This is a genomic window from Pedobacter sp. AK013 (assembly GCF_014205835.1).
Classification (GTDB): domain Bacteria; phylum Bacteroidota; class Bacteroidia; order Sphingobacteriales; family Sphingobacteriaceae; genus Pedobacter.
The window spans coordinates 57,672-115,342 of sequence record NZ_JACHCQ010000003.1; the positions used below are offsets into that span (position 1 = coordinate 57,672).

Consider the following 57,671-nt stretch of genomic DNA (forward strand, 5'->3'; position numbering starts at 1 on the left):
CGCCATTTTCGCCATGCTTACCATTTATGGTAAAGACCCCGGAAACGATTTCGGATTACGATTAAATGGAATTGTAGGTTTCGGGCTCTGTTTAATTGCCCTTTTGTTTTTTAGCAGGTTTAAAGAAGAGAGATGATTTAGCCTAATAACCTAAGTTCCTTAATAAAAGTGGTTGTTCTATTATTTTGATTTTTTATGGAAAGCAATTTCTATGCTGCTTCGGTTACTGCAGCCCCGCCCTTTGCTTAATCCCGATAAAAGAAGTATATAAATTAAACTATTCTTAAATCGGGATAACGCTGTTGGTCGGGTTTATTTTACTCCCGATAGTAGCAGTATTTCAGTTACCCAGTCCCATGTTAAAGCCTACCGTGCGGACACATCTTTTATTAGTTCTATTATTTATTTGTTTTCAGCGCACATTCCTAAGACGATCGTCATACTCCAAGCTTTGTATATTCATAGCATAAAATACATTGGCGGAGCAATGTTTATGATCATCGCTCCGCCCATTTACTCGTTTATAAACTAATATCCCGGGCTCTGTTTTAATACCCCTTTACTTCTATCTATCTGATCTTGAGGCAAAGGAAAATAATCATCCCTGGCTTCAATGGTAATGCCTTTTAAGTAGTTAAAATAGCCACCTTCAAAAGAAAAATAACTCTCAAGCGTTTGTTTGGCTATACCCCAACGCACAAGATCGAAAAACCGGTGGCCTTCCATTGCCAATTCTAATCTGCGTTCGAAACGTACTGCATTTCTAGCATAAGTATCATTTGGAAACGACACGTACCCACTAACCTTGTAAGCCGCAGCCGGCACTCCGTTTATAGACTGGGGTGTTATTTTAGCTGCCCGTGCCCTTACTGCGTTTACCAAAGTTAAAGCTCTGTCTAAATCGCCTTTTTCTACCGCGCATTCTGCCGCCATCAGATAAACATCACCTAAGCGGATCAGATTCACATTTAATCCGGTTATGTTGGTGTTTCCAGGTGCTGTTCCGCTCGAAATCTGAGCAGCATCAATAGTATTCTTAACAGCTAAAAAAGGGCCTCCGTTACTGGCATCACGAATCCATGTATCGCCAGGCATTAAACCCCAATCGCGATATGCAACACCGCGTCTTCCTATTGTTGATTCAATTCTTGGATCAAAAGGTAAAGTTTTATCCACGGTATAATTTGTTTTATCGGCTCCGGTTAATCCGTAATCAGATTTATATGGATTAGTCCGGTAACTGCCATCCAATAGCGGTAAACCTACGGCGTTTACCTTAAATGAGTTAGCCAAATCTATAGTTGGCTGGAAAAAACCGCAACATTTAATCGGCGCATTGCCATACGGAAAGTTAAGCATATCGCCCACATTACCATTATCACCACCAGTACCATCTGTTCCAACGGAGTGCTGAACAGACATAATGGTTTCTGGCCCGTCTTCTTTGGTGATATCAAAATTATCTGAATACGGCATATCAATCAGAGATGGTTTTGCCAAAATTACAGCATTCAACAAATCGTAGGCTTCAGGATATTTCTTCTGATATAAATATACCTTTCCAAGATAAGCCTGAGCAGCATATTTATCTACCCTACCTTTTTGATTTTTTGGTTTGATTGTGCTTAAATTGGCAACAGCAAACTGAAGATCATCTACGATATTTGGATAAATATCTTTATCATTTGGAACAAAAGTACCGCTTGTAGCTTCCGTAATGTATGGCACCACTTTAAATATCCGTACCAAAAAGAAATAATAATGTGCCCTTAGTAATCTGGTTTCGCCCTGAATTTCCTTTGCACGGGCATCGCCAAATTTTGCGGTACCTTTTCCGGCCTGCAGGTTTGCCAAAATTTTAAGGGTATTGTTGCAGCGTTGGATCCCTTCAAAACACCTGTCCCAGATATTCGATAAATTATCGTTTGTACTAGTTGGCGCATGTTGCTCAATGGCATTCATTGGTGGCTGATCGCCTATCTCACTCCCTTTATGTGCATTATCAGAAGCAACTTCACCAAATAACCATTGGCTTGGCGCGGCACCATAATTGCCATAAGTTCCGTTTACATTACCGTTAAGTAAACTATACGCCCCGATTAACAAACCTTCTACACCGTCTTGTGTAGTCAGTTGGTCTTCTGTTAATTCGCCTTGTGGCTGAAGCGTTAAAAACTCCTTTTTGCAGGAAAACGTACTGCAAATTAATAAGGAAAGAAGAATATATTTTATATGTTTCATTTTGATATCTTTTAATTAAAATCCAACATTAATACCGATTAAAAACTGACGTGGTGAAGGATAAACACCCTTATCAACCCCAAGTGCCGAAAAAGTATCGGCAGGCGGCCCCGAACTACCTACTGAAGAAGCGGCATCCCTGGTCTGACTAACCTCTGGATCTAAACCTGTATAATTAGTAATGGTGAAAAGGTTAGTAGCGCTAACATAAACCCTTAATCTGGTAATGCCCGATTTTGGTCCAAATGCCTTAGCTGTAGGAACTGAATAACCGATCTGTATATTCTTCAACCTTAAAAAGCTACCATCCTGAACATAATAACTTGATGAAGCCAATTCTACATCAGATGCGCCTACATAAGCAGATGGAATAAGACTCGAAGAATTACTAGGGCTCCAGGCATTTAACAATCTTGTACTTTTTGCACCAGCAAAAGATGGAAAATCTGTAAAGTAACGGGTAGCTTCAAATAAATCGTTGCCTTGAACACCATATAAGAAAGCAGAAATATCAAAGTTTTTATAAGATGCATTTAAGTTTACCCCGTAGGTAAAATCTGGATTTGGATTGCCGATAATGGTACGGTCTTTAGGATCGATTACGCCATCGCCATTAATATCCTGGTAACGCAAACCGCCTACCCTTGCACCTGCATACGACGGATTGTTTTGAATATCAGCTGTACTTTGATAAATTCCTGCCGTTTTGTATCCAAAGAAAGACCCGAAAGATTCGCCCTCCTGCAGCACACTGGTTTGTAAACTTCTGTAATTGCCATAAACCTGATTAAAAATACCAGGGGCTAACCTTACAATTTTATTGTTGTTTTTGGAAAAGTTTAAACCAATATCAAATTTAAAAGGACTATCTGCGTTTCTTCCGTAGTGATAAGCAACATTAAACTCGACCCCTTTATTGCTCATATCGCCAATATTAACATAAGGTGAGCTGCCTAAACCTACTACACTCGAAGGTAAAGGCAAATTATAAAGCATATCGGAGGTTTTTTTGTTGTACCAATCTAATGATCCATCTATGGCACCGCCTAGCAAAGTAAAATCAAGACCAACGTTTAAGGCTTTTAACGATTCCCATTTTACATCCGGATTTTGATAAGCATTTTGCCACACACCGGTAGTAAGGCCATTACCACCGCCAACAGCATAAGCTGAGTTAACAATAGAACTTTGATACCTGTTAATGTATTGGTAAGGAGGTATCCGCTGGTTACCGGTTTGGCCATACCCAACACGAAGTTTTAAATCGGTTATCCATTTAATACTTTTCATAAATTCTTCTTCCGATAACCTCCATGCTGCGCTTGCTGCCGGATAATAACCATACTTGTTCGCAGGACCGAAGTTAGAAGAACCGTCGCGACGGATGGTAATGCTGGCCAGATAACGATCGTGATAAGAATAATCTGCTTTGGCAAACAACGAGAACAGAGAGCCTATTGATCCATAACTAGAATTGCTGATGTTAGATGAACCTGTATTGAGGTAATAATAATCCTGACTGCCTAAAATAAAGTAGCCATTTCTTCCGGCATTTAGCTGTCTTGATCGCGACCTGATGGCTTCTGTACCAACCAATACATTTACCCTGTGCCTTTCATTAAACACCTTGCTGTAATTTAACGTATTGGTCCAGGTCCATTCGGTATTGTATCCCTGGTACTCATTCAGGTTATTTGAATTGTTACCTTCAGAAAATTCCAGGTTTGGATAACGCATAGATAAACCGTTAAAGTTTTCGTAGCGCAAACCGAAATTGGTTTTTAACACCAGTCCTGGAATGATATCGCCTTCTGCATAAACATTTCCAAAGAAGAAATTACTTTTATTTTTATTGTCTTTTGCGCGATAAAGAAAAGCAACAGGATTTTCTGCATTTCCCAGCTGGCTACCACGGCTACCGGCAAAATTCCCGGCGATGTCGTAAACTGGAATAATAGTAGGGATCCGGTATGCCCATCCCAATGCGCTTCCCTGATCCTGATAATCACCTGAAACATTCGGATTTACACCCAAACCAAAGCCTTCAGAATAGCTGTATTGTGCATTCTCGCCAAAACGGACCCTTTTATTAAATGCCGAAATATTGGTATTAGACCTAAAATTAAACCGTTTAAATCCGGTGTATTTAATTGTTCCTTTCTGATCCAGATAACCACCCGAGAAAGTGTATGTTGCATTTTCTCCACCTCCGGTAGCACTAAGCTGATAATTTTGAACAGGTGCAGTTTCAGTAATTTCATCAAACCAGTTGGTACCTGCTTTATTTGCTCTTGTAATCTGATAGAAAAGATCAGGATCACGGCTATAGTTATACTTAGCCGGATCTGCATCTGCAGCAGTAACATCCTGACCAAGTTTTAAACCTGCCACTAAATATTCAGGTAGTACAGGTGTTGAACCAGAGCCATAATTTTTCCCTGCCTCGATCGGCTTTCCCGCATTGGTATAGCCATCAAATACATATTGTGCATATTGTTGAGGATTCATCATTTCAGGGAAACTATTTTTTCTGGGCACCTGAGTGCCATAATAAGAATCGAGTGTGATTTTTGGTGTTCCGGCAATCCCTTTTTTTGTGGTGATGATAACTACACCATTATTTGCCCTAGAACCATAAATAGAAGCCGAAGATGCATCTTTTAACACCTGCATATTTTCAATATCATTCTGGTTAAGCCATGATAATTTACCTTCAAAAGGAACTCCATCAATAACATAAAGCGGTTCGTTATTATTAATGGTACTAATTCCCCTGATTCTGATCTGTGGTGTCGAGCCTGGGGCACCATCGTTAATAATCTGCACACCAGTAGCTTTACCCTGTAGCGCTTCTACAGCACTTGCGGCTGGCTGGGCTTTTAACAGCTCCATGTTCACTACCGCAACGGCACCGGTTAAATCTTTTTTCCGTTGAGAAGAATAGCCGGTTACAATCACATCGGTTAAATTGTTATTCTCTGCCTGTAGTATAACCGTGATGTTGGTCTGTTTGCCCACCACAACTTCTTTATTGCTGTAACCAACAAAAGAAATAATCAAAATATCGGTAGGTTTTACACTTAAAGAGAACGTTCCCGTGGCATCAGTGGTGGTACCTCCTGCGCCATCTTTAATTTTAATTGTAGCACCAATAACAGGTAATTTGTCATCGCTGGCAATAACCTTACCAGTGATTTTTGATTGGGCCGTTGCACTAAGAGCAAATAACATCCCCAAACACAAGAGAAGAAAACTCCTCTTGATACAAGATAGATTTTGTTTCATAGGTTTATATTGATTAGGTTAAATAATGCTTACTCAAACAGCTGATATTGCTTCTAGATTAATAGGCTTAACCGTATCAGCATATTACCATTAGTTACGAAGATGCGTTTAAGCGGCTTGGTTTGCCAGGCGCCAATGCCCCAAGAAAGGCAGGCATACAAGAAGAATGGAATCCTCCTGGTAAGTAGTAGATTTTTTCTCATAAGTAAGTGGTTAGATAGCTTTGTTAGGTATTTTATTTATGATTTACATGATTGTATCTTTTTAATTGAATAATAAATTAGTGTATAATATACACTTTAATAAAAATAAATATACATATAAAAAATAGTTATAATACAAAAACATCTACAAATAGATACTAAATTGAAAGGTAAATATACCAGACGACAACCCAATAGATGTAATAAATAACAATTTGAGGTTACATTTATCAAATAACATATTGTCATACATTTTTTGTATCTTTGCCGCCGAAGCAGGAATAAGGGCTTGCCATTCTGAATGGCATATTCTCTCCGCAAGTTAGTCCTTCAACAATTGATTGTTCTAGCTTCTTCGATAAATATTACACAGAAACATACATGTTATTCAAAGAATTAAACCTCATTGAGCCGATTCTAAAGGCCCTTGAGACCGAAGGTTATACACAACCAACACCAATACAGGAGCAATCCATCCCAACGATATTAAAAGGCAAAGATTTATTAGGTTGCGCACAAACCGGTACTGGAAAAACAGCAGCCTTTGCCATCCCGATGTTGCAGTTACTGCACGAAAAACACATCAATACCAAAGCAACCAAAAATATCAAAGCTTTGGTTTTAACACCTACACGTGAACTGGCCATTCAGATTGAAGAAAGTTTTAAAGCTTATGGCCGTCACTTAAATTTACGCCATTTAGTAATTTTTGGTGGTGTAAATCAACATTCGCAAGTAGAAGCCTTAAAGAAAGGTATTGATATTTTAGTGGCAACACCTGGCCGTTTATTAGATTTAATGAACCAAGGTTTCATCAGCTTAAATACCATCGAACTTTTCGTATTAGATGAGGCCGACCGTATGTTGGATATGGGCTTTATTCATGATGTGAAAAGAGTGGTGGCTAAATTGCCAGCTAAACGTCAGACTTTATTTTTCTCGGCAACCATGCCGGATGAAATCCAGAAGTTGGCCAACACGATTTTGTCTAGCCCGACAAAAGTAGAAGTAACTCCCATTTCTTCTACAGCCGAAACAATTGTTCAATCGGTTTATTTTGTTGATAAGCCAGATAAGAAAAAATTATTGATCCATCTTTTAGAAGATAAAAACATTCAAACCGCACTGGTTTTTACCCGTACCAAACATGGCGCAGACCGTATTGTTAAGGATTTAGCGCATGCGGGAATTAAAGCAGCGGCTATTCATGGTAATAAATCTCAAAATGCGAGGCAAAGGGCATTAACTGATTTTAAGGATAGAAAAATCCGCGTTTTGGTAGCTACTGATATTGCTGCACGGGGTATTGATATCGATCAGTTATCACATGTTTTCAATTTCGAATTACCAAACATTCCTGAATCTTACGTTCACCGGATTGGCCGTACTGGTCGTGCTGGTGCAAACGGTATTGCCATTTCGTTCTGCGATGCAGAAGAAAATGAATATTTATTGGATATCCAGAAACTGATCAAAATTACACTTCCGGTTGTAGATGATCATCCTTATCCATTAAGCTGGGAAAATATGTTGGCCAAAAACCAGGTCAAACGCAAACCACAAGCACAATCGAAAGGTAGCGGTGGCGGCAAAAAAGGTGGTGACGGCAATATGAGCGGTAAACCACGTAACGCCAGCAATAATAGAAGATTTGGTGGCAACAGGAGAAGAGGAGAAAGATAATCCCCGTCGTCATTCTAAACTTGTTTTAGAATCTTACTGGCAAGATAGATGAAGAAATAAATTCAGCATGACGTATCTTATAAATGATAAAAACCCCAAATTACGTTTTGTAATCTGGGGTTTTCTATTTTAAGGCAAGAGCAAAGAAAACCCTCTACCCTAAACCTTACTCCTTCTACCTTAAACAACTACATTAATAATCTTTCCTTTAACGAAAATGATCTTTTTTGTTGGTTTTCCGTCTAAGAATTTCTGGAATTGCTCATCGGCCAATAAAATGCTTTCAACTTCAGGCTGAGCCAATGTCAAGCTCAAATTCAGATTCATTTTCATTTTACCATTGATTGAAACCGGATAGGCAAACTCATCTTCAACCAGATATTCGGGTTTAAATGTTGGGAAAGCAGTATAAGATAAAGTTCCTGCTTCATTACCTAACAACTGCCAAAGTTCTTCACAAATATGTGGTGCATAAGGTGAAAGGATAATCACCATATCTTCCAAAATCTGACGGTTTTTGCATTTCAGATCCGTTAATTCATTTACCGCGATCATAAAGCTTGATACAGAGGTATTGAATGAAAAACGCTCGATATCATCTTGTACTTTTTTGATGATTTTATGTAACGATTTTAGTTCTGCTTTGGTAGGTACTGTATCGTTTACGTGGAAAACCCAGTCTTCATTGTGGAACAAACGCCAGAATTTACGCAGGAACTTAAATACACCTTCAATACCGTTTGTATTCCAAGGTTTACTCTGCTCTAACGGACCTAAGAACATTTCGTACATCCGCAACGTATCAGCACCGTAACGCTCAATCAAATCATCGGGATTAACCACATTGAATTTTGATTTCGACATTTTTTCTACTTCAACACCGCAGATATATTTTCCCCCTTCCAGAATAAATTCTGCATTGGCATATTCTTCTCTCCAGGCTTTGAATTTAGCAATGTTTAAAGTATCGTTCTCAACAATATTCACATCAACGTGCAATGCAGAGGTTTTATATTCTTTTCTTAATCCGGCTGATACATAGGTATTGGTAGGTTTTCCGTTCTCATCGTTAATACGATAAACAAAATTACTTCTACCCTGGATCATCCCCTGGTTGATTAGTTTTTTGAAAGGTTCTTCTTCTTTGGTGTAACCAAGATCTTTCAAAAATTTATTCCAGAAACGACTATATAATAAGTGGCCAGTTGCATGCTCAGAGCCTCCAATGTACAAATCAACATCTTTCCAGTACTCAACCGCTTCTTTTGAAGCAAAGTTGTTATTGTTATTGGCATCCATGTAACGGTACCAGTACCAGCTACTTCCTGCCCAACCTGGCATGGTGCTTAATTCGTAATGTCCGCCACCTTTTGGCAACCAGTTTTCAGCCCTGGCCAATGGTGGTTCGCCGGTTTCAGTTGGTAAATATTTATCAATTTCAGGAAGCAATAATGGCAATTCTTCTTCATTTACCAAATAAGGCAATCCATCTTTAAAGTAAACCGGAATTGGCTCTCCCCAATAGCGCTGGCGACCAAAAATCGCATCACGCTGACGGAAATTTACTTTTGCCTTGCCCGCGCCACGTTCTTCTAACCAGTTATTTAAAAAAGCAACAGCCTCTTTATATTCCATTCCATTAATAAAACCAGAATTGATATATTTTCCTTCCTTTGTTGGATCTGCCTGCACGTCAATATCTTTCTGTGCGTCTAAAATCTGTACAATCGGCAAATTAAAATGCGTGGCAAATAACCAGTCGCGCTGATCGCCACTCGGAACGCCCATTACCGCACCAGTTCCGTAACCTGCCAGTACATAATCGGCAATCCATAACTGCACACGTTCGCCACTTACCGGATTAATCACATAAGTACCCGTAAAAGCGCCAGAAACGGTTTTGGTATCGGCCATGCGGTCTAACTCTGATTTCTTTTTAGTTAAAGCAATATAGTTTTCGATATCCTGTTTTTGTTCAGGAGTAGTCAATTCTGCAACCCACTCATGCTCCGGAGCCAAAACCAGGTAAGAAACCCCAAAAATGGTATCTACACGGGTGGTGAAAACCTCTATATATTTTTCAGTTTTCAGTTTCGAGTTTTCAGTTTCTTCAACCGCCAACTTCGAATTGTCAACTGCAAACTTTACTGATGCGCCAACACTTTTACCGATCCAGTTGCGCTGCATTTCTTTAATCGGCTCTGGCCAATCGATGGTATCTAAACCCTGCAAAAGTCTGTCAGAATAAGCAGTAATCCGCATGCTCCACTGCATCATTTTCTTTTGCTCAACCGGGAAACCACCACGCTCAGAAAAACCGTCTTTAACTTCATCGTTCGCTAAAACCGTTCCCAATGCCGGGCACCAGTTTACGGTACTCTCACGGAGATAAGTTAAGCGGTATTTTAACAATTCAATCTGTTTCTCTTCATCGGTAAAGGTTGCCCAATCGCTCGGTAAAAATTCTTTAGTATCTTCGTCACAAACAGCCTTAACATCTGCAGTACCGGAAGCATTGAATTTTTCGATCAAAGTGGTAATATCTTCTGCCCTATCGTTTTCGATGTTGTACCAGGAGTTGAACAATTGCATAAAAATCCACTGTGTCCACTTGTAATAGGAAGGTTCGCTGGTGCGTACCTCTCTGCTCCAATCGAAAGAAAAACCAATTTGGTCTAACTGCCTGCGGTAGGTTGCAATGTTTGCCTCGGTGGTAATGGCCGGATGCTGTCCGGTTTGTATAGCGTATTGCTCTGCTGGTAGTCCGAACGAATCATATCCCATGGGATGCAATACGTTAAAACCTTTAAGGCGTTTATATCTTGAAAAAATATCTGATGCAATGTAACCCAGCGGGTGGCCAACGTGCAGACCTGCTCCTGATGGATAAGGAAACATATCTAACACATAATATTTTGGTTTTTCAGAATTGCTTTCGGCTTTAAACGTTTGATGATCTGCCCAAAATTTCTGCCACTTTTGCTCTATTTCTTTGAATTGGTAATCCATTGCAAGTTTTAAATTTTTAAAGGTGCGAAAATACGGAAATTAAGGGGCTTAAAAAAGCAGATTCAGGATAATATTTTGCAATAGAAATGCAGAATCAGAAGAATTTAAGGGTTAAAATTCGGGTTCTTGTGTGTAATCAGATGTACCTTCCGACTATCTAAACATTTAATAAGAGAATATGAGTTCTTATAAGTTGTATAATAAATTGTAATTCTATTCGGATTTGTCACATGTTGAGTTTGCCGAAACATCTTGAGCGGGATTTATACCGATCCTTCGACAAGCTCAAGGATGACAATCCATATTATGATACAGCTCCATAACCAGTCACGGATATCACCACAAAAAAATGCGCCATTGATTTCTAATCAATGGCGCATTCAAATATAAGGTGATCGGAATATTATCTCGACAGGTAATAAACCTTTTTTATCCTATTGCTAATTGTAGCTGTAAACTGAAATTGATTTCCGTTCAAACTGTTAACCACACAAAAATTGTTGCCATCATTCAATTCCATGGTAAACTGATCGGAATAAATAATCTGGTAAGTACCGATAGTCTTGTTTCCTGAAAGGCTTATTTCTACCTGATCGTCGTTGTTCGATTTGTAATCAACATAATCGCTGGTTTTACCATAAGTCACATCCCCATTAATTTTGGTTGGGTCTTTTAAGGTCTCATCGGCCGTATAACCTGTTGTCACAATCCTGTTTAAAGTCCAACGCCCCATCATTTGGGCCTTTAAAGAAGTCGTGTCTTTTTTACAGGAAATGACCGTGCTTGCAACGATTAATAGTAAGGCTATTGATGTAATTTGTTTTTTCATAGTTTAATTTTAATCTTAAGTTTTATGATTAACGGCATTTTAACAAAATTCGTACCGTATTTTTACAAAATTATGAATTAATTAAAAGAATCTGATCTCTAAACTAAAACTTAAACCTATCCGTTAATGTTGATTTAAGGCTTTTTTAAAATTGGTGTTTATCAGGTATAATTTATATTTTCGCAGAAACAAAAATGAAATACATGGAAGAATTCGAAGTAAGTGATGCATCTAAGAAAACCAAAACCGTTTATATTTCTACTATAATCAGTATTGCCTTGGTTTTACTAATGCTGGGGCTACTTGGTTTGGTACTTGTACACGCCAAAAACCTATCTAACTACGTTAAAGAAAACATCGTTTTAAACATTATTGTTGATGAAGGCGCAAAAGAAGCCGATGTTTTAGCCTTTCAGAAAGAGTTAAATGCGAATCCTGCAGTTAAACAAACTCAATATGTAAATAAAGAGCTTGCCGCAAGAAATTTAACCCAGGATTTAGGTGAAGATTTTGTTAATTTTTTGGGATACAACCCGCTAACTTCTACTTTCGATGTGTATTTAAAAGCAGAATATGCAAATAATAAAAGTATTGATGCCTTAAAAGCAAGTATTTCTAAAAACCCTGTGGTTAAAGAAGTGGTTTACCAAAGTTCTTTAATTGATATGGTGAATAAAAATATTAATACTATCGGTTTAATTATTTTAGCCTTTGCAGTATTACTACTCATTATTTCTATAGCCCTGATTAACAATACAATAAGACTAGCAATCTACTCACAGCGCTTTTTAATTAAAAGTATGCAGTTAGTTGGTGCAACGAAAAACTTTATTCGACGTCCTTTCTTATTGTATGCTGCTTTGCATGGCCTAATTGCCGCATTTATTGCCATCATAATTTTATTGGCAACTTTAATTTACGCCCGCAAAGAGGTACCTGAAATTATCATTTTAAATAATTACCAGGAATTTGGCTTCGTGTTTATAGGCCTTTTAATTGTAGGTATTTTTATAACGGGTATTAGTACATGGTTTGCAGTAAGCAGATATTTACGTTTAAAATCTTATCATCTTTATAGATAATGGCAGAAAAAAAAACAGGTCCGGTTGTAAAGGACGTTAAAAGCGAATTGGTTTTTACCAAAAAAAACTATCAGTTATTGTTAATCAGCATTGCCATTGTAGCAGTTGGCTTTATATTAATGATGGGTTCCACTGGTAACATTTATGACTTCAGAAGGACCTTATTGGCACCAATAGTGGTACTGGCAGGTTTTGCTTTTGGTATTTATGCGATCTTAAAAAAATAATTTATCCTACAGAATCATATTTGAAAACGCTTAATTTATTGGTTAAGTGTTTTCTTTGTTTCTTATCTTTTCCAAAATATGAACTCTTTTGAAGCCATTGTCCTTGCTATTGTTGAAGGATTGACTGAATTTTTGCCTGTATCAAGCACCGGGCACATGATTATTGCATCATCCTTTATGGGCATTGCATCAGAACCATTTGTAAAACTATTTACCATTGCCATCCAGTTGGGTGCTATACTGTCAGTGGTTGTATTGTATTTCAAAAGATTCTTTAAATCAATAAACTTCTACATTAAGTTAATTGTCGCATTTATTCCAGCGGCAGTATTTGGCCTGCTATTAAGTAAAAAAATAGACGAATTACTGGAAAGTCCGATGGCTGTTGGTATTTCGCTCTTAGTTGGCGGTGTTATCTTATTATTTGTTGATAAATGGTTCAACAAACCAACCATCAATGAAGAGGAGAACGTAACCTATTTAACGGCACTGAAAATTGGCTTCTTCCAATGTATTGCCATGATACCGGGCGTATCGCGCTCTGGCGCAACTATTGTTGGCGGTATGAGTCAGAAATTAAGCAGAAAAGTTGCAGCAGAATTTTCATTCTTCCTCGCAGTACCTACGATGTTTGCTGCAACAGCAAAAAAACTGTACGATTTTTACAAAGAAGGACACACCATTACCCATGAGCAGACTAACCTTTTAATTATCGGTAATGTTATTGCTTTTATAGTAGCGCTTTTGGCGATAAAAAGCTTTATTGGGTACTTAAATAAAAATGGTTTTAAAGTTTTTGGATGGTATAGAATTGCAGCTGGCTTAATCATTATCATCCTGTTGTTAAGCGGGCACAACTTACAGATTATATAATCTAGAAGAATATTTAACTACAGATTTAGACAGATAAACACGGATGATTATGATCAGTGTGCATCCTTTTTTATATGTAGTTAAAAAAATTAAGTAAACCGCATCGAATGCGTATCTTTGTGCAAAAAAGATTTGTGAGTACCGAAAATTCAAAACTCAAAGATTTCAATTTTGCTGAAGGCGAATTGCTTTTAATTAACAAACCATACAAATGGACTTCATTTGATGTGGTGGGCAAAATCCGTAATTCTCTAAAACCATTAAAACTAAAAGTTGGTCATGCCGGCACTTTAGACCCACTAGCCACAGGCCTGTTAATCATTTGTACAGGTAAGTTGACCAAACAGATAGACACTTTTCAGGCCGAAGAGAAAGAATATACCGGTACCATGATTTTGGGTGCTACTACCCCATCATTCGATATGGAAACCGAGGTTGATGAAACATTCGATATCAGTAACATTACCGAAGAAGAAATTTATGCTGCTTGCCAACCATTTATTGGCGATATTGAACAATATCCACCTGCACACTCAGCAGTAAAGGTAAATGGCGAACGTTTGTACGTAAAAGCAAGATTAGGTGAAGAGGTTGAATTACGTAAACGTTTTGTAAGTGTTCCGGAATTTGAAATTACACGGATCGAACTGCCAGAAATCGATTTCAGGGTTGTGTGCAGTAAAGGTACTTACATCCGTTCATTAATATCAGATTTTGGTAAAACGTTAAATAACGGCGCTTATCTTTCTAAACTTACGCGTACCCGAAGCGGAAACTTTTTGTTAAAAGATGCGTTTGAGGTATTAGAGCTTGTTAATTATATTCGTACGAAGAAAGAAGAAGCTAAAACTGAAGCAGAAGTATGAACCACATCAAAAACAGGAATACCAGGTTTATAAAAGAAATTCTTTTAATTATTGCAGGCGTAACTTCGGCATGTTTTGGCTTAAAAAGCTTTTTAATGCCCAGCCATTTTATTGATGGCGGCGTTACAGGTATTTCGCTGTTACTAAGCACCTTAACTGGCTGGAATTTATCGTACCTTATTGCCATAATCAATATTCCATTTGTTATTTTAGGTTATAGGCAGATTGGTAAAGGCTTTGCCCTTAAAACTGCTATCGCCATTGCTACACTCTCATTGGCACTAATTATCCTGCCCTTTCAGCCCATTACGCACGATAAATTGCTTATCGCATTTTTTGGAGGTTTGTTTTTAGGTGGGGGAATTGGATTGGCCATGCGTGGTGGCTGCGTAATTGATGGTACAGAAGTTTTAGCGCTTTACATCAGTAAAAACAGCATTTTAACTGTTGGAAATATCATCCTGATTTTAAATATCATTATTTTTGCTTTCGCCGCTTATTTCTTAAACATCGAAACTGCACTGTATGCCATTTTAACCTATTTATCAGCATCAAGCACTATCGATTTCATCGTAAACGGGATAGAACAATACACGGGGGTGACCATTATTTCAGAACATCAGGAAGCCATAAAAGGGTTCATCATTAACGAAATGAAACGTGGTGTAACCATTTATAAAGGCGAAGGTGGTTATGGAGAAAAGAAAGATATCGATATTATTTTCACCGTTGTTACCAAACTAGAGATGAGCAAATTACAAACCGCTATCAGACAGATTGATTCGGATGCCTTTGTAATACAACAACAAATTGCCGATTTAAAAGGCGGGGTGGTTAAACGCCATGCTTTACATTAATTTCTTATCCCATTGAAGATATACAATAACCTTTCGGACTTTAAAAAATTAGATAATGCCATTGTAACCATTGGCACTTTTGACGGTGTGCATTTCGGACATCAAAAAATCATTAAACAACTGGTAGAAAAAGCAAAATCAGATAAAGGAGAAAGCGTAATATTAACTTTTTTTCCCCACCCGAGAATGATTATTGATCCCGAAAACCAGGATCTAAAAATGATTAACACGATTACAGAAAAAGCAGCAATTTTAAAAAGCTTAGGTGTAGATCATTTAATCATCACACCATTTACCAGAGATTTCTCCAATCAGCTGCCTGAAGATTATATAAAAAACATACTGGTAAACAACATAGGTACCAAGCATATTATTATTGGTTATGACCATCGTTTTGGCAAAGACCGTTCGGGCAACCTAAACGATTTAAAAGCCGCTGGTTTACATTACGGCTTTAGTGTGGAGGAAATTATGGAGCAGGACATCCATGACGTTGCAGTAAGCTCAACCAAAATCCGTCAGGCACTGTTGGCAGGCGATGTAAGTCTGGCTAATGATTATCTGGGTTATCCGTTTTCTATTTTTGGAAGGGTAATTAAAGGCGATAAAATAGGCAGAACTATTGGTTTCCCCACAGCCAATATCTTTGTAGAAGAAACTTATAAACTGATTCCAGGTGATGGCATTTATGCGGTAGAGATGGAGTCCGAGGGCCGAGATCAGGAGCCTGAAGCGCTCAAAGCCCTAAATCCTCAACCTTATAAAGGTATGGCTTACATCGGGCAACGACCAACCATTAACGGAATGACCAGAAACATTGAAGTAAATATTTTCGATTTCAACCAGGAAATTTATGGACAGGATATTAAGATGAATTTCTTAAAATTTTTGCGCCACGATGTAAAATTTACCGGGTTAGAAGCGCTGACCGTTCAATTACAAAAAGACAAAGAGGCTACTTTAGCTTATTTTAATGGGTAATATTAATAACATCCCATTACCGGACCTAAAATAAACGAAGTCGTCACCCTGAACCGAGCCTTAGCGAGCTCACCGTAGGTAATTTATTTCAGGGTCGGATAGATGCTGAAATAAATTCAGCATGACGCGACTATTGAATAATAGTTCAATTCAGAAATTAAGATCAAAACGGCCGGATCAAATCAATTTAAATCAGCTTTTGCTTTCAAAAAAGCCTTATTTTCGCTATATTAGCGGCAATGAGGCTTTTTTACATCATCTTCTTTCTATCCATCTCTATAAATTTTGCGAGCTTCGCATCGCAGGAAAAAAGAAATGATGCAATATTAGAAAGCTCCAAAATCAGTTTCTTTTCTTGTAAAAAAAACATCAGTTTCGGATTTAATCAGGATAACGAAAGTTTACAAAGAGACTTTATTAACAGTCCTATTGTAAAAGTGGTATTAAATACCTGTATCCTCTTGTCTTTTTTGCTGTTTCTTTTTTTAAAGAACAAAACCGTCAATACCAAAGTTATAATCAAGAGATTAAAATATAATTATTGGTGCCTGTTTAAAGTGCTCTATCCAAAACATGTTTTTTGGTAAGTAATTTCATTTTATTGGAATTTTATTAAATGTCGGGCATAATCATGTCCGAAAATAGATTATTTAACATCATTATCCATTTTTTATAGATGCATTTACCTGATTTAATTGCCGATTTAGGATTAATTCTTGCTGCTGCAGGGATAACCACCCTCATATTTAAACGAATCAAACAACCACTGGTTTTAGGTTATATACTGGCCGGCCTGTTGGTTGGCTCCCATTTAGATTTTTTTCCTTCAGTTACCGATACAAAAAGCATCAATATTTGGGGCGAAATAGGCGTAATTTTCCTTTTATTCAGCTTAGGTTTAGAATTCAGTTTCAAGAAACTGGTTAAAGTTGGGGGCTCAGCTTCCATTACCGCGATTGTAAAAGTTCTATTTATTATTTTGGCCGGTTACCTTGTTGGTAAAGGTATGGGCTGGAAAGATATGGACAGTTTATTTTTAGGAGGGATTTTATCCATATCATCAACCATGATTACCATTAAAGCCTTCGAAGAGCTTGGTTTAAAGCATAAAAAGTTTGCTGGTCTGGTATTCGGGGTTTTAATTGTTGAAGATCTGGTGGCCATTTTGTTATTGGTGTTATTTTCTACATTGGCAGTAAGCCAGCAATCGGCAGGTACAGAAATGCTGTATTCTATCTTAAAACTAGCATTCTTTTTGGTGCTTTGGTTCTTGGGCGGAATATTTTTGATCCCTTCGTTTCTTAAGGCAACCAAAAAGTTAATGAATGACGAAACCATGTTGGTCGTATCGCTAGGTTTATGCTTGGTGATGGTATTATTGGCCGATAAGGTTGGCTTCTCTCCTGCTTTGGGTGCATTTATCATGGGCTCTATCTTAGCCGAAACTACACAGGCCGAAAGAATAGAGCACTTAACAAAATCGGTAAAAGACTTATTTGCTGCAGTTTTCTTTGTTTCGGTTGGTATGCTGATTGATCCTTCTATGCTGGTTAAATATGCTGTTCCTATTTTGGTTGCTACTGTAGTTATTATCTTCGGAAAAATCATATTTACCATTTTAGGTGCATTACTATCCGGCCAGCCGCTAAAAACTTCGGTACAATCGGCCATGAGTTTAGCCCAAATTGGCGAGTTTTCATTCATCATTGCCTCTTTAGGACTAACGCTTAAAGTAACCAGCGACTTCCTCTATCCTATCGCGGTAGCAGCAGCGGCGATTACTACATTTACTACACCATATTTAATTAAACTATCTGAACCTTTTTACCAGTATTTGAACCGTGTTTTACCGAAAAAGTGGCTTAATGGTATCGACAGATATAGTTCAAGTACTGAAGGGATTACCACATTAAGTGATTGGAAAGTTTTATTAAGGTCTTACATCTTTAATACGATTATCCACTCGGTCATCATCATAGCAATCATATTTCTGGCTTACAGATATGTTCAGCCTTTTATTGTGAGCAATATTTCCGATAGTTTAACTTCTATAATAATCAGCGTAGTGGTCTCGTTTATTTTAATGTCGCCATTTTTATGGGCATTATCTATCCGAAGGATTCAGCGAACAGCCTATTCTCACCTTTGGTTGAATAAAAAATATACCCGTGGTCCGTTAATCGCCATTGAATTTTTCAGAATAGCCCTGGGGATTTTCTTTGTAGGCTTTTTAATGTACGAGTTTTTTGATACCTGGATTGCTGCTGTAATCGCACTGGGTTTAATCATCTTAGGGATGGTTATATTCTCCAGGAAACTGCAGTCTTTCTACGATAAACTGGAAAGGCGTTTCATGCTCAACCTAAATGCCCGTGAGAGCCAAAAACCGAATATTTTACCCTGGGATACCCACTTAACAGAACTCATTGTTTCTCCCGAATCGGAAGTGGTCGGAAAAACGCTTACCGAGTTAATGATCAGGGAAAAGTATGGGGTAAATATTGCGTTAATCGAGCGTGGAAGAAATAATATCCCAACACCAGGCAGAGATGAGCGACTTTATCCAAACGATAAACTGTTGTTGATTGGTGCTGATGACCAACTTGCGGCTGTTAAAGCACTTTTAGAAGTTGATGCTCCAGAAACAGCCGAAGAGAGTAATTTCCCGAATAAAGAAATGACCTTGCAAAAGGTTGTTGTGCATGCCGAATCGCCTGTTTATGGCCTGAGTATTAGAAATGCAGGTATACGCGAGAAAGCACAGGCTTTAATTGTTGGTATAGAAAGGGGTACAGATCGGATATTGAATCCTTCATCAGACTTTGTATTCGACAACGGCGATGTAATTTGGATTGTAGGCAATAACAAGAAGATCAAGGAGGTTATTTAATCAGTCCAAAGTCCTTAGTTGGGAGCCTAATCGACTCAAGACTTCCGACTAAGGGCTAAAAAACATATCTTCGTGTATAACCTAACCTATGAAAGTTGACAGAGAAAAGAGTGAGTTTCTTGATGATATGATTGAGCAATGGCAAAACGATGGCTTAATTAATGATGAAACAGGCGATAAACTCCGCAAAAGTTATGAAGCTAAAAACTTCGATTGGTTGCGCCTGGCACAATATGCTTTTTGGATAGCCTTAGCTTGTGGTTTTATTGCCCTTGGATCGCTTCTTATTGATAATTCTATCTTAAACTATTTAAAACGCGTTTATAATACACCTAATATTGTTATTGCTATTGTTTCTGGTGGATTGGCGGCATGGCTTTACATTCTAGGTTTTAAGCGAAAAAAGAAACTGGCGCATTTAAAGTTTAGCAATGAGGCAATTGTTTTTTCAGCCATTTTACTCACGGCAAATGCTATTGCTTATTTCGGAAAGGCCCTAGATAATGGTTCTGGCAATTTCTCTATCCTGATTTTAATATCTGTTTTCATTTATGGTGCTTTGGGTTATATCTTCAATTCGCGTTTAATCTGGGTTTTTGCTTTAATCTCCTTAGGTGCCTGGTTTGGCACAGAAACAGGTTATTTAAGCCGTTGGAATTATTATTTCCTCGGTATGAATTATCCTTTACGCTTTGTTGCTTTTGGCGCTGCATTAACGGCAGCATCGTTCATTATTAAAGTTTTCCCCAAAACACAAAACTTCTTCCAGGTTACTTATATCGCAGGTATGGTTTACCTGTTTGTTTCACTTTGGGCTTTATCCGTATTCGGTAACTTTGCCAGTTTAGAAGAATGGTATAAGGTTAGACAGCTAAGCCTATTCTATTGGGCACTAATTTCGGGAGCCATTTGTGTAGCCAGTACTTTATTTGGTTTAAAATACCGTGATGATATTGCCCGCGAATTTGGCATTACTTTCCTCTTTATTAACCTCTATACCCGATATTTTGAATACTTCTGGGATAGCTGGCATAAGGCTTTGTTTTTTTCTGTACTGGCTGCATCTTTTTGGCTGATTGGCAGAAAGGCAGAAAAAATATGGAATGTAGAGTTTTTGAAGTAAAAACCCTAAGGTTGATTATAAAATTATTATAGAATAAATTCAGCATGACGGATCGCCCTGAATAGAAAAGTCAGACAGTATCTGACGAATCTGAAAGCATATTAATTTCCGAGACCGTGTTTCGGAAATTTGAAACGAATTAAAATCAATGAAAATATACCAACAGGCCTTGACACTGAGAGAACGAAGAAGAGGTTTCCATATCATTACCGACGAAATTGAAGATGCCTTACCGCAACTTGATGAGATTAACATTGGCATTTGCCAGGTTTTTATTCAGCATACTTCAGCTTCACTTACCATCAACGAGAATGCAGACCCTACAGTTCGTGTTGATTTTGAAATGTTCTTTAATAAAACCGTAAAGGAAAATGATCCCGATTATGAGCATGACTATGAAGGATCGGATGATATGCCTGCGCATTTAAAGTCTGCGCTTTTGGGTAGCTCCGTGACTATCCCAATTAGAAATGGCAGATTGGCTCTTGGTACCTGGCAGGGCATTTATCTTTGCGAACACCGCAACCATGGCGGGCGAAGAAGATTAATCATTACAGCTTGGGGCGAATAAAACTAGCTCTTCTTTAATTTCAAGCAAAAAAGCTCCGAATTTTGGTCGGAGCTGTATTCTTAATCGGTAGGTCACTATATTATTTAGCCTTAATCCATAATGCAATATCGTTAACTAAAGTTTCGGAAACGCTTACAGCAGCCTGATATTGGGCCATTGTACCCTTTTCAGTCTGAGAACTTAGCAGGTGATTTAAATCCGGGTAAAACTTAAGAACTACATTTTTCTTTTTACTCAAAGCAGCATTCCATAAATCAAAATCTACTTTACCTACCTGAAAATCATTACCGCCCTGCAATACATATATTTTAGGTTTCGAAAGGCTTTTTGCTACAGCCACCTGATTGTAGGTGTTTAAATCTGTCCAATATTTTGCTGGCAGTCCTAAAATTAAAGAATCAGGTTTTATGGTAGTTCCCAACTGCGAAATTCTGCTTTTATCAATTTCCACATAAGCATCCGCAAGTTGTTTTTTAAAGGCAGCTGTGGTATCGTTAGCCTGATCGAACATATACTTATTCTGATCAACAATAACATCTGTTAATTTTCTCGCCGGTGTTGCAGCCAAAATAATCCCTGCTAAATCTGGGCTAAGTGTTGCTATTTTAGGTGATAACATCCCACCTAAACTATGGCCGAATACATAAACAGCTTTAGGATTAGCGCCAACAACTGTTTTTGCAAGTGCAATAGCTGCAGTTGCATCATCCAACACCTCTTCTTTTACCGTAAAAGCCTTGGTAAACTCGTTCGGATAGATTAAAGTTCGTTTTACGTAACGAACAGAAGCAATTCCTTTAGAGGCTAAACCACCAGCCAGATCTTTAAAGGGTTTATTCGCCCCAACTGTTTCATCCATATCGGCAGGGCCAGAGCCGTGAACAAATACCACTACAGGGAAATTTTTGACGTTTTTTGGTGTAGTGATAATAGCTGCCAATTGTTTTCCTGCGGGACCAATATATACTGACTTTTCCTGGTATAAACTGGTATCAACATAAGTTGGTTTTAGATAAGCGGCCGTCTTTCGCGAAGGAGCCAGGAAGATTCCAACGATTTTCTGTTGTTTATTAAAACCTAAAATAAAATTCTGATCACCATTAGCAAATTTACCTTCTACCGTTACAGCAAAAAATTCGCCCTGGGCTTTGCTTTGAATGGCATCTAATGATTCTGCCTTTCCATATTTTGTTCCAATATCTCCCCAAAGTTTTTTTAAACTCTCTTCTGTCAATTTGGTTTTTAAAGTATCATCAAAGAAAGCGTGGGCATCTTTAAATTTCTCTTCCTGCAACAGTTTAAAAAAGTCGTTTGCACCGTTGAAAAGCTGGATCACATTTTGAGAAAATGCAGTGGTTGTAAATAATAAAGCTATTATGAATAAAAGGCTCTTTTTCATCCGTATGTTTTTGTTTTAATGGTAATGAGCACTCATGATTTATCCTTTTTTGGATCTAAAAAATCATGATGGTTTCAATGTATTGTGTTTGGTTGTTTACAATACCCAAAGTTAACAATATTTGGTTCTGAAAAGCCTTTAACTAAACTAGCTGTTTAGTTTTAACTAATTTTAACATTTGATGCCAGTTTCTTCCATAAAACATACGGGATAAACATAATTACCAAGGCAATAAGCGGAGGAATTAAAAGCGATATACCATCGCCAACAAATGCTCTAGAGGCAAAGGCACCAATAAAATTAATGGCAAAACCTGCGTAAGCCCATTCTTTAAGAGTAATAAATTTATTTTGTAATATAGATGCTGCCCCTAGCAATTTTGCTATACCAACAATGATAAGCAGATACATCGGATAACCAAGGTGCTTAAGTACTTCTTTGCCTGCTTCCTGCTGAGTAATTCCTCCAATACCATCCATAATCATCATTAATGCAAAAATAATAGTAGCAATCCAATGCCATGTTTTTAACTTCTTCATATTGATCTGTTTTTATCGTAATTAATTAACCAATTATTTCCAAAGCGATCTGTTAAATCGCCAAAAAGTGCTCCCCAAAATGTTTCCTGTAGCGGTTGCGAGACCTTCCCGCCTGCTGAAAGTTTATGGTAAAAAGACCTGGCCTCTTCTTCCGAGTTGCAATTCAACATCATAGAAATCGAATTGCCTTTAATTAATCCACATTCTTCTACCATATCTGTTGCCATAATCACCAAATCATCTTTGGCCAAAACAGCATGCATAATGCTCCGTTTCATAATATTGGGCATTTTGTCAACAATAACCGATTCGCCAATGGTCTCGAGGGTCAATTCTCCCCCCAAACAATCCTGATAAAAAGTCATTGCTTCGCGGCAGTTGCCGTTAAAAGTGAGATATGAATTTATACTTGCCAACTGATTTTATTTTTTGATGCCTACCATTAAGCGCACATCGGTTTTATTAATATACATTTCAAGGCAATAGCCGTTTGGATCGATATTAGGTTGTTTGAGCAATTTCTCGAAAGTCTTTCCTATCCGGCTAACATCTATCATAAAATTGGGAACCAGCTCACTAATAAATGTTCCTTTCTTTATGATAAAGGTTTCTACACCAAATTTCCCGATTTCGTCGTCTGCTATTTCTTCAACGGCAGCTTTATAAATAATTTCCCGTTTTCCGTTCGGCCTGCTTATTCCAAAATATCTGCGTTGCTTACCTGGGGGAAACAGGGCGTGAAGTTTTTGATGCGCTGCTAAAACCCCATTGGGAAAAGATTCTGCAGTAATGCACATTACTTTAATATCCTCATTTAAAATATACTCTTCCATTTAGCATTACCGCTTTAAAGATTTAACTGCAACGATTAACAACACAAACATACGTGCAGAAATTAACAAGCATAACCAGCAGAAACGACAATTGCAGGGGTTGTTTACGACAAATAGCCTCGTTATATTTGAATTATGAAACATGTATCTATCTTAATTCCAGAGACTGCGGTAATCGAAGCCATTGCAGATCCCCGCTATCTATTCACTGCTGTTAATGAATTTTTACAAGCATCAGGGAAACTCCCGCTTTTTAAAGTTGAGCTTATAGGAATGACCAAGGAGGTAAGGTTAAATAACAGTCTTTTCTCAGTGCACGCAGATAAATTAATGCATGAGGTTGATCATACCGACCTTATCTTCGTACCAGCCATTAGCGGCAATATAGGTTATGCAATGGAAGCTAACCAGGATCTATTACCGTGGATTATAAAACACCACACTAAAGGGGCAGAAGTAGCCTCCCTCTGTATGGGTGCATTTTTACTGGCCGCAACTGGTTTGTTAAATGGACGAAAATGTTCTACACATTGGCTATTTGCCAATCAATTTAGAGAAATGTTCCCTGAAGTAGAATTAGTAGATGGTAGTATTATTACCGATGCCCAGGGTTTATATTCTAGCGGTGGTGCAAACTCTTACTGGAACTTACTTTTATACCTGGTTGAGAAACATACGGATAGGGATACCGCCATTTTAGCCGCTAAATACTTTGCTATTGATATCGACCGCGAAAGTCAGCTGGCTTTTATGATGTTTCAAGGGCAGAAGGGGCACGAGGATGCAAAAATTAAAAAGGCGCAGGAATTTATTGATAGCAACTATCAGGAACGGATTACGGTAGATCAACTGGCTGATATGCTGGCATTGGGCAGAAGAAGTTTCGAACGGAGATTTAAAAGTGCAACCAAAAATACAGTGATCGAGTATATTCAACGGGTTAAAATTGAGGCTGCCAAACGAAGTTTCGAATCAAGCAGAAAAAATATTACTGAGGTGATGTTTGATGTTGGTTATACAGATACAAAATCGTTTAGGGATGTTTTCAAAAAAATTACGGGTTTAACACCAATTGAGTATCGGAACAAATACCATAAAACTATCCCTGTTTTACAGGTTTAACTACATTTGCCAAAAAAAGATAAAAAAATTTAAGCTCCACACAATATATTCTATTTACAGCGTTTATGTATGTGAGAGCGTTAATTTAGATGACGGGGATACTGCCTAAGGGTGGAATCCCCGTTTCTTTTTAAGCAGAGGGCAAGGTACGTGGAACAGAACCAATGGCGATCAAATCTCCACACTCCGTGTGCTCTGCTACTAAGCACAAAAAAGGGACATTATTAAAAAATGTCCCTTTTTAGATATATGATAGAGTTAAGAATTTTAGCTTTCTTTATCAGTAAAATCAATTGGTTTTTTTTCAAAATACTGATCGAAGTTTTGTACTTTTTTTGGTTTTAAGATTACATATAAGCCTAAGCCGATCAATACCATTGGAATGCTAATCCTAAACAGATCGAAATCAAATATGTTTATTGCTTTAAAAGTGAATAAGCCTCCAATAATGGTCAATGCCAACCAGCCGCTTCCTTGAAAATTTTTACGGTAACCCACCCACAAACCTATACCTAACATAATGGTATGCCATTTCAATATCCAATGTGGAACATCTATTCCCGAGTTTCTTAATAAGAATACCGAACCGATGGCAATGATTAAAATGCCTAGACCAAATTGTTTATCTGCGTGATTTTTTTTGATTAAATTTTCCATGACCGTTTTGTTTTATGATTCAAATGTATCACGAATACCAATGCTGGAGAATGGCTTTTCCCCTAGTTGTGATGTTTTATCGGCGAGTGAAATAAAACCGTCGGTAAAAAATTCATGGAAATTTAAAGAGAGTGTATTTCATCGGTGAAAATGTCAGTTTTGCTGCGCAAATACCAAAGAAGACGGAATAAAACTTAATTTTCTTAACTCCTTCATGCTAAAAATTTTGATCACCATGAAGAAGTTAAGATTATTAAGAGAAATTACCTCAATTCTTAAGATTGGTATCGTCATTCCACTTAGCAATAACAAAATGAGGGACACAAATGAACCAATGACTAATGAACCAGTAAATCAGCTATCATTCGAAAATAATTATATCCGCCCCCTCGCTCATGATCACCTTTGAAGTAAGGTTGATAAATAAGCCATGGGCCAGTAATCCATTAATCTGGTTCAGGTTAACAGATAATTTTGCAGGATCATCAATAAGGCCAAAATCGGCATCGATAATCAGGTTACCATTGTCGGTAATAAATGTTTGGTTTTCTACCGCTCTCAATATACCTTTTCCACCAAGTTTATTAATTTGATCGAATACATATTGATAGGCTAAAGGAACTACCTCAACAGGGACAGTAAAAGCACCCAATTTTTTAACTTTTTTCGAAGCATCGGTAATAATGATGGCATTTTTACTAAGTGAAGCAATTATTTTCTCTCTAAACAGGGCCCCGCCCCCACCTTTAATCAGATCAAGTGATTCTGTAAATTCGTCAGCCCCGTCAATACTGATATCGATTTTGCTTAAGCCCCCAAGGTCAAGAATTTCGATCCCTAGCGATTTCGCAAGTTCTTGTGTTCGGATGGAGCTTGCAGCTGCTTTTATTTTTAGGCCAGCTTTTACACGTTTGCCTAGTTCGTTAATGGCAAAGGTCGTAGTAGAACCGGTACCCAGGCCTACTACATCACCATCTTTAACAAATTTTACAGCAGCCAGGGCAGCTGCCAGTTTCTCTGCATCTTGTTGTATTTTATCTGTAGTAGCCATAAAGTAAAAATAGGTTTAAATGATAAACATCCCAAAAACGAAAAAAAATTTCATAGCTGATGCAATAAATCATTTTTATAGCGTTTATGTATATGAGAGCGTTAATTTAGATGATGGGGATTCTGCACTAGTGGGATCCCCATTTCTTTTTTCTCTCATCCCAATGCGCGATGTCATCCTGTCCAAAGGACTCCTACAGAGAGCGCAGTCGAAGGATCTTTTTATTTAACAGACCCTGAAATAAATTCAGGGTGACGAGTTCCAGCGTGTAGATTTCTCCATTTCGCTACGCTTCAGTCGAAATTACGACCAGGGGGCAATGACCGAAGGGGCATTCACAAATCAAGACGAAAAAAAATTTCATAGCTAATACAATAAATCGTTTTTACAGCGTTTATATATGTGAGAGCGTTAATTTAGATGATGGGGATTCTGCACTAGTGGAATCCCCATTTCTTTTTTCTCTCACCCTAATGCGCGATGTCATCCTGTCCAAAGGACTCCTACGGAGAGCGGAGTCGAAGGATCTTTTTATTTAACAGACCCTGAAATAAATTCAGGGTGACGACTTCCAGCATAGATTTCTCCATTTCGCTACACTTCAGTCGAAATGACGAAAATTTCTATTCAAATTTCTGCCATAAAAAAACGGCTGGCATTTCTACCAACCGTTTCCTAACAACTAAACTTACTTATTTATTTAAAGAATTTATCCATCCTGCAATTTTTAAAGCTTCTGCTTTGGTTACTTGAGGCATTGGCGGCATTTCTGTTGAATAGCCCGGCCAGTTTTGTGGTTGTGGGTTGTGGATCAATTGAAATATCTTCTCAGGTGAATACTTACGTTTCGCAATTTCTGCGAATGGCGGGCCAATTTGTCTTTTGGTTTGATTATGGCAGGCCAGGCAAGTATTTTTAGTCAACAAACCCTCAACTTCTTTAAACGTAGGTACTTTAGCGGTAGTAGCAGGTTTGGCCGGAGTTAATGGTCCTTTTGCTTCAGGTGCTTTTCCGGTTGTTGCCTTTGGAGTAGCTGTTTTCTTAACAGGAGCATTTACAGGTGCTGCTGAGTTTTTGGTACTCACTTCGCTGGCAGAAAGTTTATTTCCATCAGGAATCTGATTTAAAGTATAATAAGCTACTGGGTGAACTAAAGAATAAAAGCCATCTTGCGATCTTAAACCATCTAATGTTAAGGTATGGATATAATATTGACGGAGGTTTTGTACAATAATCCTGGCTTTTAATCCATCTGCCGAAACTTTAACACCAGAGATTTTTAGTTTCTCCGTGTTTACAGGAGGTGACCCATATACCGGGTGGTATTTGTAAATAAAACTTTCTGCATCATATGAAGCTAAATCTTCAGCTGATCTACGATCAACAGGCATGGTAAACTCTACTTCAAAACCATCAGGCATTGCCCTAACAGCTTTCATTTCGAAAGGGATTTTATTGTTATATACCAATCTTTCTAAGCCTTCATTCGCATCGCCTGCCGATCCCCAACCACGGTTGGTTTCTCCAACAAATAATGAACCATCGGTTCCCCACTCTAATCTGAGTACCCCCGAACGGAACCCCTTACGGAAAAGGAAGGCAGCGCCTTGTTCCTCGCCCTTCACGGTCTCCATAAAAATCCTGGAAATGATACTCATTCCCTGATCGCCAACCAGAATCTGACCCGCAAATGGCCCAAATGTATTGGCAGGAATTTTAACAGGTTCTGCAGAAGAAATACCTAAGATACCATAAGGCAACCAAACTGATGGCAAACGTAGTTCAGGGAATACTTTCTTCATTTCAAATAAGGTTTTAAAAGTTTCGTTTACCCTATTTTCTGGTTTAATGTATCTTCCCTGCTCGTTTTTGGTTCTGCGCTCGTCTATTTGCGAGTAAAAGAAATCTGATTGCAGTTTAACAGGAGAGTTAGGCAGGTTAGTCCACCTTAAACTGGCCGGATGCCCCATAAAATCACCTTTATTTACTTTCCATAAACCACCGGAGCCTACCCAGTCGCCTTGGTTTTCAGTATAATAAAACTGACCATCGATACTACCAATACCCGCTGGCGAACGGAAACCCGCAGCATAAGGGCTCATTTTACCATCTTCTGTAATATTCATGGCCCAACCGCGCATCGGCACACGACTTTCTGCGCGCCACCATTCTTCGTCGCCAAAGGCCACATTTGCGGTAACCATAAAAGTACCATCGGGCATTAACTTCGGACCAAAACTATATTCGTGATAATGACCGCTTAAAGGCCATGCATAAATGGTTTCGTACACATCGGCTTTGCCATCCTGATCTTTATCGATCAATTTGGTTAACTCGCCACGCTGTGCTACGTAAATTGCACCATTTTTATAGGCTATACCCAAAATTTCGTGCAAACCATAAGCAAATCTGCGCCAGTAAGGCTTGGCGCTTGTAGGATTTTCTACAATGTACACTTCTCCTCTACGGGTAGAAATGCCTAAATCGCCATTTGGTAAGGTAACCAGACCACCCACTTCTAATATGGGGCCTTCGGGTACACGTACTTTATTTACCTTGAAAAAATCTTCTTCTTTCGGTGTTTCTTGTGCAAAAACTGTAGTAAAGCTAAAACTTAATGCCAGTATTGCTAATTTTTTAAATGTATTTCTCATTACTTTCACAATTAAAACAAAATGGTATAATTCAACTTACTTCCAATGGCTGCGATCATTTCCCATTTGCCATCAACATTTCTAATAATTGGTTTTGCAGTACCCTCACCAAGCTGTATGTAATACGCTTTATCATCAATTAAGTACAAACCTTTGCCAGCTTCTTCAATATTCGAAGCAATAGCCAAAAGGAAATGCAAATCTTTTGATGGTTTATCAACAGTAATTTCCCTGGTTAAACCTTGCCCGTTTTCTATCACTTTAACTGCATCGGTAACATTTGTTCCATTAATGATATACTTAAACTCTGGGCGGTCTTGTTTATCTATTACATAACCCTTGGTTCTGAAACCAGTACCAGCCGTGTCTGCAATCCACTTAGCCTGATCATTTGCTAACTTTGATATCGCCAAAATAGGTTTTTTGGTGAAACGCGTAACACTGCCCAAAGGGCGCGAGGTTCCGTTACCACGTCCATCCCACATTGGTGTTGCATCGATAAAATCACCATGCCATCCCTGTAATAATGTACCATTATCCAAATCGTAGCTATAGGCAACTTTTTCCGGTCCACCCACCGAAATAGCGTGTACCGAACGTACTCTTGGTGCAACATCAACAAAACTTCTGATCATGTTGTTGCTTGCTGCTTCAATGTATATTGGATCTGCCCCGCCGTTTTGGTTTGGCTTTGGAATTTCTGATAATTCGCTAATCTGGATATTTCTGAACGCTACCGAACCGTGATCGCCCTGCAAGCGTAAAGGTCCTTTTGCTCTTTCAGCACCTGCAGCCCCTCTGGTTGCACCAAATAATTCAACATTTTCATGGATCAGTACACCGTTTAGTTCTGCACTGATGATTTTAGCATTTTGGGTTTTCTTTCCTGATGCATCAAATTTTGGTGCCTGGAATATAATTTTAATGTGCTGCCATAAACCTGGTGCCTTGCTTGTGTTCTGGCGGGGTGCAACGCCACCAAACCCTTTTTCTGCTTCGGGTTTGCTATCGTCCCAGCGCTGGTAAATACCACCGTTGTTTGACGAACTAGCATTTTTAAGTCCCCATGCATCGTCAATCTGGATTTCATAATTACCCTGAAGATAAATGCCTGAATTTGTTCCTTTTGCAGTTAAATAATCCAATTCTACAGCTACGTCGCCATATTCATTTATCGTGTATAAATCGGACCCAGTTTTTTTTGCTGTAGATTGGTTAACCAATATCCCCTCACCTTTGGTTGTTTTTAAAACATTTTCGGCGTTAAGGTCGGCCACCACATTTTGAGCGAGTGACCATGAATTTGAAGGGTTTTTAAAGGCTGATAGATCTTTGAGATCAATACGCTGGCCAAATGCCAACAGGGTTCCGCAAAGCCAGAAAATGGCTGTAAAACCCGTCTTTGAAATGTTCATATACTTGGTTTGTTAGTTTTAGCCTAAAGCTAAAAATTTGGTTTAAAATCCATCGGATAAATTGCTTACCCGATGGATAGTTATTTTCTCTATTTTTCTGTTGATAATGAATAAGGGAAATCAGCTGGATTCGAACCCCTGGTTTTATTCGGCGTTGCTGTCATATTAAAATTTAACACCGCACCTTTTTGTATACCACTGTGGCTGATCCAGTTTTTAGAATATGGTTTACCATTCATCAGCAATGACTGAACATAACGGTTATTATCGCTATTGGCAGCTGCGTTAATCACCACAGTTTTACCATTTTCTAAAGTAATGGTTACCTTTTTAAACAAAGGAGCACCTAAAACATACTGATCAACTGCTGGTGTTACCGGGTAAAAGCCCATTGCTGAGAAAACGTACCAGGCAGAAGTTTGCCCGTTATCTTCATCACCACAATATCCATCAGGGGTAGCTTTATACATCCTGTTCATGGTTTCGCGCACCCAATATTGTGTTTTATAAGGTGCACCACCATAGTTGTATAGGTAGATCATGTGCTGAATCGGTTGGTTACCATGTGCGTACTGGCCCATGTTGGCAATCTGCATTTCGCGGATTTCGTGAATTACACCACCATAAGCACTTTCATCAAATACCGGAGGCATAGAAAAAACCGAATCCAATTTGCTTACAAATTTACCGTGGCCACCCATTAATTTGGCTAAACCATCAACATCCTGGAAAACCGACCAGGTATAATGCCAGCTGTTACCTTCGGTAAATGCACCGCCCCATTTAAATGGGCTGAACGGGCTTTGGAAAGTTCCATCCTGATTTTTGCCACGCATTAAACCAGAAGCTAGATCGAAAAGATTCTTGTAGTTCATGGCTCTTTTCTTATAGATATCAATCTCTGATGCTGGTTTACCTAAAGCTCTACCCAACTGGTAAATGGTGAAATCATCATAAGCATACTCTAATGTTTTAGCGGCATTTTCGTTCTTTTTCACATCAAAAGGCACATAACCCAATTCGTTATAATATTTAACACCATCACGACCAACTGCCTCCATTGGGCCTTCGTTGTTTGCGCCATGCTTTAAAGCCTGCCAAAGTGTTTCAATGTCGTAGCCACGCATACCTTTAATGTAAGCATCAGAAACTACCGAAGCAGAATTGTTACCCACCATAATATTGGCATAACCCGGGCTGCTCCACTCTGGCAACCAACCGCCTTCTTTGTAATCGTTGATTAAACCTTGCTGCATTTCTTTGTTGATAGAAGGATAAACCAGGTTTAAGAAAGGGTATAAAGCCCTAAACGTATCCCAGAAACCGGTACCTGCAAACATATAACCTGGTAAAACCTGCCCGTTATAAGGGCTCCAGTGTACGATCTGGTTTTGTGCATCAATTTCATATAGTTTATTCGGGAAGAACAAAGTGCGGTACATGGCAGAATAAAATGTACGGGTTTGATCAATCGTACCACCTTCAACCGAAATTTTACTTAAAGTTTTGTTCCAGGTTGCTCTACCTTTTGCTTTGGTTGCATCGAAACCATCGTTAGCCAATTCTCTTTTTAGGTTTAAATCGGCCTGTTCGAAGCTGATAAATGAAGAAGCCACTTTTGCAATTACCTGCTCACCTTTTTGGGTAGCGAAACCAATAACGGCACCAGCATGATCAACAGTCAGTTCTAAATCTTTATCATTTAATTTTTTGTCATCCCAGGTTTTGGCCAACTTGAAATCTTTATTGAAATAAATTACAAAGTAATTTTTGAAATTTTTAGGCAGAGGACCACGGGCATATTTAGTAGTATAACCGATAATTTTCCTTTCTGCAGGTATAATTTTAATGTACGAGCCTTTATTCTGTGCATCTACTACCACATAAGCACTATCAGTTTTAGGAAAAGTAAACCTAAATTGCGCGGCTCTTTCTGTAGGGGTAATTTCAGTCGTTACATCTGCATCTGCTAAATAAATACTGTAATAATATGGTTTAGAAACCTCTGCTTTATGGCTGAACCAGCTTGCCCGGTCATCATCTGTGAATCTTAATTTACCCGTAACAGGCATAATGGAAAAAGCGCCGTAATCATTCATCCATGGCGAAGGTTGGTGTGTTTGTTTAAAACCACGGATTTTGTCGGCATCGTAAACATAAGCCCACCCATCACCGTTTTTACCTGTTTGTGGAGTCCACATGTTCATTCCCCAAGGCAAACCAATTGCTGGGTAGGTGTTTCCGTTAGATAATGATGGCTTGGATGCCGTGCCCATTAAAGGGTTTATCCAATCTACCGGATCTGTAATTTTGCCTATTGTTTGTGCGAAGCTGGTTGACGCCGCGACACTCAGTAAGGCGATAAATAATCTTTTCATTTGTTGTGTTTGTGTTTTTATATGCTTGTACTTATTTTTAAACTTCCGAATTTTTAACGTAATCTGCCCAAAGCTCATCTAAATCTTTACCGGTTAATTTTACCCAGATATCTTTGGTATAAGTGTGGTCTCTTAAAGAAGCATCAACGGTTTTAATTATACCAGGTTTTACGCTTTTCTCCATCCAGGCAAAAAATCCTGCAGTAATGCGGTAGCTATTTTTATAACTATGTTCTGGTTTTAAGGCGGGAAGCGACCATTTGGCGTTGGCATTATCTACACCAAATTTATAACGGGCATAATCGGCAATACCCTCTGTTAACCAACCCGGACCAACGCTTCGGCCATAGTCTTGCACAATATGCATCACCTCATGGGTTACTACATCAATATCTTCAGGATGTTTCGTCATCCAGATCGAACTGAAAGTTACTTTACCATCGGCAGTTGCTGCCACACCTTTATAAGCAGTATCTACAAAAAACTTTACTTCTTTTATAGTTGATGGATTATACGCTTTGGCCAGTTTTGGATAAACTTCAAAAAAAGTTTTGATTAACCGTTTTTTCAATTGTGGATCAAGTTCTGCGAAATTGCTTTCGAAAGATAAAGTGTAACCACTCTTTTTAATAATTTCCTGTGCTTTTAGCTGTGCAGAAAAAGCTGAGATCAGCATTGCACAAATCGAAATGGTGAATATTTTTTTCATTAATCAGTGATTTATGGCTTTGGTTAGGATATTTGGTTCTGCAAAATAAATATAATATGTAAAACGTTTTACTAAATGATCAAAAATTTTACTTTATAGATGAATATTTTTATAAACAAGTATTAGGAAAGCCTAGTTTCCCTAGCCATAAGCCTATAAAACTTAACTTCTCTATAACTATTTTTTACTACTATAGGTAAGACTTACTTTTTGAGGTTCTTTACCGTAATCTTCCCAAAGCTGATCGACAGTTTTAACTGTTAAAGCTGCCCATGATTGTTCGTTGTACTGATGTGCCCTTAGCTGTTGATCTAAAGTAGCAATTAAGCCCGGTTTTACATTTTGTTCTAACCAGGCAAAAAAACGTGCTGTAATGCGGTAGCTATTTTTATAACTCTGTTTCTCATTATACGCGGGCAAACTCCATTTCGAACCCACATTATCTACACCATATTTATAGCGCACATAATCGGCTATGCCTTCGGTTAGCCAAACTGGGCCTGCGCTATAACCATAACCCTGCACAATATGCATAGTTTCATGTGTTACCACATCTATATCAGTTGGGTGTGCCTTCATATAACCTGCACTAAACAAAATTCTATTTCCACTTGCTTCTGCAACCGCTTTATAGGCTGTATCTACCACAAATAACACCTCGTGTGTAGATTGATTGTTAAATGTTTTAACTAAGGTTGGATAGATTTCGAAATAAGTAGCCATTAACTTCTTTCTTACCGTTGGATCTAAATCCGGGTCTTTGCTGATGAAGGTTAATTCATAACCTTTGTGCTTTTCTTTGCTGTAAGAAACCCAGTTTTTCGAAAGCGCCATAAACAGTTCTTTTTGTATTTTCTTTTGAGATTTATTTTTAACCCATTGGCTGTTTACTTTAATTTCTCCGGCTTTGGCCTTAATTGTAGAAGTCTCATCAGTTACAAAATCCAGTACTACATTTCTTTTGGTACGGTAGCCATCGGCCTGTGCAAAAAACGGATAAACCTCAAAAAATGCTGCCCTGAGCCTGCCATCCAATGTTGTGTTGGCTATACTATCTGCATCATTGATGGTAATTTTATATTCTCTCTGTCCCCGGTTTTGAGCAAAAGCAGCAATACCTAAAAACGAGACTAATGCAATGATTAAAAATTTCTTTTTCATTTGGTTTGTTTGGTGTATGATAAAATGACAATTGGAGTTAACAAAAATCACTTCCCATAAAGCATCAGTTATAATAGCAAACACTGTCTTACTGGACTAAAACATAGCTTTAAAACTTAACTAAAACGTTTAAGTAAACAATAATAAGCATATTACTACATAAGCGAAAATTAAATTCATGTTTTTGCGATAGAAATTTTCATTAAACGCACAGTGTAGTGCCACAGTGGCCATTAGAAATAAAAATATTACAAAAAATTTTGTAACCGGAAGAGCGTCTTTCGGAGGCAAGAAGCAATCTTCGCACGCTAGTCGTGATCGTTGTAAGATTGCCACAAAAGCCGAAAAATCCTGCTCACAATAATGGTTCTCCGCAGTCAATAATCTGCAAAAAGACCATCTGTCATTTAGTTGATTTTTGTTGAATATAATCTGCTAAATGACGATGATCGGGAAAAAAAGATAAAAACTAATCTTATGTAAGGCTCAAATCGCAACAGCTTGCAGCACCAATTAACGCTGCATGTTCTTTTAGTTCTGAAATTTTGATTTCAGTATCTATTCCATTGCCTTTAAGTGTTGCGATTAACTCTGGAGCAAATGCGCTAAAAGATTGCGCAATATTACCACCAACTATTACAGTATCTATCCTGTGTTCCTTGATAATAGGAATCAGGAACTGCGCCAGATTATAGCCAAATTCCATAAAAACCATGGTAGCATGATGATCGGTTTCTACAATTTCCACAAGCTCTTTAACCCCGGCAACTACTTTTCCACTTAGTTGATTAAAACGTTTTACGAACCAGCGCGTAGATAAGTAATCTTCAGCAATTCCATCTAAAAAAGCAGAGTTCCACAAGTCTGCATCGTAAGCTTTATCGTTTAAGCAAAGTGAAGATCCGAGCCCCGTTCCTAACGTTAAGCCCAATACGCTCACATTTCCTTTTGCGGCCCCGGCAAAAACTTCGCCTTGTAAAAAGCCAGCTGCGTCGTTTATAAAGTGGATATTTTCGACGGGAATATCCAATCGTTTAGCCAGCTCTTCTTTCACATTAACCTGATAAAGCGACTTAAACTTATCCTGATCTTTAATCAATGAAATTCCTTCTTCATAATTAAATGGCCCGGGCATGGCTATACCTACATTTCTAATGCCGTTTTTTACATTCTGAAAAGCGCTATTGATAATATCGCACCAAGCCGACAAAATCACTTCTCTATTCTCCTGTGAATTCACAGGGCTACGTTTGATAGAATTCTTCACCAAAGTTCTTGTTTCCAAATCCACCAATGCGGCCGTAATATGCGAGCCGCCAATATCTACACCTAATGCAACAGGCTTTTCCATTCTATATATATTTCTGTTATCTATTCTTTATTAATTCGCCAAAAGTAGCAATTCAATATCTATTTACTGATTGAAAATGGCTTATCTTCTGCTAATAACCCTCTATTTAACGAAGGTTTAACATTCATCTCTAATTTTAGCACCCCTCCTTTTAATAAATCGCTATGATTTATAAAGTTTTTGGTATAATTTTTACCGTTTAAGCTTGCTGATTTTATATAAACATGATGAACATCATTTGCTGGCGCTTCGATAACGAATTTTTTACCATTTTCTAAGTTAATAGTCGTTTTTTTAAACATCGGGCTTCCTAAAACGTACTCACCGGTACCAGGGGTTACACTATAAAACCCTAAAGCGCTTAACACATACCACGAAGAAGTTTGCCCTTGATCTTCATCTCCCGGATAACCATTTTCTGTTGCATTGTACAGCTTACGCATCACTTCGCGGGCGTAAAATTGTGCTTTCCAGGGTTGGTTGGCATAATTGTATAAATAAACCATGTGTTGTATAGGTTGATTGCCATGTGCATATTGGCCCATGTTGGCCATTACCATTTCGGTCATTTCATGAATCATCCCACCGTACGAACCTACATTTACTTTATTGGGTTCGCTAAAAACAGAATCTAGTTTTGCCGTGAAATTGCTGTTGCTCCCCATCAAATTAATTAAACCTTTGGTATCATGAAAAACCGACCATTGCCAATGCCAGGCATTTCCTTCTGTAAATGGGCCTCCCCATTCGGTTGGATCAAAATTTGGCGACCATTTGCCCTCCGCATTCCTTCCCCTCATAAAACGTGTAGATGGATCGTAAACATTTTTATAATTGAACATCGGTTTCTCAAAAATCTCCATATAATGTTTATCGCCAATCATTTTGGCTAAAGCGTAGGCACAATAATCATCGTAGGCATATTCTAATGTTTTTGCAGTAGCTTCTCTATATTTTGGATAAGGAACATACCCCAGTTGGTTATACTCGGTTACGCCGTCCCTACCATTTGCCGGCCCCCACGGCCCCTTATTCATCGCTTCGTGATAATAGGCATCTAGCGCCTTTTTTGGATCAAATGTTCTTATTCCTTTGGCCCAGGCATCGGTTAACAAAGAAATAGCATGGTTACCGATCATACTTCCGGCTTCGCTGGGAAAAGACCACGAGGGTAACCAACCGCATTGCTCGTAAGCATCGAGCATGGCCTGCATATAATGGCCATGCATTTCTGGTTGCACCAGTGTATTTAGTGGAAATTGCGCACGGAAAGTATCCCAAAAACCCGTATCAGTGAACATGTATCCATCGTGTACTTTACCATCATACGGACTAAAGTAATATGGTTTTCCTGCTTCATTTATTTCATAAAACTTTCTGGAGAACAAACTTGCCCTAAAAAAGCAGGAGTAAAAAGTCTCCATATCTGCCTTAGATCCGCCTTCTACTTCTATCTTGCCCAGTGATTTATTCCACACCGCAGCAGCATTTGCTTTCGTATCTTCCAGCGTTTTATCATTGCCCAGTTCTCTTTTTAAATTGAGTTCGGCCTGTTGTAAACTGATATAAGATGAAGCGGTCTTCACCTGAACTTTTGTACCTGATTCGAACTGTACAAACGCACCTTTACCTAATCCTTCGGCAGAAATAGAATCTTTTGTAATGGTATTCCGGTTGTTTTCCCACGTACCATAAGATTTAACCGGTTGATCGAATTGAATGACGAAATAACTTTTCCAACCTCTTTTAAAGCCTTCGCCATTGTTTACCCAACCCGTTATTTTACTTTCTTTAGGATAGATCTGAACACCACTTAACCTATTGTACCCGTCTAAAACTAAAAAGCTTCTTTTGCCTTTTGGATAGCTGAACCTGAGGTGTGCACCACGTTCTGATGGTGAAATCTCAGTGGTAATTTCGTTTTCAAATGTTACTTTGTAATAGTTTGGTTTAGCGATCTCATTCTGATGGCTGAACTTGGTTTCACGCTTATCTTCATTTACAATCAGTTCATCAACCATGGGCATTAAAGAAAATACGGCATAATCTCTTGTCCACGAACTGCATTGGTGTGCTTGCTGAAAGCCTCTGATTTTATCTTTAAAATATTGATATTTCCAACCATCACCATTTTTACCTGTTTGTGGAGTCCAGGTATGCATGCCAAATGGCAGTGCCGTTGTCGGATAGGTATTCCCTCGGGTAAGTTCGTGTTTAGAGTTGGTGCCCTGCAGCGTATTCACATAGTGGACCAAATCTTTCTGCTGTGCCAATAACCCTTTGGCAACAAGGCAACATAAAATGGATGCAATTAATTTAAGTTTCATTTGTTTGTGTGTTTGCTTTCTTTACCTAAAACCAATCATATTTATCATCAATCTTTATAAAGACTGCTCTTTCCCAGTCTGATCTTTAATAAACGATTGGTTAAGTCCATCATCGAAAGACCAAATATTCAAACAGGTATCATCTGTAATTAATGGATAAGCATGTGCTTTATCTTTTGCTTTTGTAATTAAATTAAAAAAAAGACAAAGTGCTACTAAAGAAATTTTTCTCATAAATTAATATTTGGTTTTGTTTCGTAAATCGTTTTACCAAATTACCTACTAAATATCTCATGCCAGGCTTAAAATAAGCTGAGAAAGACATACTGGTTTAAATTGGATTTTCAGGTGGTAAAAGCCCCAACAAAGTAAAACGTTTTACTAGTGTCAATATTAGTAAAAATATCTTCATGTTTAGACTTACCTAACTGTAACATATAGGTTACAAAGTATTGATTTAAAAATGAATGGAAAAACAATCATCACCAGTACTATATAAATTGAAAATAGAAGTATAACACCTCTTTTTAGCTTTAAATTAAGGTATATTATTAGAAGCTTCGCAAGTTAGTCTATCAAAATTATAATTGTGTATTTCGTAAAAAAGCCGCACCACAATCTCTTATGATACGGCTTTTTATGTTTTAACTTAGCTATATTAATTATAACCAGGGTTTTGTGCTAAATTTTCATTAAGTGTGCGTTGAACTTGTGGAATTGGGAACAAGTTCCTAAACGTTGCTGAAGGTGTATGATCCCACCAGCTTTCGGTCGTAAATTTACCAAATCTGATCAGGTCATTTCTTCTGAAACCTTCAAAAATAAACTCCCTGCCTCTTTCATTTAGCAATTCGTTAAGTGTTAATGTTGCAGGGGTGTATGCTCTTGTTGCCCAATTTGCATCAGTAAAAGCTCTTTTTTTACAATCGTTGATCAGTTGTACTGCCTCTGCCGTTGCTACCCCTCCATTCTTACGCATAATGGCTTCTGCTTTCGCAAAATACACCCAGGTTAACCGGTAAATATTCCAATCAGTATTGTTATAATTAGGATCAATAGGTACAGCTACACCATTTACAATACCTGCAACCTGGTTACCTAATTTGTATTTATTGAAACGAACACCACTATTTTCTTCGCCTTCGCTCATATTGGATACAGTAGATCCGGTTTTATTTTTGCGGATGTTATCTACAAAAACAATCTGTTGTCCATCATATTCATTTCCTCCTCTGGCAAGGGCCGGTTGACCATTGTCAAATCTCACCATCGGACCTTCCAAGAGCCAGGTTCTCTTTCTTAAATCTTCATCCTCGTATTTTGTAAAATTTCCGGGTACTACAACAACACCATCGTTACCATTTCTGGCACCACCATAAATTTGATCTTGCTGGAAGTGAAAGAATTCACCTGTCCAAGAGGGTTGAAAAGAAGCTTTTGTAAACTCATAAGCGATTGAAAAAATCACTTCTTTGGATAAATCGTTAGTAGACTTGAATGGATCAGTAATGTTTGGATCTAACTGCATAGTACCGTTCTGTCCACCCCCATCACCTGCAATCAGTTTATTTGCGGCAGCAATACAATCGTCCCACCTTGCTGTACCTGTCCAAATTTCAGCATTTAGATAAAGCTCTACCAACATTGCATACGCACCGGCCTGACTCATCCTGCCAATCATGTTTTTTGATAACTTTGGTGCTTTTTCGATGTTTTCTTTAATCTCTTTTTCTATAAAAGAAAAAACAGCTGCTCTGGGCTGTGTTGCGGGCTTTGCAGGAATACCAACCTGTGTAACAATTGGAATATTGCCAAAAAGATCCATTAGTTTTAAATAATGGAAAGCTCTTAACAATTTTAACTCTGCAATGTAGGCATCCTTTTCTGCCTGTGTAATCCCCATATCTACAATACTCCTTCTTTCAAGGTTTCCGATAGGATCGTTACATAAACCCATGCCCCAATACATTAACACCCAGGCATTATTTAATGGTCCATCATCGCTTAACCAGCTATGATAGTGTAATCTTTTCCATTTACCACCATCTTCTCCATGACGACCTTTAGTTGGCCAGGCCAATTGATCTCCTGAGAGTTCAGCAGGTCTCCACCATCCATCCTGACCTGATGGCGTAACCCAGGCATTTGCGTGTGTGTATGGCCTTAAAACGGCTGATAGAACCTCATTTTTATTGTTATAGAAATTATCTGCAATCAACTGATCGTAAATTGGTTGATCAAGTTTTGAACAGCTATTGAATAGCAGTGTTGGCGCTGCCACAAGCACTGCTAGTATTATTTTTTTATATCTTTTCATTGCTTAAAAATTAAAATCCGAAATTAACGCCAAATAAGAATTGTCTTGTTGCAGGGTAAGGGCTTCTGGTGTCGATACCTAAGCTTCTGCCGTTGATTTCTTGACCTAAACCTGTATCTTGAATATAGTCTGGGTCATTCCCTGTGTAACCAGTAATGGTCACTAGATTTTGTCCGGTCAGGTTCAATCTTAGTGTTCTCACATATTTAGTTTTAAGTTTAAAGGTATAGCCAAGCGTAACCTCATCAAGTTTAAGAAAGCTACCACTCTCCAAATAATAATCAGTGTACATATAAGTATCTTTCAGTTCAGCATATTTGGTGAAAGCACTATTTAGTAAGTTTGTAGAGGCACCGTTTTTATTACCATAAGAAATAGCCATCGTATTGAGCACATCAAAATCAAGCTTACTTCTGAGGAATACCCTCAAATCAAATCCTTTATAGGTAAAGTTGTTTGTTAATGACAAATAATACTTAGGGACAGCATTCCCAAGCACGGCAAAGTCTGTTTGGTCTCTGAATACAGAGGTGTTAATTTCAGCATTACTTACAACCTCATTATTTCTGTTGTAAAACCTCCATTTTCCATCTGGTGAGAAATTGGCAAAACGTTTGCCCCAAAATTCACCTACTTTTCTACCTTCGTAAGTTCTAAATGCGTCTCCTAGTGCTCCGAAACCACCAATCGAGCCAAAAGTTCTCATATCCCTGCGATATTCGCTGTTTGAATAAGTGTCCAGGATATTTTCTGTTGTACTACCTGCAAAATCTACGCTCCAACTGAAATTTTTATTTTTGATAGCCGCATAGCTTAACGAAATCTCAATACCTTTAGCTGAAATTGATCCAACGTTTGTTGTAATTGATGAAGTTACAAAAGGAGGTTGTGGAGAAGTATACGTATCGATGAGGTCTTTCGTTTTTCGTTTATATACATCTATTGAACCGGTTAATTTGTTATTTAGGATCGTAAAGTCTATACCAATATTGGTTTCTTGTTTGGTTTCCCACCTCAAATCAGGGTTAGGGTTTTTATTTGGGCCATAAGTTTGCAGATACTCACCTGTTGGGAAAAGATAAATCCCTCCACCGCTTAAGGTTACCAGAGCTGCATCATTTCCCATACCCGAATTACCTGTTTCGCCATATCCTACTCTTAGCTTCAAATTGTTCACCCAGCTTACATTCTTCATGAATTCTTCCTGCGTAATATTCCAGCCTCCGGAAATAGCAGGGAAGTTAGCCCATTTGTTGTTTGCGCCAAACTTAGAAGAACCTTCTCTTCTGAAGATAGCTTGAGCAAAGTATTTATCACTCAGGGAATAGTTTAATCTCGCAAAAACAGCAATCAATGTGTTCTCGTTTTTAAAGCTTCCTATCCCAATTGTAGTAACCTTTACTGGCACACTTCCCAGGTTGTTATCTTCAAACAAATCATTCACATAGCCCCGGTTATTGGCATTAAAACCTTCATTGGTTTCCCGACGGAAACTGTAACCACCAATTCCAGAGAGTTTGTGTTTCCCAAAAGTCTTTGTGTATTCAATAGTAGGTTCGAAGTTGATATTTTGGTTTAATTCGGTAGTTTTTGCAGCATATCCACCATTAGGGGCATCACCGTTCTCTACTGAATTTTGGCTTGCCTTATCACGATATTCACTCCAAATTCTATTATTTCTTTGAGCTGCAAAGAATGCACTCAATTTCAGATCTTTCAGCACTTCGAAATCCAATTTACCATCTACTGAGGTAGTTTGCTGCTGTACGCCATAGCGTTCTTGTTCTAAACGGGCAAGCTCGTTGGTGATTGTTCTGGTGAAAAGGTAAGAACCATCAGAGTTAAAATAAGATTCAGTTGGATTCTTAGTTAATACATTTTCCCAACCGCCACCACCAAGTAGGTTGGCATTGTTGAAATTGGTAGATACATTAAACTGTGCCTGAAGTTTATCCTGAAATCCCTTTTGAGTTAAGCTTGCACGAATGCCATATTCTTTTCGTCCGTTTTCCTTTGCAAATCCCTGCAGCTCTCTGTAGTTTGCACTAACTCTATAATTAGAGTTATCGCTGCCTCCAGATACGGCCAAGTTGTGGTTGTTGGAGATATTATTTTTATTGATAAGATCCTGGAAGTAATCAAAATCCCCTCCCTTATCAACCACCTTGTACTCACCGCTTGCAATGCGTGCTCTCCATTCGGTAGCATTCATAAAGTCGGGCCTTTTTACAAGGGTTTCAGTTCTAACATAGGCATTGTAATCAAAACGAGCAGGTCCTTTTTTGCCTTTTTTCGTTGTTACGATGATTACCCCTGCATTTGCTCTTGTTCCGTATATTGCGGCACCCGATCCGTCTTTTAAAACACTAAACGATTCAATATCGTCTTGCTGTAAAAGATCAAGATTACCTCCCGGAATACCATCAATAATAATTAAAGGGCTTGCGGTACCAGATACAGAGGTAACTCCCCTTAATTGAATACCTACTCCGCTGTTAGGATTAGAGCTATTTCTAGAGATTTGTAACCCTGCTACCTTTCCTACCAGTAAATCCAATGGGTTTCTCGATCCGCTTTGTCTGAATTTAGTAGAATCTACTTTAGCGATGGCCGAGGTAATCTCTTTTTCTCTTAATGTACCGTAACCTACCACCACAACATCATCTAGCTTGGTATCAGCCGATACAGCTAATTTGACATTTAATGTGGTTTGATTAGCAATTGTGATATTCTGCGTTATATAGCCGATATAGCTGATCCTGATCACATCACCTACATTTGCTTCTATACTAAATTTTCCGGTTACATCGGTTACAACACCTTTACCAGAAGTTACATTCTTAATACCAACGCCTGGTATGGGCTGGTTATTTTCGTCAAGAACTGTCCCCGAAACTATCTTTTGTACCCGAGCATGTTGCAATAGCTTGCTCTCGTTAAAGCGCCTCCCCGTAACTCCCAACTTTGCGTTCATTGAAAACGCAGGACTATTCAGCAATACAATTGCAGCCGACAGCCCCGTAATTTTAAGTAAATTAATTTTCATTAACGGTTTTGTTAAATTATAAATGATTAGTTATTTTTTCCCTGGTAATATTTTATCTGCGTTGGAAATGACCGGACTGGATAGGTTGCCGAACATTTTCAGGTATATAATTGGTTTAAAGATTTGATTTGATAAAGACAGAAACTGACTCCAACAACTGGTTTTATTTCTGCTGTTTAATAGAACTCATTAAAATTCAGTAAGGGGTGCTGTAATTCTCATAATATTTGGATCAGGTATGCTAAAACGTTTTAGTCTGTCAATTATAACTATTATAAATCGTAATAAAACGTTTTAGTATGTAAAAAAAATATTACAGCATCTTGGAGAGAGGTTTTTTTATTAGTCTCTAAGAACTAGGCGGGTGGGGATAATTACCTCTTCAGCAGGTAGTTTACCTTTTGAAGAAAGGCGGCTTAAAATAAGTTTAATAATGGTTTCGGCTATCTCCTCTAAAGGTTGCTGAATAGCAGAAATGCGCGGGGTATGCAATTCGAATGCTTCATGATCATCATATGCAATTACTGCAAAATCATCCCCTACTTTTTTATCGATCTGTTTCAATGCTTTTAAACCACTAATAGCCAAATAATTGGTTACGAATAATACTGCATCGATTTTTTTATTTTCGAAGAGTTCTTTAATCTGCGCAATGGTGTCGCTTTCATCCTGGTTAAAGTGGATCTTTAAAACCAGGTTGTCATCATATTTGATTCCGTTATCTTCCAATGCTTTTTTATAACCATCGTATCGCTCAATAATTTGTTCCACATTTATATCAGTGGTAACCAAAGCGATGTTCTTTTTGCCCTGATCGATAAAATTCTGTATTGATTGATATGAGGCATTAAAATGATCGGCACCAACATAGCTTGTATTAATGTCTGGCAAATTTCTATCGAAAAGAATTACCGGATTGCCATCATCAAGGAGCATCTGGATATCTTCTTCTATTCCTTTTATCGGAGAGATGATATAGGCATCAACTTTTCGTGATTTGAACATATTGATCAGCTCCTTCGCTTTGTCGATATTATTTTCTGTACTGGAATAAATAATTTTATATCCTCTTTTATAGGCTTTATCTTCGATTAACCGTGCAATCCTCGAGAAGAATGAATTGGAAATATCCTCGATAATTAAGCCGATGATATTGGAGTTACCAGTTCTTAAACTTCTAGCAATCTGATTAGGTTTATAACCGCTTTCTTCTATAATTTTTTTTACTTTCTCTATTACTGCTTCGCTTATCGATTTCTCTTTTGCTTTACCGTTAATAATGAATGAAACTGTGGTAATGGATACGTTTGCTTTTACGGCTATATCTTTGATAGAAAGCGATTTCATTTGGTTGGGATTTCTTTAAATTAATCAATTCAAAGCTAAATAAAAATTGTAGCTTTTAAATTTTTGCCTGTTATAAAAACGCAATTTAACATTTTTTATATTAATCGTTTTAGAAACGTTTATTAAAGGAGCGAAGTGTAATGATAAATATAAATCTCTTTAGATTGTTTATTTTACATAGGTAGAAATTAACTTAGCCGTTTTTGCCGAAGCACCGGGTTTTCCCATAAGCAAAAGCAGCTCATCGTAATCCTTTAACATCATGTTCCTGCCGGCTCCTTCCATGATGATTTTAAGCGCTTCGTTTACTTTTTGGGTATTGCAATCTTCCTGGATCAGTTCGGTTACAATCTTTTTGTTTACGATAAGGTTAACCAATGAGATGAACTTTATTTTCACCAGCATCCTGGCAATGGCAATAGAAATGGTTCCTCCTTTGTAAACCACCACCTGCGGAACCTTAAATAAAGCCGTTTCTAGTGTAGCTGTTCCAGAAGCTACAATTGCGGCATGGGCATAGTGCAATAAATTATAGGTATTATTAAAAAGAAGTTTAACTTTTTTATCTCCCATAAACTGGTGATAATAAGCTTCCGTAAAGCTTGGTGCGGCAGCAATGGCGAATATACAATGGGGATAACTTTCTGTAATGCTTAACATCACCGGTAATAAACGCGCTATCTCCTGCTTGCGGCTACCGGGCAAAAGGGCAATAATTTTTTCACCTCCCAGTTGATTGTTTTCGCGGAAGTTTACATCTGGGGTAAACTGTGCAATTTCGTCCAGTAGCGGATTGCCTACATAATCTACCTTCATACCCCATTCTTTGTAAAAATCAACCTCGAAAGGTAGAATACAGAACATATGATCGACAACCTTTTTGATTTTCAGTACCCGCTTCTGGTTCCAGGCCCAAACTTTAGGTGAAATATAGTAACATACTTTTATGCCATTAGCCTTTGCAAATGCTGCAATTTTTAAATTAAAGCCCGGAAAATCGATCAAAATTAATACATCAGGCTTCCAATTTAAAATATCGTCCTTACAAACTTTGAGGTTTCTGAAAATGGTTCTTAAATTTAAAATCACTTCGGTAAAGCCCATAAATGCCATATCGGCATAGTGTTTAACCAGCTCCCCCCCTTCAGTTTTCATTTTATCTCCCCCGAAATACCTGAACACAGCTTCGCCATCCTCAGCTTTTAAGGCTTTCATTAAGTTGGCACCATGTAAATCGCCAGAGGCTTCTCCGGCTACGAGGTAATATTTCATGTCTATAATTTTATAGCAAAATCTGTCATTAGATGTAACATAAAAGTAATCGTCATTCCCGCGCAGGCGGGAATCTTAAAGCTATAGTACTTGGATCCTGAAATAAATTCAGGATGATGAACCTTCCTATTTGCTTTTTGCATTTTTTCAAAAAACTTTATAAGCAAAAAATGCAAAAGCACACAAAAACGTTGCGGCTAATATACCCCTACCAATATTTTCTTTATTGTATTTAAAAAAGTACTGCATAGTATAAGCATTTATAGCAATGCCTCCAATATATAACAAATCTGCTTTTGCAAGGTAAGCCACATGGTTAATGATATACCAGGCAATTGAACATAGTATTGCCGGCACAAGCAAACCAATGCCTAAACCTATCCATACCGAATTATTTAATCTTTTTAACCGATCAATCATTGCAAGTGCTTAACCTAAATTAATGCCATCTGGTGCCGAAACTTTGGTGCCCACAGATTTCGAATCTTTGTTGCCTATGAAATCCCAACTGTTTAAGGCCTGTATAGCATGATGCGCCGTTAAATCAAACTGAACCGGAACGATAGAAACATAATGATGTTCCAAAGCCCAAACATCGGTATCTTCTCCCTTATCAAAATTTTCGAAAACACCTGTTAGCCAATAGTATGGACGTTTGTAAGGATCTGTCCGCTCATCAAATTCTTCCATCCACTTGGCATTGGCCTGACGGCAAATTTTAACACCTTTTAGGTTGTCGCCTTTCGGAAAATTCACATTTAAAAGTGTGCCTTCCGGTAAACCATTCGCTAAAACCTGCTCACAGATATTTTTAATGTATTTTTTGGTATGGTTGAAATCGGCATCGGCAGCAAAATCATCGAGGGAGAAACCAATAGACGGGATTTTTTCTATCGCACCTTCTACCGCAGCAGACATGGTACCCGAATACAGTACATTAATCGAATTATTTAACCCGTGGTTAATTCCAGATACACACAGATCAGGTTTTTTACCTTTAAAGATTTTATTTACAGCAATTTTAACACAATCAACCGGGGTTCCACTGCATTTATACATTTCTACGCCCGCATAAAGATCAACCTTATCAAAACGGATCGGTTTACCTATGGTAATAGCATGCCCCATTCCACTCTGCGGACTATCTGGTGCAACCACCACCACATTGCCAAGCTCCTGCATTACCTCCATTAAATTCTTTATGCCTGTAGCTGTAATTCCATCATCATTTACAACTAAAATATTTGGTTTTGTGCCCTGCTTTGTCATGTCGGTAAAAATACAGATTATAAATTCAAGGCACAATAAAGCAAGGTTTATATGCAAAAATCATTTATTCCTAGATTTTTAGTTTTGGGATCAAAATTATTTCGTTCCCTGCAAGAAAGCATCTATATTTGAATAAATAACTTATTAAAAATGAATGCTGTATTTGAGATCATGCTTAAACTAACAGGTACACATTCATGATCATAAACCAAAACCAATTCAATGAAATTCAAACTATTTACTTTGGCTTGTTTTCTAATTACGGGTTCTTTCGCAAAGGCGCAAACCACCTACCAATGGAAAACAGGAACTTCTGGTGGCTTCACCTACAAATATGTAACCAACGATCCAACCAAAACACGTTTTTACACTTTAAAAAACGGTTTAACTGTAATTTTATCTCAAAATAATAAGGAGCCCAATATTACCTACAAAATGGCAGTAAGGGCGGGTAGTAATACCGATCCTCGTACCAATACGGGTTTGGCGCATTACTTAGAACACCTTTTGTTTAAAGGAACGGATAAATTCGGAACGCTAAATTATGCCAAAGAAAAACCACTTTTAAATAAGATCGAAGCACTTTACGAAACTTACAACAAAACTACCGATCCGGCTAAACGTAAAGAGATTTATAAGGAAATTGATAAAACATCGGGCGAAGCTTCAAATTATTCTATCGCAAATGAATATGATAAAATGATGAAATCGATCGGAAGTAATTCTACCAACGCACACACTTCGGTAGAAGAAACCGTTTACGAAGAAGACCTTCCATCAAATGCCATCGATAAATTTTTGGCTGTGCAGGCAGAACGTTTCCGTGCCCCTGTTTTCCGCATCTTCCATACGGAGTTAGAAGCTGTTTACGAAGAGAAAAACATCGGTATGGATAACGATGGCCGTAAAATGTATGAGAAAATGCTATATGCTTTGTTCCCAACACATAACTACGGACAACAAACCACCATTGGTACTATTGAGCATTTAAAAAACCCATCGTTAATCGAAATCAGAAAATATTACGATAAATATTATGTGCCTAACAATATGGCCTTAATTATGAGCGGTGATATTAATTATGATGATTTAATCAAAAAAATCGATAAAGATTTTGCCTACATGGTTCCAAAACCTTTGTCGCTTTATAATCCTGCTCCAGAAAAACCATTAACGCAGGTTCAAACGGTTGATATTTACGGTCCAAGTGCCGAAAACTTATATGTTGCTTACAGAGGTTTTGCTCAAAATACCCACCAAAGTTTATTACTGGATTTAATCGGCAGTATACTGGCAAACGGCAAAGCAGGTTTAATGGATATTAACATTAACAAACAACAAAAAATGTTGCGTGCAAGTGCCGGTTATAACTCCATGAAAGATTACGGAATTTTCATTTTATCTGGCTCGCCTAAAGCCGGACAAAGTTTAGAAGAAGCCCAAAAATTATTGTTAGAGCAGGTAGATCTGCTTAAAAAAGGCGAGTTCGATGAAAGTTTGATTAAAGCAACTGTAGCCAATATTAAATTAGGCGAGCTTCAAAGTTTCGATAACAACGATGTTCGTGCAGATTTCGCAATGAATGCCTTTATCCAAAACCGTGGTACGGAGTGGGATAAAACCCTGGCATCAACTGATGCAATGGCTAAAGTAACCAAAAAAGAAATTGTAGATTTTGCCAATAAATTTTTCATCAACAATTATGTTTCCATCTTAAAACATAAAGGCGAAGATAAGAGCATTATTAAAGTAGAAAAACCAGCCATTACAGCGGTAAAAACAAATGTTAATGAGGTTTCTCCATTTACAAAAGACATTATTGCTGCCCCTGTAAAACCGATAGCCCCTAAGTTTTTAGATTACACTAAAGATCTTAATTTCGGTAAAGCAGGCATTGCGGATGTAATTGCAGTTCAAAACACCGAAAACGGAATTTTCCGCATGAGTTACCGTTTTGATATAGGCTCTTACAACTACAAGCTATTGCCTTATGCTGCTCAGTATCTGGCTTTCTTAAGTACTGATAAATATTCTGCAGAGGATATTAGTAAAGCATTTTACAACATTGCCTGTAGCTACAGCATCAATGTAGGTACCGATGTAACTACCGTTTCCATCAGCGGTTTACAAGAAAACTTTGATAAGGCTGTTGCCTTGGTAGAAGATGTACTGGCACATTGCAAACCAAATGAAAAAGCTTTAGAAGATTTAAAGGGTCGCTTGTTAAAATCGAGAGATAATGCAAAATTAAATAAATCGTCTATTCTCGGTGGTTTAATGAGTTATGCGCAGTATGGCGCTGATAATCCTTTCAATTATGGATTAACCAATGATGAGATCAAAAACATGAAATCGGCAGATTTGATCTACATCTTACACAACCTTACCAACTACAAACACACCATTACTTATTATGGCCCAAAAACTTTAACGGCATTTTCTGCTGATATTGTAAAAGCACACCCATTAGCAAAAGAATTTACAGATGCTGCACCGATTAAGAAATTTGTGTACACTAAAACCGATTCGAACAAAGTTTACTTTGCCGATTACGATATGGTACAGGCAGAAATTCGCTGGGTACGTAATGCAGGACTATACGATCCGGCCAATGCGGCAAAAATTGCCTTATTTAACAACTATTTCGGTGGTGGTATGGGTTCAGTAGTATTCCAAACCATCCGCGAATCTAAAGCCTTAGCTTATTCTACTTTTGCAGTGTACTCTTCTCCAAACACTAAAGAGAAAGAGAATACTGTTATCGCTTATGTAGGTACACAGGCCGACAAAATGAATGAAGCAGTTGCGGGTATGAATGAGTTATTAACCACTTTACCCGAATCAGATAAATCATTTGCACTATCGAAAACAAATTCATTAAACGGTCTGGAAACTAGCCGCATTACCAAGGATGGTATTATCTACACCTATTTGGCAGATAAAAAATTAGGTTTCGATCACGACTCAAGAATTGATGAATACGCAAATCTGAAACCATTAACTTTTAATGATGTAAAATCATTCCATCAAACCAATCTTTCGGGTAAGCCTTACAACTATTGTATTGTTGCTTCAGAAAAGAAAATCAACATGGCCGATTTAGCAAAATTTGGCCCGGTTACCAAATTGAACTTGGAGCAGATTTTCGGATACTAGAAAGGTAGAAGGTAATAAGGTTAAGGGTAGAAGGTAAAAACCCAAGGCCTAAATAAAAAAGCGGCTCTCCGAAAGGGGGATCGCTTTTTTGTTTGGTTTATTATTTCATTGGTTATTTGTTCATTTGTCATTCGTTGCATTTTTCAGAAAAACAAATTGTGCCTTCGTGTCTTGGTGATAAAAAACACGAAAGCAGCTTCCTTCGTTAATCCAATAAATAACTAGAGATATTTCAGCGCCTTCAAAATTTCCTTTATCGAAAATTTAGCCCCACAAACAAATTCATCAGCCGCACCATAGTAAATGGTTAGTTCATCACCGTTAACAATGTGACCATTTGTGAATACAACCTTACCAAAAAAGCCATGCAGTTCGTAATCTTCTGTCGGTATCATAATCGGGTTTTCTGTTCTGGCCAATACTTTCGATGGATCATTTAAATCCATTAGAAACGCGCCCAAACAATACTGATGTTTTTCATTTGCACCGTGATATATTTCGAGCCACCCTTCTGCGGTTTTGATTGGCGCTGCACCTGCGCCCACACGGGCACTATCCCACAGGTTTGCTCTGGTTTTAACAATACACCTGTGCTTTCCCCAATAAATCCCATCTGGAGATTCGGCCAACCAGATATAATTACCGCCCAAAGCCACACTGCTGGGGCGGTGCAAAGCGTAAAACTTACCGTTAACACATTCTTCAAATAAGGCGCAATCTTTATTATGAGGAGGGATAATCATACCATAACGCTGAAAATTTTTCCAGTCTTTTGTAGTCCGCATCCCCACACCAACGCCATGCTCGGAAACAGCAGTATAGGTTAAATAATAGGTTTCGCCGACCAAGGATACTCGGCAATCTTCAATTCCAAACGTTTCATCCTGGCCTTCTCCCTGTAGCAATGGATAACCTTCGGGTTCGTAAAAATAAATGCCGTCATCGCTGCAAACTAATCTTAAATGCGACAGCGTAGTTAAGTAATCGGCTCCCCTGTAATTAATCACTCTTGGGTCTGTTACATTTAAATACGGGTCGTTTTCTTCGATCGCCAGAATTTCTATTCCGTGTTCCTTTAAAATAGGAAAAGAGATTATACCCGGTGTCTGTTCGGGCCTTTCGGCTACACGGATCAGTAGCCATGTTTTTCCTTCGAATGTAAAAACACCTGGGTTTAAAAGGCAAACAACTTCCAGGCCTACCCTGCTTGGGTTTAGAGCTTTTGGATATAAAATTGGATTTTCGGGAAATCTTCTGGCTAGATAGACCATAAAAAATGCTTTTATAACAAACAGGCGATCAAAATTTTGATCGCCTGTTTGCTATTGAATTAATATTAAATGAGTTGATCCATTTCACAAGTTCATCACTTCCTTTTCCTGTTTTTTGTTGCAGTTTCCCCAACAATTCCTCGTTTTGACCTTCTTCATGTTTTAAATCAGCATAAGTTTGCTTAACCTTTCCTTTTATTTCATTCCACTTTCCTTTTAATTCTAACTTACCCATGCGCGTGTTTTTGTCGTCAACATGATGCCCTGTGCGTAAATTAACAATCTTATCTCCTTTTTGTTTCGTTTTTTTAGCCCTTTACTTAAAAAATTTAGCTTATCTCACTTTATTCCTGAAGATTTTATATATATTTTAATTATATTATGCGTATTATTTCTACTCACAATTAAACATTACTAATTAAACTACCAATTTGATGAAAAAACTGCTCTTAAGTATGATTTTATCACTTAGTGTAATTACGTTTGCTTTCGCACAAGGCAAAGTAATTACCGGAAAAGTGACGTCAACCTCGGGACCAATTCCTGGCGTTAGCGTATTTGTAAAAGGCTCACCAGCTAACGGCACACAGAGCGATGCCTCGGGCGCCTTTAAATTAACCGTTTCGGATGATGCTAAAACACTTATTTTTAGCTTTATCGGCTATAAAACCAAAGAAGTGCCTATTACAGGGCAAACCATTAATGTAAGCCTCGATGAAGAAAATAATACCCTATCTGATGTGGTGGTAGTGGGTTACGGCACGCAGAACAAGCGTGATGTAACGGGGTCTGTAGCCTCTGTTAAATCTAAAGACCTTGAAAATCTACCGGTAACAAGTTTTGAACAGGCTTTACAGGGTAAAGCGGCAGGTGTACAGATTGCAGCACAAAATGGAAAACTAGGGCAAGGTATAACGGTAAGGGTAAGGGGAGCCGCATCGGTAACAGCCGGCAGCGAACCGCTTTATGTCGTGGATGGAATCCCAATCACTTCTGGCGACTTTTCAAGCACTACTGCGCCAACCAGTGCTTTGGCAGATTTAAACACCAATGATATCGAATCAATCGAAGTTCTAAAAGATGCCTCTGCTTCGGCAATTTATGGGGCAAGGGCTTCGAACGGGGTAGTTTTAATTACAACAAAACAAGGTAAGGTCGGCAAAACTGCCATTACTTTTAGTGCATTAGGAGGAATCAGTTCTCCATCTAATCACAGAGAATTTCTTAATTCCGAACAGTATGTTCAAATTTTAAGGAGAGCAGGAGTTGGCAGGGCAAAATACGATTTTGAAAACACTACCGACTATGCAACCCTACAAGAAGCTTTAGATGATTATAGTTCCATTGTTGAAGGCAGATTGAATAGATATTCTGCTGGAAATGATGATTATAAAACATATAAAGTAAATACAAACTGGGAAAGAGAAGCTTTTCAAAGTTCTCCGATTACTCAACAATATGATTTAAATCTAACTGGTGGTAACGAAAAAACTAAGTTCTATATTGGTGGACAAGCATTAAATCAAGATGGTATCATTGTTGGCAATAGCTACAAGCGCTATAGCGGAAGATTAAACCTGACCAACAAGGTGACTGATTTTCTTGAAGTTGGAGTGAATCTAAATTTCTCCAACAGTATTAATAACAGGCTATCAAATGATAATGCATTTTCCAGTCCTTTACAGGCTGTAGCCCTATCACCAATTACACCTTTTATAGATCCAAGATCGGGCTTAATAAGTGGAACCTTGCCAGGTGCTGCCTCTAATTACCCGCTTTATTATAATCCGTTTATTGGCATAGAAAACGCCTCATATAAAGCAACGGTTTACCGCACAATTGGTAAAGCATTTGCGAATATCAATATTGCAAAAGGCTTAAAATTTAGCACCGATTTTTCTGTTGATAACCTTAACCAAAATGAGGAAAGTTATTACGGCTCTTTAACCTTTAAAAATACAGGTACAAATAATGGTGATGGAGAAAATATTTCAACTTTTGTAATCAATACAAACACCAATAATTTTTTTAGTTATAATGCTACTTTTGGCGAAAAGAGTGTATTTGACGCTGTTATAGGTACAAGTTATCAAAAATCAACCACTAAATATAGCTCAATAGAGGGGCAGGATTTTCCTAGCGATGCCTATATAAAATTAGGAAGCGCAGCTACTAAAGTTAAAGCTACCAGTAACGAAAATGCATTCAGCTTTTTATCTTATTTCTTTCGAGCCAATTATAAGTATAATAACCGCTATTTAATTGGTTTTAGCGTGAGGGCAGATGGTTCATCCCGTTTTGGCACAAACAATAAATATGGCTACTTCCCTGCAGGGTCATTAGCTTGGATTGCTTCAGAAGAAGATTTTTTAAAATCATCTGAAACCATTAGCCTGTTAAAATTAAGATTGAGTTACGGCCTAACTGGAAATGCAGAAATTGGGAATTACCGCGCTCGCGGCCTGTTTAGCGGTACAGGAGCCTATGGTGGCGCTGCTGGCCAAATCCCGACCCAGATAGCTAACCCAGATTTAACATGGGAAAAAACTAAACAATTGGATATTGGCTTAGACTTCGGCTTTTTAAAGAATAGAATTACAGGTACTTTCGATTACTATCAGAAAAAAACAACGGAGTTATTGTTGGAGGTTCCAATTCCACAAACTACTGGTTTTTCTATCAAAACGCAAAACTTAGGTAAATTGGAAAATACGGGTTATGAGTTAGGTATTAATACAGAGAATTTTGTTGGGGCATTTAAATGGTCAACAGCTTTAACTGCTGCCATCAACAACAACAAAATTACCGATTTAGGTGGACAGATTTTGAATACCAATGAAATTAACGCAGCTATTGCTGGGCAACCAATTGGTGTTTTCTATTTACCAGAATATGCAGGAGTAAATCCAGCTAATGGAGATGCGATTTATTATCGAAACACAGTTGATGCAAATGGCAACCTCGACAGAAGCACAACGAATAATATCAACGATGCACAAAGAATTTTTGCTGGTAACCCTAACCCAAAATATGTTTTTGGCATTAATAATAGTTTCTCCTTTAAAAACTTTGATTTAAGCATATTCTTTCAAGGCGTTAGTGGAAATAAGATCTATAATTCTGGAGGACAATATATGAGCGCCAATGCATCAAATGGCTACGACAACCAAACCGCTGATCAGATAAATTACTGGGATAAACCTGGCGATATTACACAGGTTCCAGAGCCCAGATTGGGATTGGGAAATGGTGTAGGTAACTCTACAAGATATATATCAGATGGCAAATATTTGCGTTTAAAAACCTTAACATTAGGCTATACATTTACCCCTGAAATTCTAAGCAAGATTAAATTGAGCAAATTAAGACTCTTCGCCACAGCTCAAAATTTAGCTACAATTACAGGTTATAAAGGTTGGGACCCCGAGGTTAATGCCGATTTCCAATCTACCAACATTAACCAAGGAGTTGATTTCTATTCAGCCCCTCAACCAAGGGTAATTTCATTCGGCATCAACATTGGTTTATAATTCAAAAAAGGAATCATTATGAAAAAGATATATATATATAATTTAATGTTTTTAGCCATGCTTTTTATTACGGTATCCGCATGTAAGAAAGCATTAGAAATCAATCCTGTTGATACAGTGGAACAAAGCAAGGCCTTACTCACATCAAAAGATGTAGAGGTTGCACTTGTAGGTGCTTACTCAGAGTTAGGAAGTAGAAATTTTTACGGTGGAAGACCATTTTTATTAGCAGATTTTTTAGCAAATACAAATGCAATTGAATGGGGTGGAACATATGAGGAGCTTACACAAACCGTTAATAAACAGATTTTAAAAACAAACGCCTTTGTTGATAACGTTTGGGCAGCTGGATATACTGCTATTAATGATGCAAACAATGTAATTTCAGCTATAGATAAAGTTGATGCAGCAAAAAAGAGCAGAGTAGAAGGAGAAGCTAAATTTATAAGAGGGGCTGCGTATTTTGATTTAGTAAAATTGTTTAGCAAAGCATATAACGATGGTAGCCCAACAACAAATCTTGGTGTACCTATTGTGCTTACCCCAACAAAAGCGATTACAAACGAAAGCTATGTAAGTAGGGCGACTGTTGCTGCCGTTTATTCTCAAGTCATTGCTGATCTAACAGAAGCAGAGGCAAAATTACCAGAAACAAATGGTTTTTTTGCTACCAAATTCTCAGCAGCTGGTATGCTTGCCAGGGTATATTTACAAATGGGTAATTACGCAGCCGCTGCTGCTGCTGCAAATAGAGTAATTGCTTCAAACAAGTACACTTTAACTAATGCATTTATAGATGCTTTCCCAAAAATGCCAGAAGCTGGAAAATCGGGGCAACCTGGTCCAAACACAACAGAAGATGTGTTCGCTATGCAGGTTACCACCTTAACTGGTTTTAATGGTTATAACGAATTTTATGGTTCATCAACTTTTGGAGGAAGGGGTGATGCCTCTATTTCTGAAGATTGGATTAATAATACTTATGAGGCAGCTGACGATAGAAAAAATGCTTTTTATGATGACGGCGCGCTGTTCACATCTAAGTATGGCAATTCTTATGGAAATATTTCTATAATGCGCTTTGCAGAAATGTATTTAATCAGGGCAGAATGTAATGTCCGCTTGGCTCCGGCCCCTCCTATTGGGGGCGTAACACCTTTACAAGACCTAGCTAAGGTTAGAAATAGAGCTGGCTTAACAACAACTACAGCTACCTTATCAGACATTCTTAACGAAAGAACACTTGAATTTGCCTTTGAAGGTTTTTCACTGCACGATGCGAAAAGAACTCAAACCAATATTGGTAGCATACCTTGGAATGCTAACAGATTGATATTTCCGATTCCACAAAGGGAAATTGATGCCAACAAAAACTTAGTTCAAAATCCAGGTTATTAGAAAAGATTAATTGTGGGGCTTCTCAAAAATAAAAATTGAGCCTCAGGAAATTAAATATTCGAAAATGCTCCTGTAATGGGGCTACAAATAAAACAACAAAAAAGACAGGCTGTATCAGCAAATTGATACAGCCTTTTCTAACCAGTACTCATCTACAAGCCGTATTAGCTTACTCTACCTCAGTCTAATATTTTCATGTTAGAATAGGATGTTTCGCACTTTTATTTCATCAGTTTATACCGGAACTAAAGATTTGCATTTCTTTAGATTACTATTTCTTATTAAAACCGAGTGCTATATATGAAATCAAGCACTTAATAAGAAGATTAAAAAGTATCTAAAAAGATACAAATAAGTATCATAATCAATTCAAAAAGTAGAACATTAAACTTATATTGTAATGCAAAAACTAATCTATTAACAATCAAAAAATCTACCCATGAAATTAAATTCTAACTTAACAGCCTTATTAAAGAAAACGCTTTTCGCTTTCCTAATCATTTCTTTAATCTCGGCCTGTAAAAAAACTCAGGAACCAAGCGTTATTTCGTCGAAAAACAATGATTTTAATAAAAATGGAATACCCACACCGTACTTCGACTGGTCTACGGTAGATTATATGCCAACTCCCTCGGGTTCGCCAACAATTTTAGTGCCTTGGGCAAATGGCTCGGTAAGGGGGTTTACTTCCGACATTCAATATGATTATTTGCCAGCTGACGGATGGAAATTACTATATAATACATTTG

General features: G+C 38.0%; 43 protein-coding genes (2 of these 43 cut by a window edge). 16 read left to right on the top strand and 27 right to left on the bottom strand.

The genetic code is table 11. The annotated features are described in order from the left end of the window. Window positions 1–136: the 3' end of an MFS transporter gene (locus HDC90_RS02850; protein WP_184463702.1), read on the top strand. The gene continues 1,199 nt to the left of window position 1, outside the view; only the last 136 of its 1,335 coding nucleotides appear in the window; its start codon lies beyond the left edge, outside the window; the stop codon is at window positions 134–136. Window positions 137–528: 392 nt separating this feature from the next. Here the strand turns inward: HDC90_RS02850 and HDC90_RS02855 are convergent, their stop codons facing one another. The 3 genes from HDC90_RS02855 to HDC90_RS02865 are packed head-to-tail and all read right to left on the bottom strand — an operon-like array spanning window position 529 to window position 5,729. After that, window positions 529–2,241: a RagB/SusD family nutrient uptake outer membrane protein gene (locus HDC90_RS02855; protein ID WP_184463704.1), complete on the bottom strand. Its 1,713-nt coding sequence runs from the start codon at window positions 2,239–2,241 to the stop codon at window positions 529–531. A 15-nt stretch (window positions 2,242–2,256) separates the two neighbouring features. Beyond that, window positions 2,257–5,526: a TonB-dependent receptor gene (locus tag HDC90_RS02860; protein WP_184463706.1), complete on the bottom strand. Its 3,270-nt coding sequence runs from the start codon at window positions 5,524–5,526 to the stop codon at window positions 2,257–2,259. Window positions 5,527–5,579: 53 nt separating this feature from the next. Further along, on the bottom strand, window positions 5,580–5,729 hold the full coding sequence (locus HDC90_RS02865; protein ID WP_184463708.1) for a hypothetical protein: 150 nt from the start codon (window positions 5,727–5,729) through the stop codon (window positions 5,580–5,582). Between the two features lie 381 nt (window positions 5,730–6,110). Between HDC90_RS02865 and HDC90_RS02870 the strand changes: the two genes are divergently transcribed. Next, the gene (locus HDC90_RS02870; RefSeq protein WP_184463710.1) at window positions 6,111–7,412 is read left to right on the top strand and encodes a DEAD/DEAH box helicase; all 1,302 of its coding nucleotides are present in this window, start codon (window positions 6,111–6,113) and stop codon (window positions 7,410–7,412) included. A gap of 180 nt (window positions 7,413–7,592) precedes the next feature. On the opposite strand, the gene leuS is transcribed toward HDC90_RS02870, so the two are convergent. Next, on the bottom strand, window positions 7,593–10,421 hold the full coding sequence (gene leuS / locus HDC90_RS02875; protein ID WP_184463712.1) for a leucine--tRNA ligase: 2,829 nt from the start codon (window positions 10,419–10,421) through the stop codon (window positions 7,593–7,595). Between the two features lie 403 nt (window positions 10,422–10,824). Further along, entirely contained in the window at window positions 10,825–11,250 is a 426-nt protein-coding gene (locus HDC90_RS02880; RefSeq protein ID WP_184463714.1) for a hypothetical protein, read from the bottom strand. Between the two features lie 203 nt (window positions 11,251–11,453). Here HDC90_RS02880 and HDC90_RS02885 point away from each other — a divergent pair, with 203 nt between their 5' ends. The 9 genes from HDC90_RS02885 to HDC90_RS02925 all read left to right on the top strand — a co-directional run bounded on the left by HDC90_RS02885 (window position 11,454) and on the right by HDC90_RS02925 (window position 20,720). Next, the gene (locus HDC90_RS02885; RefSeq protein ID WP_184463716.1) at window positions 11,454–12,332 is read left to right on the top strand and encodes an ABC transporter permease; all 879 of its coding nucleotides are present in this window, start codon (window positions 11,454–11,456) and stop codon (window positions 12,330–12,332) included. Then, entirely contained in the window at window positions 12,332–12,559 is a 228-nt protein-coding gene (locus HDC90_RS02890) for a DUF3098 domain-containing protein (protein WP_184463718.1), read from the top strand. Before HDC90_RS02885 ends, HDC90_RS02890 begins: the two co-directional genes overlap by 1 nt. A 78-nt stretch (window positions 12,560–12,637) precedes the next feature. Further along, window positions 12,638–13,432 (top strand): undecaprenyl-diphosphate phosphatase, encoded by a 795-nt coding sequence (locus HDC90_RS02895; RefSeq protein ID WP_184463720.1) that lies wholly within the window; start codon window positions 12,638–12,640, stop codon window positions 13,430–13,432. A 107-nt stretch (window positions 13,433–13,539) separates the two neighbouring features. Then, on the top strand, window positions 13,540–14,298 hold the full coding sequence (gene truB / locus HDC90_RS02900; RefSeq protein ID WP_184463722.1) for a tRNA pseudouridine(55) synthase TruB: 759 nt from the start codon (window positions 13,540–13,542) through the stop codon (window positions 14,296–14,298). Next, a complete protein-coding gene (locus HDC90_RS02905) occupies window positions 14,295–15,155 on the top strand; it encodes a YitT family protein (RefSeq protein WP_184463724.1) in 861 nt (286 codons plus the stop codon). Before truB ends, HDC90_RS02905 begins: the two co-directional genes overlap by 4 nt. Window positions 15,156–15,167: 12 nt before the next feature. After that, entirely contained in the window at window positions 15,168–16,136 is a 969-nt protein-coding gene (locus HDC90_RS02910) for a bifunctional riboflavin kinase/FAD synthetase (RefSeq protein WP_184463726.1), read from the top strand. A gap of 676 nt (window positions 16,137–16,812) precedes the next feature. After that, complete coding sequence (locus tag HDC90_RS02915; RefSeq protein ID WP_184463728.1) at window positions 16,813–19,026, top strand: cation:proton antiporter; 2,214 nt, start codon at window positions 16,813–16,815, stop codon at window positions 19,024–19,026. 88 nt (window positions 19,027–19,114) lie between these two features. Further along, window positions 19,115–20,149, top strand: a complete 1,035-nt coding sequence (locus HDC90_RS02920) for a DUF2157 domain-containing protein (RefSeq protein ID WP_184463730.1) — start codon at window positions 19,115–19,117, stop codon at window positions 20,147–20,149. Between the two features lie 148 nt (window positions 20,150–20,297). After that, window positions 20,298–20,720, top strand: a complete 423-nt coding sequence (locus tag HDC90_RS02925) for a secondary thiamine-phosphate synthase enzyme YjbQ (RefSeq protein ID WP_184463732.1) — start codon at window positions 20,298–20,300, stop codon at window positions 20,718–20,720. A gap of 79 nt (window positions 20,721–20,799) precedes the next feature. Here HDC90_RS02925 and HDC90_RS02930 read toward each other — a convergent pair whose 3' ends face one another. From HDC90_RS02930 to HDC90_RS02945, 4 genes are all read right to left on the bottom strand, one after another. Beyond that, the gene (locus HDC90_RS02930; RefSeq protein WP_184463734.1) at window positions 20,800–22,119 is read right to left on the bottom strand and encodes a DUF3887 domain-containing protein; all 1,320 of its coding nucleotides are present in this window, start codon (window positions 22,117–22,119) and stop codon (window positions 20,800–20,802) included. Window positions 22,120–22,280: 161 nt separating this feature from the next. Continuing rightward, a complete protein-coding gene (locus HDC90_RS02935) occupies window positions 22,281–22,658 on the bottom strand; it encodes a DoxX family protein (protein WP_184463737.1) in 378 nt (125 codons plus the stop codon). Beyond that, the gene (locus tag HDC90_RS02940) at window positions 22,655–23,074 is read right to left on the bottom strand and encodes a VOC family protein (RefSeq protein WP_184463739.1); all 420 of its coding nucleotides are present in this window, start codon (window positions 23,072–23,074) and stop codon (window positions 22,655–22,657) included. Before HDC90_RS02940 ends, HDC90_RS02935 begins: the two co-directional genes overlap by 4 nt. Window positions 23,075–23,080: 6 nt before the next feature. Beyond that, window positions 23,081–23,491, bottom strand: coding sequence for a transcriptional regulator (locus tag HDC90_RS02945; protein ID WP_184463741.1), 411 nt, complete (start codon window positions 23,489–23,491; stop codon window positions 23,081–23,083). Window positions 23,492–23,626: 135 nt separating this feature from the next. On the opposite strand from HDC90_RS02945, the gene HDC90_RS02950 reads away from it, so the two are divergent. Beyond that, the gene (locus tag HDC90_RS02950) at window positions 23,627–24,613 is read left to right on the top strand and encodes a GlxA family transcriptional regulator (RefSeq protein WP_184463743.1); all 987 of its coding nucleotides are present in this window, start codon (window positions 23,627–23,629) and stop codon (window positions 24,611–24,613) included. Window positions 24,614–24,880: 267 nt separating this feature from the next. Here HDC90_RS02950 and HDC90_RS02955 read toward each other — a convergent pair whose 3' ends face one another. The 16 genes from HDC90_RS02955 to surE form a co-directional block, all read right to left on the bottom strand. Beyond that, a complete protein-coding gene (locus HDC90_RS02955) occupies window positions 24,881–25,270 on the bottom strand; it encodes a LiaI-LiaF-like domain-containing protein (protein WP_184463745.1) in 390 nt (129 codons plus the stop codon). A 361-nt stretch (window positions 25,271–25,631) separates the two neighbouring features. After that, window positions 25,632–26,321, bottom strand: a complete 690-nt coding sequence (gene rpiA / locus HDC90_RS02960; protein ID WP_184463747.1) for a ribose-5-phosphate isomerase RpiA — start codon at window positions 26,319–26,321, stop codon at window positions 25,632–25,634. 692 nt (window positions 26,322–27,013) lie between these two features. Further along, window positions 27,014–28,975, bottom strand: a complete 1,962-nt coding sequence (locus HDC90_RS02965; RefSeq protein WP_184463749.1) for a hypothetical protein — start codon at window positions 28,973–28,975, stop codon at window positions 27,014–27,016. Window positions 28,976–28,986: 11 nt separating this feature from the next. Beyond that, window positions 28,987–30,390 carry a DUF1080 domain-containing protein gene (locus HDC90_RS02970; RefSeq protein WP_184463751.1) on the bottom strand — a complete coding sequence of 468 codons (1,404 nt, stop codon included), beginning with the start codon at window positions 30,388–30,390 and terminating at the stop codon, window positions 28,987–28,989. Between the two features lie 89 nt (window positions 30,391–30,479). Continuing rightward, complete coding sequence (locus HDC90_RS02975) at window positions 30,480–32,768, bottom strand: GH92 family glycosyl hydrolase (RefSeq protein WP_184463753.1); 2,289 nt, start codon at window positions 32,766–32,768, stop codon at window positions 30,480–30,482. 37 nt (window positions 32,769–32,805) lie between these two features. Continuing rightward, the gene (locus tag HDC90_RS02980) at window positions 32,806–33,477 is read right to left on the bottom strand and encodes a basic secretory protein-like protein (RefSeq protein ID WP_184463755.1); all 672 of its coding nucleotides are present in this window, start codon (window positions 33,475–33,477) and stop codon (window positions 32,806–32,808) included. A 177-nt stretch (window positions 33,478–33,654) separates the two neighbouring features. Then, the gene (locus tag HDC90_RS02985) at window positions 33,655–34,638 is read right to left on the bottom strand and encodes a basic secretory protein-like protein (protein WP_184463757.1); all 984 of its coding nucleotides are present in this window, start codon (window positions 34,636–34,638) and stop codon (window positions 33,655–33,657) included. A gap of 475 nt (window positions 34,639–35,113) precedes the next feature. Beyond that, on the bottom strand, window positions 35,114–35,989 hold the full coding sequence (locus HDC90_RS02990; RefSeq protein WP_184463759.1) for an ROK family protein: 876 nt from the start codon (window positions 35,987–35,989) through the stop codon (window positions 35,114–35,116). A 59-nt stretch (window positions 35,990–36,048) separates the two neighbouring features. Then, window positions 36,049–38,316, bottom strand: coding sequence for a GH92 family glycosyl hydrolase (locus HDC90_RS02995; protein WP_184463761.1), 2,268 nt, complete (start codon window positions 38,314–38,316; stop codon window positions 36,049–36,051). 54 nt (window positions 38,317–38,370) lie between these two features. After that, a complete protein-coding gene (locus HDC90_RS03000) occupies window positions 38,371–38,550 on the bottom strand; it encodes a DUF4964 domain-containing protein (RefSeq protein WP_184463763.1) in 180 nt (59 codons plus the stop codon). A gap of 424 nt (window positions 38,551–38,974) precedes the next feature. Next, on the bottom strand, window positions 38,975–40,633 hold the full coding sequence (locus HDC90_RS03005) for a RagB/SusD family nutrient uptake outer membrane protein (RefSeq protein ID WP_184463765.1): 1,659 nt from the start codon (window positions 40,631–40,633) through the stop codon (window positions 38,975–38,977). Window positions 40,634–40,643: 10 nt separating this feature from the next. Further along, a complete protein-coding gene (locus HDC90_RS03010) occupies window positions 40,644–43,679 on the bottom strand; it encodes a SusC/RagA family TonB-linked outer membrane protein (protein WP_184463767.1) in 3,036 nt (1,011 codons plus the stop codon). A 342-nt stretch (window positions 43,680–44,021) separates the two neighbouring features. Further along, window positions 44,022–45,026 (bottom strand): LacI family DNA-binding transcriptional regulator, encoded by a 1,005-nt coding sequence (locus tag HDC90_RS03015; protein WP_184463769.1) that lies wholly within the window; start codon window positions 45,024–45,026, stop codon window positions 44,022–44,024. A 168-nt stretch (window positions 45,027–45,194) separates the two neighbouring features. Then, window positions 45,195–46,298, bottom strand: a complete 1,104-nt coding sequence (lpxB, locus tag HDC90_RS03020) for a lipid-A-disaccharide synthase (protein ID WP_184463771.1) — start codon at window positions 46,296–46,298, stop codon at window positions 45,195–45,197. Between the two features lie 147 nt (window positions 46,299–46,445). Next, a complete protein-coding gene (locus HDC90_RS03025) occupies window positions 46,446–46,718 on the bottom strand; it encodes a stationary phase survival protein SurE (RefSeq protein WP_184463774.1) in 273 nt (90 codons plus the stop codon). Between the two features lie 9 nt (window positions 46,719–46,727). Beyond that, window positions 46,728–47,567: a 5'/3'-nucleotidase SurE gene (gene surE, locus HDC90_RS03030; RefSeq protein WP_184463776.1), complete on the bottom strand. Its 840-nt coding sequence runs from the start codon at window positions 47,565–47,567 to the stop codon at window positions 46,728–46,730. A gap of 222 nt (window positions 47,568–47,789) precedes the next feature. Here surE and HDC90_RS03035 point away from each other — a divergent pair, with 222 nt between their 5' ends. After that, entirely contained in the window at window positions 47,790–50,723 is a 2,934-nt protein-coding gene (locus HDC90_RS03035) for a pitrilysin family protein (RefSeq protein ID WP_184463778.1), read from the top strand. A gap of 221 nt (window positions 50,724–50,944) precedes the next feature. Here the strand turns inward: HDC90_RS03035 and HDC90_RS03040 are convergent, their stop codons facing one another. Then, window positions 50,945–51,994 carry a glycoside hydrolase family 130 protein gene (locus tag HDC90_RS03040; protein WP_184463780.1) on the bottom strand — a complete coding sequence of 350 codons (1,050 nt, stop codon included), beginning with the start codon at window positions 51,992–51,994 and terminating at the stop codon, window positions 50,945–50,947. A gap of 28 nt (window positions 51,995–52,022) precedes the next feature. Then, on the bottom strand, window positions 52,023–52,229 hold the full coding sequence (locus tag HDC90_RS03045; protein WP_184463782.1) for a CsbD family protein: 207 nt from the start codon (window positions 52,227–52,229) through the stop codon (window positions 52,023–52,025). Window positions 52,230–52,428: 199 nt separating this feature from the next. On the opposite strand from HDC90_RS03045, the gene HDC90_RS03050 reads away from it, so the two are divergent. The 3 genes from HDC90_RS03050 to HDC90_RS03060 all read left to right on the top strand — a co-directional run. Next, complete coding sequence (locus HDC90_RS03050) at window positions 52,429–55,524, top strand: TonB-dependent receptor (RefSeq protein WP_184463784.1); 3,096 nt, start codon at window positions 52,429–52,431, stop codon at window positions 55,522–55,524. A gap of 18 nt (window positions 55,525–55,542) precedes the next feature. Further along, window positions 55,543–56,922 (top strand): RagB/SusD family nutrient uptake outer membrane protein, encoded by a 1,380-nt coding sequence (locus tag HDC90_RS03055; protein WP_184463786.1) that lies wholly within the window; start codon window positions 55,543–55,545, stop codon window positions 56,920–56,922. A gap of 439 nt (window positions 56,923–57,361) precedes the next feature. Beyond that, window positions 57,362–57,671, top strand: partial view of a hypothetical protein gene (locus tag HDC90_RS03060; protein WP_184463788.1) — the start only. The gene runs 1,262 nt beyond the window's last position; only the first 310 of its 1,572 coding nucleotides appear in the window; the start codon lies at window positions 57,362–57,364; the stop codon falls past the right edge of the window.

Bases quoted from the DNA above. Each gene is read 5' to 3' on its own strand.
- HDC90_RS02855 (WP_184463704.1), bottom strand. From the start codon at position 2,241: ATGAAACATATAAAATATATTCTTCTTTCCTTATTAATTTGCAGTACG.
- HDC90_RS02860 (WP_184463706.1), bottom strand. From the start codon at position 5,526: ATGAAACAAAATCTATCTTGTATCAAGAGGAGTTTTCTTCTCTTGTGT.
- HDC90_RS02865 (WP_184463708.1), bottom strand. From the start codon at position 5,729: ATGAGAAAAAATCTACTACTTACCAGGAGGATTCCATTCTTCTTGTAT.
- HDC90_RS02870 (WP_184463710.1), top strand. From the start codon at position 6,111: ATGTTATTCAAAGAATTAAACCTCATTGAGCCGATTCTAAAGGCCCTT.
- leuS (WP_184463712.1), bottom strand. From the start codon at position 10,421: ATGGATTACCAATTCAAAGAAATAGAGCAAAAGTGGCAGAAATTTTGG.
- HDC90_RS02880 (WP_184463714.1), bottom strand. From the start codon at position 11,250: ATGAAAAAACAAATTACATCAATAGCCTTACTATTAATCGTTGCAAGC.
- HDC90_RS02885 (WP_184463716.1), top strand. From the start codon at position 11,454: ATGGAAGAATTCGAAGTAAGTGATGCATCTAAGAAAACCAAAACCGTT.
- HDC90_RS02890 (WP_184463718.1), top strand. From the start codon at position 12,332: ATGGCAGAAAAAAAAACAGGTCCGGTTGTAAAGGACGTTAAAAGCGAA.
- HDC90_RS02895 (WP_184463720.1), top strand. From the start codon at position 12,638: ATGAACTCTTTTGAAGCCATTGTCCTTGCTATTGTTGAAGGATTGACT.
- truB (WP_184463722.1), top strand. From the start codon at position 13,540: ATGCGTATCTTTGTGCAAAAAAGATTTGTGAGTACCGAAAATTCAAAA.
- HDC90_RS02905 (WP_184463724.1), top strand. From the start codon at position 14,295: ATGAACCACATCAAAAACAGGAATACCAGGTTTATAAAAGAAATTCTT.
- HDC90_RS02915 (WP_184463728.1), top strand. From the start codon at position 16,813: ATGCATTTACCTGATTTAATTGCCGATTTAGGATTAATTCTTGCTGCT.
- HDC90_RS02920 (WP_184463730.1), top strand. From the start codon at position 19,115: ATGAAAGTTGACAGAGAAAAGAGTGAGTTTCTTGATGATATGATTGAG.
- HDC90_RS02925 (WP_184463732.1), top strand. From the start codon at position 20,298: ATGAAAATATACCAACAGGCCTTGACACTGAGAGAACGAAGAAGAGGT.
- HDC90_RS02930 (WP_184463734.1), bottom strand. From the start codon at position 22,119: ATGAAAAAGAGCCTTTTATTCATAATAGCTTTATTATTTACAACCACT.
- HDC90_RS02935 (WP_184463737.1), bottom strand. From the start codon at position 22,658: ATGAAGAAGTTAAAAACATGGCATTGGATTGCTACTATTATTTTTGCA.
- HDC90_RS02945 (WP_184463741.1), bottom strand. From the start codon at position 23,491: ATGGAAGAGTATATTTTAAATGAGGATATTAAAGTAATGTGCATTACT.
- HDC90_RS02950 (WP_184463743.1), top strand. From the start codon at position 23,627: ATGAAACATGTATCTATCTTAATTCCAGAGACTGCGGTAATCGAAGCC.
- HDC90_RS02955 (WP_184463745.1), bottom strand. From the start codon at position 25,270: ATGGAAAATTTAATCAAAAAAAATCACGCAGATAAACAATTTGGTCTA.
- rpiA (WP_184463747.1), bottom strand. From the start codon at position 26,321: ATGGCTACTACAGATAAAATACAACAAGATGCAGAGAAACTGGCAGCT.
- HDC90_RS02965 (WP_184463749.1), bottom strand. From the start codon at position 28,975: ATGAGAAATACATTTAAAAAATTAGCAATACTGGCATTAAGTTTTAGC.
- HDC90_RS02970 (WP_184463751.1), bottom strand. From the start codon at position 30,390: ATGAACATTTCAAAGACGGGTTTTACAGCCATTTTCTGGCTTTGCGGA.
- HDC90_RS02975 (WP_184463753.1), bottom strand. From the start codon at position 32,768: ATGAAAAGATTATTTATCGCCTTACTGAGTGTCGCGGCGTCAACCAGC.
- HDC90_RS02980 (WP_184463755.1), bottom strand. From the start codon at position 33,477: ATGAAAAAAATATTCACCATTTCGATTTGTGCAATGCTGATCTCAGCT.
- HDC90_RS02985 (WP_184463757.1), bottom strand. From the start codon at position 34,638: ATGAAAAAGAAATTTTTAATCATTGCATTAGTCTCGTTTTTAGGTATT.
- HDC90_RS02990 (WP_184463759.1), bottom strand. From the start codon at position 35,989: ATGGAAAAGCCTGTTGCATTAGGTGTAGATATTGGCGGCTCGCATATT.
- HDC90_RS02995 (WP_184463761.1), bottom strand. From the start codon at position 38,316: ATGAAACTTAAATTAATTGCATCCATTTTATGTTGCCTTGTTGCCAAA.
- HDC90_RS03000 (WP_184463763.1), bottom strand. From the start codon at position 38,550: ATGAGAAAAATTTCTTTAGTAGCACTTTGTCTTTTTTTTAATTTAATT.
- HDC90_RS03005 (WP_184463765.1), bottom strand. From the start codon at position 40,633: ATGAAAAGATATAAAAAAATAATACTAGCAGTGCTTGTGGCAGCGCCA.
- HDC90_RS03010 (WP_184463767.1), bottom strand. From the start codon at position 43,679: ATGAAAATTAATTTACTTAAAATTACGGGGCTGTCGGCTGCAATTGTA.
- HDC90_RS03015 (WP_184463769.1), bottom strand. From the start codon at position 45,026: ATGAAATCGCTTTCTATCAAAGATATAGCCGTAAAAGCAAACGTATCC.
- lpxB (WP_184463771.1), bottom strand. From the start codon at position 46,298: ATGAAATATTACCTCGTAGCCGGAGAAGCCTCTGGCGATTTACATGGT.
- HDC90_RS03025 (WP_184463774.1), bottom strand. From the start codon at position 46,718: ATGATTGATCGGTTAAAAAGATTAAATAATTCGGTATGGATAGGTTTA.
- surE (WP_184463776.1), bottom strand. From the start codon at position 47,567: ATGACAAAGCAGGGCACAAAACCAAATATTTTAGTTGTAAATGATGAT.
- HDC90_RS03035 (WP_184463778.1), top strand. From the start codon at position 47,790: ATGAAATTCAAACTATTTACTTTGGCTTGTTTTCTAATTACGGGTTCT.
- HDC90_RS03040 (WP_184463780.1), bottom strand. From the start codon at position 51,994: ATGGTCTATCTAGCCAGAAGATTTCCCGAAAATCCAATTTTATATCCA.
- HDC90_RS03045 (WP_184463782.1), bottom strand. From the start codon at position 52,229: ATGGGTAAGTTAGAATTAAAAGGAAAGTGGAATGAAATAAAAGGAAAG.
- HDC90_RS03050 (WP_184463784.1), top strand. From the start codon at position 52,429: ATGAAAAAACTGCTCTTAAGTATGATTTTATCACTTAGTGTAATTACG.
- HDC90_RS03055 (WP_184463786.1), top strand. From the start codon at position 55,543: ATGAAAAAGATATATATATATAATTTAATGTTTTTAGCCATGCTTTTT.